This is a genomic window from Pseudomonas sp. JAI120 (genome assembly GCF_014207255.1).
In the GTDB taxonomy this organism is placed as follows: Bacteria; Pseudomonadota; Gammaproteobacteria; order Pseudomonadales; family Pseudomonadaceae; genus Aquipseudomonas.
Genome location: NZ_JACHCZ010000003.1, coordinates 370,813 through 425,791 on the forward strand (window position 1 = coordinate 370,813; position 54,979 = coordinate 425,791).

The 54,979-nt window shown below is 61.1% G+C and carries 55 protein-coding genes and 1 other RNA gene (1 of these 56 cut by a window edge); 24 read left to right on the forward strand and 32 right to left on the reverse strand.

Annotated elements, in window-relative coordinates:
- Window positions 1–124 precede the first annotated feature (124 nt).
- The 6 genes from HDC32_RS19220 to HDC32_RS19245 all read right to left on the reverse strand — a co-directional run bounded on the left by HDC32_RS19220 (window position 125) and on the right by HDC32_RS19245 (window position 6,018).
- Window positions 125–1,129, reverse strand: a complete 1,005-nt coding sequence (locus HDC32_RS19220) for an extracellular solute-binding protein (RefSeq protein ID WP_053127831.1) — start codon at window positions 1,127–1,129, stop codon at window positions 125–127.
- A 95-nt stretch (window positions 1,130–1,224) separates the two neighbouring features.
- The gene (locus tag HDC32_RS19225; protein WP_167656808.1) at window positions 1,225–2,442 is read right to left on the reverse strand and encodes a 2-octaprenyl-3-methyl-6-methoxy-1,4-benzoquinol hydroxylase; all 1,218 of its coding nucleotides are present in this window, start codon (window positions 2,440–2,442) and stop codon (window positions 1,225–1,227) included.
- Between the two features lie 9 nt (window positions 2,443–2,451).
- Entirely contained in the window at window positions 2,452–2,937 is a 486-nt protein-coding gene (locus HDC32_RS19230) for a DUF4442 domain-containing protein (RefSeq protein WP_053127827.1), read from the reverse strand.
- On the reverse strand, window positions 2,930–4,117 hold the full coding sequence (gene ubiH, locus HDC32_RS19235) for a 2-octaprenyl-6-methoxyphenyl hydroxylase (protein ID WP_184745159.1): 1,188 nt from the start codon (window positions 4,115–4,117) through the stop codon (window positions 2,930–2,932). The genes HDC32_RS19230 and ubiH overlap by 8 nt, the downstream gene beginning before the upstream one ends.
- Window positions 4,114–5,436: a Xaa-Pro aminopeptidase gene (pepP, locus tag HDC32_RS19240; protein WP_184745161.1), complete on the reverse strand. Its 1,323-nt coding sequence runs from the start codon at window positions 5,434–5,436 to the stop codon at window positions 4,114–4,116. Before pepP ends, ubiH begins: the two co-directional genes overlap by 4 nt.
- Window positions 5,437–5,460: 24 nt before the next feature.
- Window positions 5,461–6,018, reverse strand: a complete 558-nt coding sequence (locus HDC32_RS19245; RefSeq protein ID WP_015886444.1) for a YecA family protein — start codon at window positions 6,016–6,018, stop codon at window positions 5,461–5,463.
- Window positions 6,019–6,156: 138 nt separating this feature from the next.
- Here HDC32_RS19245 and HDC32_RS19250 point away from each other — a divergent pair, with 138 nt between their 5' ends.
- The 4 genes from HDC32_RS19250 to HDC32_RS19265 all read left to right on the forward strand — a co-directional run bounded on the left by HDC32_RS19250 (window position 6,157) and on the right by HDC32_RS19265 (window position 7,575).
- Window positions 6,157–6,366: a TIGR02449 family protein gene (locus HDC32_RS19250; RefSeq protein WP_007982902.1), complete on the forward strand. Its 210-nt coding sequence runs from the start codon at window positions 6,157–6,159 to the stop codon at window positions 6,364–6,366.
- A complete protein-coding gene (locus HDC32_RS19255) occupies window positions 6,363–6,680 on the forward strand; it encodes a cell division protein ZapA (RefSeq protein ID WP_131697576.1) in 318 nt (105 codons plus the stop codon). The genes HDC32_RS19250 and HDC32_RS19255 overlap by 4 nt, the downstream gene beginning before the upstream one ends.
- 30 nt (window positions 6,681–6,710) lie before the next feature.
- Window positions 6,711–6,889: non-coding RNA, 6S RNA (gene ssrS, locus HDC32_RS19260), on the forward strand.
- Between the two features lie 56 nt (window positions 6,890–6,945).
- Window positions 6,946–7,575 (forward strand): 5-formyltetrahydrofolate cyclo-ligase, encoded by a 630-nt coding sequence (locus HDC32_RS19265; protein WP_131697577.1) that lies wholly within the window; start codon window positions 6,946–6,948, stop codon window positions 7,573–7,575.
- Between the two features lie 7 nt (window positions 7,576–7,582).
- Here HDC32_RS19265 and HDC32_RS19270 read toward each other — a convergent pair whose 3' ends face one another.
- Window positions 7,583–7,732, reverse strand: a complete 150-nt coding sequence (locus tag HDC32_RS19270; RefSeq protein ID WP_164299887.1) for a hypothetical protein — start codon at window positions 7,730–7,732, stop codon at window positions 7,583–7,585.
- A gap of 195 nt (window positions 7,733–7,927) precedes the next feature.
- Between HDC32_RS19270 and HDC32_RS19275 the strand changes: the two genes are divergently transcribed.
- The 4 genes from HDC32_RS19275 to HDC32_RS19290 all read left to right on the forward strand — a co-directional run bounded on the left by HDC32_RS19275 (window position 7,928) and on the right by HDC32_RS19290 (window position 13,312).
- Window positions 7,928–8,377 carry an EVE domain-containing protein gene (locus tag HDC32_RS19275; RefSeq protein WP_131697578.1) on the forward strand — a complete coding sequence of 150 codons (450 nt, stop codon included), beginning with the start codon at window positions 7,928–7,930 and terminating at the stop codon, window positions 8,375–8,377.
- Between the two features lie 137 nt (window positions 8,378–8,514).
- Entirely contained in the window at window positions 8,515–9,480 is a 966-nt protein-coding gene (locus HDC32_RS19280) for an HlyD family secretion protein (protein WP_131697579.1), read from the forward strand.
- Window positions 9,477–12,194 (forward strand): ribosome-associated ATPase/putative transporter RbbA, encoded by a 2,718-nt coding sequence (gene rbbA, locus HDC32_RS19285; RefSeq protein ID WP_184745163.1) that lies wholly within the window; start codon window positions 9,477–9,479, stop codon window positions 12,192–12,194. The genes HDC32_RS19280 and rbbA overlap by 4 nt, the downstream gene beginning before the upstream one ends.
- Window positions 12,194–13,312, forward strand: a complete 1,119-nt coding sequence (locus HDC32_RS19290) for an ABC transporter permease (protein ID WP_131697581.1) — start codon at window positions 12,194–12,196, stop codon at window positions 13,310–13,312. The genes rbbA and HDC32_RS19290 overlap by 1 nt, the downstream gene beginning before the upstream one ends.
- A 60-nt stretch (window positions 13,313–13,372) precedes the next feature.
- On the opposite strand, the gene HDC32_RS19295 is transcribed toward HDC32_RS19290, so the two are convergent.
- Window positions 13,373–13,780 carry a flagellar basal body-associated protein FliL gene (locus HDC32_RS19295; protein ID WP_131697582.1) on the reverse strand — a complete coding sequence of 136 codons (408 nt, stop codon included), beginning with the start codon at window positions 13,778–13,780 and terminating at the stop codon, window positions 13,373–13,375.
- 150 nt (window positions 13,781–13,930) lie between these two features.
- Here HDC32_RS19295 and HDC32_RS19300 point away from each other — a divergent pair, with 150 nt between their 5' ends.
- Both HDC32_RS19300 and glpT read left to right on the forward strand, forming a co-directional pair.
- Window positions 13,931–14,908, forward strand: coding sequence for an NADPH:quinone oxidoreductase family protein (locus tag HDC32_RS19300; protein ID WP_184745165.1), 978 nt, complete (start codon window positions 13,931–13,933; stop codon window positions 14,906–14,908).
- 292 nt (window positions 14,909–15,200) lie between these two features.
- Window positions 15,201–16,538, forward strand: coding sequence for a glycerol-3-phosphate transporter (gene glpT, locus HDC32_RS19305; protein ID WP_092489833.1), 1,338 nt, complete (start codon window positions 15,201–15,203; stop codon window positions 16,536–16,538).
- Here glpT and HDC32_RS19310 read toward each other — a convergent pair.
- Complete coding sequence (locus HDC32_RS19310) at window positions 16,535–17,188, reverse strand: gamma-glutamylcyclotransferase (protein ID WP_065926652.1); 654 nt, start codon at window positions 17,186–17,188, stop codon at window positions 16,535–16,537. The genes glpT and HDC32_RS19310 overlap by 4 nt on opposite strands.
- Window positions 17,189–17,453: 265 nt before the next feature.
- Here HDC32_RS19310 and HDC32_RS19315 point away from each other — a divergent pair, with 265 nt between their 5' ends.
- A complete protein-coding gene (locus HDC32_RS19315) occupies window positions 17,454–17,936 on the forward strand; it encodes a sn-glycerol-3-phosphate transporter (RefSeq protein ID WP_131697585.1) in 483 nt (160 codons plus the stop codon).
- Window positions 17,937–17,970: 34 nt separating this feature from the next.
- On the opposite strand, the gene HDC32_RS19320 is transcribed toward HDC32_RS19315, so the two are convergent.
- The 5 genes from HDC32_RS19320 to HDC32_RS19340 all read right to left on the reverse strand — a co-directional run bounded on the left by HDC32_RS19320 (window position 17,971) and on the right by HDC32_RS19340 (window position 23,204).
- A complete protein-coding gene (locus HDC32_RS19320; protein WP_131697586.1) occupies window positions 17,971–18,939 on the reverse strand; it encodes a CDP-6-deoxy-delta-3,4-glucoseen reductase in 969 nt (322 codons plus the stop codon).
- Window positions 18,939–20,405, reverse strand: coding sequence for a 4-hydroxy-3-polyprenylbenzoate decarboxylase (ubiD, locus tag HDC32_RS19325; protein ID WP_027608362.1), 1,467 nt, complete (start codon window positions 20,403–20,405; stop codon window positions 18,939–18,941). The genes HDC32_RS19320 and ubiD overlap by 1 nt, the downstream gene beginning before the upstream one ends.
- 157 nt (window positions 20,406–20,562) lie before the next feature.
- Window positions 20,563–21,822 (reverse strand): transcription termination factor Rho, encoded by a 1,260-nt coding sequence (gene rho / locus HDC32_RS19330; RefSeq protein ID WP_003176825.1) that lies wholly within the window; start codon window positions 21,820–21,822, stop codon window positions 20,563–20,565.
- 235 nt (window positions 21,823–22,057) lie between these two features.
- Complete coding sequence (trxA, locus tag HDC32_RS19335) at window positions 22,058–22,387, reverse strand: thioredoxin TrxA (protein ID WP_015886460.1); 330 nt, start codon at window positions 22,385–22,387, stop codon at window positions 22,058–22,060.
- A 121-nt stretch (window positions 22,388–22,508) separates the two neighbouring features.
- Window positions 22,509–23,204, reverse strand: coding sequence for a FadR/GntR family transcriptional regulator (locus tag HDC32_RS19340; protein ID WP_131697587.1), 696 nt, complete (start codon window positions 23,202–23,204; stop codon window positions 22,509–22,511).
- Window positions 23,205–23,459: 255 nt separating this feature from the next.
- Between HDC32_RS19340 and HDC32_RS19345 the strand changes: the two genes are divergently transcribed.
- From HDC32_RS19345 to HDC32_RS19360, 4 genes are read left to right on the forward strand one after another with little or no spacing between them, the layout of a single operon-like run.
- A complete protein-coding gene (locus HDC32_RS19345; RefSeq protein WP_131697588.1) occupies window positions 23,460–24,245 on the forward strand; it encodes a transporter substrate-binding domain-containing protein in 786 nt (261 codons plus the stop codon).
- Between the two features lie 14 nt (window positions 24,246–24,259).
- Window positions 24,260–24,928, forward strand: coding sequence for an amino acid ABC transporter permease (locus HDC32_RS19350; RefSeq protein ID WP_017736949.1), 669 nt, complete (start codon window positions 24,260–24,262; stop codon window positions 24,926–24,928).
- A complete protein-coding gene (locus HDC32_RS19355; protein ID WP_115485519.1) occupies window positions 24,925–25,575 on the forward strand; it encodes an amino acid ABC transporter permease in 651 nt (216 codons plus the stop codon). The genes HDC32_RS19350 and HDC32_RS19355 overlap by 4 nt, the downstream gene beginning before the upstream one ends.
- Window positions 25,562–26,299, forward strand: a complete 738-nt coding sequence (locus HDC32_RS19360; protein WP_065938032.1) for an amino acid ABC transporter ATP-binding protein — start codon at window positions 25,562–25,564, stop codon at window positions 26,297–26,299. The genes HDC32_RS19355 and HDC32_RS19360 overlap by 14 nt, the downstream gene beginning before the upstream one ends.
- Here the strand turns inward: HDC32_RS19360 and HDC32_RS19365 are convergent.
- The 4 genes from HDC32_RS19365 to HDC32_RS19380 form a co-directional block, all read right to left on the reverse strand.
- Window positions 26,271–26,807, reverse strand: a complete 537-nt coding sequence (locus tag HDC32_RS19365; RefSeq protein WP_184745167.1) for a hypothetical protein — start codon at window positions 26,805–26,807, stop codon at window positions 26,271–26,273. The genes HDC32_RS19360 and HDC32_RS19365 overlap by 29 nt on opposite strands.
- Entirely contained in the window at window positions 26,797–29,235 is a 2,439-nt protein-coding gene (locus HDC32_RS19370; protein WP_260403635.1) for a fimbria/pilus outer membrane usher protein, read from the reverse strand. Before HDC32_RS19370 ends, HDC32_RS19365 begins: the two co-directional genes overlap by 11 nt.
- A gap of 70 nt (window positions 29,236–29,305) precedes the next feature.
- Entirely contained in the window at window positions 29,306–30,022 is a 717-nt protein-coding gene (locus HDC32_RS19375) for a fimbria/pilus chaperone family protein (RefSeq protein WP_167656801.1), read from the reverse strand.
- 103 nt (window positions 30,023–30,125) lie between these two features.
- A complete protein-coding gene (locus HDC32_RS19380; RefSeq protein ID WP_131697592.1) occupies window positions 30,126–30,782 on the reverse strand; it encodes a DUF1120 domain-containing protein in 657 nt (218 codons plus the stop codon).
- A 448-nt stretch (window positions 30,783–31,230) separates the two neighbouring features.
- Here HDC32_RS19380 and ppx point away from each other — a divergent pair, with 448 nt between their 5' ends.
- Window positions 31,231–32,733, forward strand: a complete 1,503-nt coding sequence (ppx, locus tag HDC32_RS19385; protein ID WP_167656799.1) for an exopolyphosphatase — start codon at window positions 31,231–31,233, stop codon at window positions 32,731–32,733.
- A 139-nt stretch (window positions 32,734–32,872) separates the two neighbouring features.
- On the opposite strand, the gene ppk1 is transcribed toward ppx, so the two are convergent.
- Entirely contained in the window at window positions 32,873–35,098 is a 2,226-nt protein-coding gene (ppk1, locus tag HDC32_RS19390; protein WP_184745174.1) for a polyphosphate kinase 1, read from the reverse strand.
- An 18-nt stretch (window positions 35,099–35,116) separates the two neighbouring features.
- Entirely contained in the window at window positions 35,117–36,130 is a 1,014-nt protein-coding gene (hemB, locus tag HDC32_RS19395; RefSeq protein ID WP_184745177.1) for a porphobilinogen synthase, read from the reverse strand.
- Window positions 36,131–36,338: 208 nt separating this feature from the next.
- On the opposite strand from hemB, the gene HDC32_RS19400 reads away from it, so the two are divergent.
- Window positions 36,339–36,977, forward strand: a complete 639-nt coding sequence (locus HDC32_RS19400; RefSeq protein ID WP_131697596.1) for a DedA family protein — start codon at window positions 36,339–36,341, stop codon at window positions 36,975–36,977.
- Here the strand turns inward: HDC32_RS19400 and HDC32_RS19405 are convergent.
- The gene (locus tag HDC32_RS19405) at window positions 36,958–38,193 is read right to left on the reverse strand and encodes a sterol desaturase family protein (protein ID WP_131697597.1); all 1,236 of its coding nucleotides are present in this window, start codon (window positions 38,191–38,193) and stop codon (window positions 36,958–36,960) included. The genes HDC32_RS19400 and HDC32_RS19405 overlap by 20 nt on opposite strands.
- A 116-nt stretch (window positions 38,194–38,309) precedes the next feature.
- Between HDC32_RS19405 and elbB the strand changes: the two genes are divergently transcribed.
- The gene (gene elbB, locus HDC32_RS19410) at window positions 38,310–38,975 is read left to right on the forward strand and encodes an isoprenoid biosynthesis glyoxalase ElbB (RefSeq protein ID WP_184745179.1); all 666 of its coding nucleotides are present in this window, start codon (window positions 38,310–38,312) and stop codon (window positions 38,973–38,975) included.
- Window positions 38,976–39,039: 64 nt separating this feature from the next.
- On the opposite strand, the gene HDC32_RS19415 is transcribed toward elbB, so the two are convergent.
- Together HDC32_RS19415 and HDC32_RS19420 are read right to left on the reverse strand one after the other, a co-directional pair.
- Window positions 39,040–39,495, reverse strand: coding sequence for a YaiI/YqxD family protein (locus tag HDC32_RS19415; protein WP_131697599.1), 456 nt, complete (start codon window positions 39,493–39,495; stop codon window positions 39,040–39,042).
- Between the two features lie 2 nt (window positions 39,496–39,497).
- The gene (locus tag HDC32_RS19420; protein ID WP_145337440.1) at window positions 39,498–41,393 is read right to left on the reverse strand and encodes an FTR1 family protein; all 1,896 of its coding nucleotides are present in this window, start codon (window positions 41,391–41,393) and stop codon (window positions 39,498–39,500) included.
- Window positions 41,394–41,660: 267 nt separating this feature from the next.
- Between HDC32_RS19420 and HDC32_RS19425 the strand changes: the two genes are divergently transcribed.
- The 4 genes from HDC32_RS19425 to HDC32_RS19440 are packed head-to-tail and all read left to right on the forward strand — an operon-like array spanning window position 41,661 to window position 44,807.
- Window positions 41,661–43,058 carry a COG3014 family protein gene (locus HDC32_RS19425; RefSeq protein WP_184745181.1) on the forward strand — a complete coding sequence of 466 codons (1,398 nt, stop codon included), beginning with the start codon at window positions 41,661–41,663 and terminating at the stop codon, window positions 43,056–43,058.
- Between the two features lie 10 nt (window positions 43,059–43,068).
- Window positions 43,069–43,440 (forward strand): YcfL family protein, encoded by a 372-nt coding sequence (locus tag HDC32_RS19430; protein WP_184745183.1) that lies wholly within the window; start codon window positions 43,069–43,071, stop codon window positions 43,438–43,440.
- Between the two features lie 35 nt (window positions 43,441–43,475).
- The gene (gene lpoB, locus HDC32_RS19435; RefSeq protein WP_131697603.1) at window positions 43,476–44,063 is read left to right on the forward strand and encodes a penicillin-binding protein activator LpoB; all 588 of its coding nucleotides are present in this window, start codon (window positions 43,476–43,478) and stop codon (window positions 44,061–44,063) included.
- A 3-nt stretch (window positions 44,064–44,066) separates the two neighbouring features.
- Window positions 44,067–44,807 carry a penicillin-binding protein activator LpoB gene (locus HDC32_RS19440; protein WP_131697604.1) on the forward strand — a complete coding sequence of 247 codons (741 nt, stop codon included), beginning with the start codon at window positions 44,067–44,069 and terminating at the stop codon, window positions 44,805–44,807.
- Between the two features lie 151 nt (window positions 44,808–44,958).
- Here HDC32_RS19440 and HDC32_RS19445 read toward each other — a convergent pair whose 3' ends face one another.
- The 3 genes from HDC32_RS19445 to HDC32_RS19455 form a co-directional block, all read right to left on the reverse strand.
- Entirely contained in the window at window positions 44,959–45,591 is a 633-nt protein-coding gene (locus HDC32_RS19445) for a LysE family transporter (RefSeq protein WP_131697605.1), read from the reverse strand.
- Window positions 45,592–45,682: 91 nt separating this feature from the next.
- Window positions 45,683–46,255 carry a mechanosensitive ion channel family protein gene (locus tag HDC32_RS19450; RefSeq protein ID WP_145337436.1) on the reverse strand — a complete coding sequence of 191 codons (573 nt, stop codon included), beginning with the start codon at window positions 46,253–46,255 and terminating at the stop codon, window positions 45,683–45,685.
- Window positions 46,255–48,165 (reverse strand): ATP-binding cassette domain-containing protein, encoded by a 1,911-nt coding sequence (locus HDC32_RS19455; protein ID WP_131697607.1) that lies wholly within the window; start codon window positions 48,163–48,165, stop codon window positions 46,255–46,257. The genes HDC32_RS19450 and HDC32_RS19455 overlap by 1 nt, the downstream gene beginning before the upstream one ends.
- A gap of 50 nt (window positions 48,166–48,215) precedes the next feature.
- On the opposite strand from HDC32_RS19455, the gene HDC32_RS19460 reads away from it, so the two are divergent.
- Window positions 48,216–48,680 (forward strand): TIGR02444 family protein, encoded by a 465-nt coding sequence (locus HDC32_RS19460; protein ID WP_145337435.1) that lies wholly within the window; start codon window positions 48,216–48,218, stop codon window positions 48,678–48,680.
- Here HDC32_RS19460 and HDC32_RS19465 read toward each other — a convergent pair.
- Window positions 48,677–49,834 carry an AlgP family protein gene (locus HDC32_RS19465; protein WP_184745185.1) on the reverse strand — a complete coding sequence of 386 codons (1,158 nt, stop codon included), beginning with the start codon at window positions 49,832–49,834 and terminating at the stop codon, window positions 48,677–48,679. The genes HDC32_RS19460 and HDC32_RS19465 overlap by 4 nt on opposite strands.
- A 192-nt stretch (window positions 49,835–50,026) precedes the next feature.
- On the opposite strand from HDC32_RS19465, the gene HDC32_RS19470 reads away from it, so the two are divergent.
- Window positions 50,027–50,704, forward strand: a complete 678-nt coding sequence (locus tag HDC32_RS19470; protein ID WP_145337433.1) for an FKBP-type peptidyl-prolyl cis-trans isomerase — start codon at window positions 50,027–50,029, stop codon at window positions 50,702–50,704.
- A gap of 53 nt (window positions 50,705–50,757) precedes the next feature.
- On the opposite strand, the gene rsd is transcribed toward HDC32_RS19470, so the two are convergent.
- From rsd to HDC32_RS32105, 5 genes are all read right to left on the reverse strand, one after another.
- Window positions 50,758–51,216, reverse strand: coding sequence for a sigma D regulator (gene rsd, locus HDC32_RS19475; RefSeq protein WP_131697611.1), 459 nt, complete (start codon window positions 51,214–51,216; stop codon window positions 50,758–50,760).
- Window positions 51,217–51,425: 209 nt separating this feature from the next.
- Entirely contained in the window at window positions 51,426–51,947 is a 522-nt protein-coding gene (locus HDC32_RS19480; protein WP_131697612.1) for a disulfide bond formation protein B, read from the reverse strand.
- Between the two features lie 237 nt (window positions 51,948–52,184).
- A complete protein-coding gene (locus tag HDC32_RS19485) occupies window positions 52,185–53,426 on the reverse strand; it encodes a heme biosynthesis protein HemY (RefSeq protein WP_131697613.1) in 1,242 nt (413 codons plus the stop codon).
- Window positions 53,427–53,431: 5 nt separating this feature from the next.
- Window positions 53,432–54,556, reverse strand: a complete 1,125-nt coding sequence (locus HDC32_RS32100; protein ID WP_259244238.1) for a uroporphyrinogen-III C-methyltransferase — start codon at window positions 54,554–54,556, stop codon at window positions 53,432–53,434.
- 18 nt (window positions 54,557–54,574) lie between these two features.
- Window positions 54,575–54,979, reverse strand: the 3' portion of a protein-coding gene (locus HDC32_RS32105) for a uroporphyrinogen-III synthase (protein ID WP_311771977.1). Its footprint extends 354 nt past the window's final position; the window shows 405 of its 759 coding nt (coding positions 355–759); the start codon falls outside the window, past its right edge; it ends in the stop codon at window positions 54,575–54,577.

The following is a 54,979-nucleotide window of genomic DNA, read 5'->3' on the forward strand; positions in this document are numbered from 1 at the left end:
TCCAAACTAAAACCTAAAAAAACAAACACCATGCTCTGGGGGGGGGGGGGGGGCCCCCCCCCCCCCCCCCCCCCCCCCCCCCGCCCCTCCCACATTTGGACCTGCGGCGTCCTACAAATTGTACTTAGTTCCAGCCCGCCCGATCCATCAGGCGAATGGCTTCAGCCTGGCGCTTGCCCGCCACTTCCACCGGCAATGTATCCGCCACAAATTTACCCCAGGTCGCCACTTCAGCCGACGGCGGTACCGCCGGGTTGGCCGGGAACTCCTGGTTCACATCGGCAAAGATCTTCTGCGCCTCAGGCGTGGTCATCCACTCCACCAGCGCCTTGGCGGCTTCCGGGTGTGGCGCGTGCTTGGTCAAGCCGATGCCCGACAGGTTCACATGCACGCCACGGTCGCCCTGGTTCGGCCAGAACAGCTTCACCGCCAGGTCCGGCTTCTGTTTGTGCAGGCGGCCGTAGTAGTAGGTGTTGACGATACCCACGTCGCACTGCCCGGCGTTGATCGCCTCCAGCACCGCGATGTCATCGGAGAACACGTCGGTGGACAGGTTATTCACCCAGCCCTTGACGATTTCTTCGGTCTTGGCCGCACCGTGGGTTTCGATCAGGGTGGCGGTCAGCGATTGGTTGTAGACCTTTTTCGCCGTGCGCAGGCACAGGCGGCCTTCCCACTGTTTGTCGGCCAGGGCTTCGTAGGTGGTCAGGTCACCCGGTTTGACCCGATCGGTGGAATACGCGATGGTCCGCGCACGCAGGCTCAAGCCGGTCCAGGCGTGAGCCGAAGAGCGGTACTGCAGGGGAATGTTCTTGTCGATCACCGGGGAGGTGAAGGGTTGCAGGATGCCCATTTGCTCGGCCTGCCAGAGGTTGCCGGCATCCACGGTGAGCAGCAGGTCGGCGGTGGCGTTTTCGCCCTCGGCCTTGATGCGCTGCATCAGCGGGGCTTCCTTGTCGGTGATGAACTTCACCTGTACACCGGTCTTTTGGGTGTAGGCGTCGAACACCGGCTTGATCAGTTCGTCGATGCGCGAGGAGTAGACCACCACTTCGTCGGCGGCCTGCACGGTGGTGCTGCCGATCAGGGTGAGTGCCAGGGCAGTCAGGAGGCGCTTGGGTGCCAACATGGGTGCGGTCTCTCATTTGCAAAGTAGGCGCAAATGATAGGGACTCACATTTGGTAACGCTCGACTGGGGCGTTACCAAATGTTGCGCGGACCTGTCAGGGCTTGGCCAGCTCCGGCAGATCCCCGGTCAACCCAAGGGCCTGGCGCACAAACACGGCCTTGGCTTCGGGCATCTGGTCGACCATCTTCAGCCCGGCATTACGTAACCAGCGCAGCGGCAGTTGATCGGCCTGGAACAAGCGCTCAAAGCCTTCCATCGCCGCCATCAGGGCCAGGTTATGCGGCATGCGTCGGCGCTCGTAACGGCTGAGCACTTTCACATCGGCTAGGCGTTCACCGCGTTCGGTGGCCGACAACAACACTTCGGCCAGCACCGCCGCATCGAGGAACCCCAGGTTGACGCCCTGCCCGGCCAATGGGTGGATGACGTGGGCCGCGTCGCCGATCAACGCCAGGCCCTCGGCCACATAGCGTTTGGCGTGGCGCTGGCGCAAAGGCACGCAAACGCGCGGATCAGCGCTGATCACGCTGCCAAGGCGCCCTTCAAAGGCGCGCTCCAGCTCACGGCAGAAGCCTTCATCATCCAATGCCATCAGGCGTTCGGATTCAGCCGGCGTAGTCGACCAGACGATCGAGCACCAATCCTCCTGCCCGTCCCGCACCAGCGGCAAAAACGCCAGCGGGCCGGTGTCGGTAAAGCGTTGCCAGGCCGTGCGCTGGTGCGGCTGGCTGCTGCGCACGCTGGTAACGATGGCGTTATGCAGGTAGTCCCATTCACGGGTCGCGGTGCCGGTCAGGCGGCGCACGGCGGAGTTGGCACCATCGGCGGCCACCACCAGCGGCGCGCGCAATGTGCGGCCATCGGCCAGGGTCAGCAGCCAGTCATCGCCGGAGCGACGCATCTGCTCCAGGCGCGCATTCGCCAGCAGGCCCAGGTCGCAGTCGTGCAGACGGTCGAGCAAGGCATCCTGGACCACACGGTTCTCGACGATATGCCCGAGCACTTCGGCATGCACACTGGCCGCCGAAAAGTGGATCTGCCCGGTGCCGCTGCCGTCCCACACCTGCATCTCGCCGTAAGGGCTGGCGCGTCGTTCAACGATGCCATCCCACACACCGAGGCGCTCGAGGATGCGCTGGCTGGCAGCCGACAAAGCGCTTACACGCGGTTCGAAGGCCGCCTCGCGGTCGAAGGGTTTGACGCTCAGCGGGCTACCGTCCAGCAGCAGCACCTGCAGGCCACTGCCCTGCAACGCCAGCGCCAGGGCGCTTCCGACCATTCCGGCCCCGACAATCAGCACATCTGCGCGCATGTCCATGCTTTAAGCCTGTCTCGCTGGCGGCTTGCGCCGCACGTAAAGGGTTTTGTCGACCCGCGCCACCAGGGTGCCGGAGCCGTCATGAATCTGCACCTTGAGGTGGGGCAAGTACTTCTCGCCACCTTCGGTCTGTCGACGCACCTCATCCAGCAAGGCCTCGTCGATGGAAAATTCGGCATACACCGGGCCCTTGCCCGGCGAGATGAAGTCGATGCTCGCGGCCTTGTCCCACACGATGTAATCGCGGCCCAGGTTCTCCATCAACATCAGCATGTAGAACGGATCGACCATCGAATACAGGCTGCCGCCAAATTGCGTGCCGACGTAATTGCGGTTGTACCAACCCAGGCCCATGCGCACTTTGACGTGACGAAAATCGGCGCTCATATGCTGTACGCTCACCCCGGCACCCAAGTACGGCGGGTACAGGGTCATGACCCAGCGCAACAACCGCGCCTTGCCCAACCGTTCAACCAGCCACTTACGCATCGGGACGGGTACCCAGGCCCATGGCCTGACGGGCGAACCAACGCTTGGCCGGCGGCAACAAATCCAGGCCCAGCAGGCCCATATTGCGGCCCAGGGCGACCAGCGGTTGCGCGCTGCCAAACAGTCGCGTGACCTGGTCGGAGAAACCCACGGTCAACTTCTGATCCATGCGCTGGCGCTCGCCATAAGCCTGCAACGTCGCCAGGTCACCCGGCACCGCCGGCCCGGCCAGCAAGGCCTCGGCCAAGGCATGTGCATCACGCAGGGACAGGTTGAACCCCTGCCCGGCAATCGGGTGCAGGCTGTGGGCGGCATTGCCGAGGATCGCCAGGTGCGAGCGCACTTGCTCTTCGGCTTCCACCAGGGTCAACGGATACAAATGACGGGCGCCCACTTGCTTGAGGGTGCCCAGGCGGTAGCCGAACACGCCCTGCAATTCACTCAAGAAGCTACGTTCATCAAGATTGGCCAGGCGCTGTGCGTCCATGCCGATACGGGTCCACACCAGCGCGCAGCGGTTGTCCGGCAGCGGCAGCAGGGCCATCGGGCCTTCATCGGTGAAACGCTCGAACGCTTCGCCGTTGTGGGCCTCGCTCGGGGTGATGTTGGCGATCAGCGCGCTCTGGTTGTACGGGCGGGTTTTCACGCCAATGCCCAGTTGCTCGCGCAGGCCGGAACGGCCTCCGTCGGCCAGCACCGCGAGGTCGCATTCCAGCACGGTTTCATCGTTGAGGGTCAGGCGGTAGCCATCGGGCAGCGGCTCCATGCGCGTGACTTCCGCCGGGCAGCGCCAGCTCACCACGTCCTTGTCCAGGCCTTGCCACAGGCATTGGCCAAGCCAGGCGTTTTCCACCACGTAACCGAGGGCCGGCACGCCCTCCTCCATGGCGGACAACCGCGCGGTGGAGAAGCGCCCACGGTCCGACACATGGATCTGCTTGATCGGTTCGGCGCGGCGCGAGATTTGTTGCCACAGGCCCAGGCGCTGATAAATCTGCCGGGCGCCGTAGGACAGCGCCGAAGACCGCGCATCGTAGCTCGGCTGGTAGCTGTCGCCGGGCGCGAAGGGTTCGATCAGCACGATTTTCCAGCCACGCGCCTTGGCCCCGGCCTGCAACGCCAGCGCCAGGCTCGCGCCCACCAGGCCGCCGCCGATAATTGCCAGGTTGACCCGACTCATCGAGCGGCCGCCATCAGGGCTTCGATTTCGGCGACGCCCTTGGGGGCGCCGCCGGTCAGAATTTCACAGCCTTGCTTGGTCACCACTACGTCGTCCTCGATGCGTACGCCAATGCCACGCCATTTTTTCGCGACGGCCTGGTTATCCGGCGAGATATAAATGCCCGGTTCCACGGTCAATGCCATGCCAACTTCCAACACACGCCATTCGCCGCCCACCTTGTACTCGCCCACGTCATGCACATCCATCCCCAGCCAATGGCCGGCGCGGTGCATATAGAAGGGTTTGTAGGCTTCACTGGCGATCAGTTCATCGACGTCACCCTTCAGCAACCCCAGCTTCACCAGCCCGGCGGTGATGACCCGCACTGTCGCCTCATGGGCCTGATTCCAATGTTTGTTCGGCGCGATCTCGGCAAAGGCCGCCTCCTGGGAAGCCAGCACGATTTCATAGATCGCCTTCTGCTCCGCTGAAAACTTGCCGTTGACCGGCCAGGTGCGCGTGATGTCGCTGGCGTAGCAGTCGATTTCGCAACCGGCATCGATCAGCACCAGGTCGCCGTCCTTGAGCACGGCGTCATTCTGCTGGTAATGCAGGATGCAGCTGTTGCGCCCGGTGGCGACGATAGAGCCATAGGCCGGCATCTTCGCGCCGCCCTTGCGGAATTCGTAGTCCAGCTCGGCTTCCAGGCTGAACTCATGCAAGCCGGCGCGGCTGGCCTGCATCGCCTTCACATGGGCCGCGCAGGAAATTCGCGCAGCCTCGCGCATCACCTTCACTTCCGCCGCCGATTTATACAGGCGCATGTCGTGGAGCAGATGATCCAGGGCAACAAATTCGTTCGGTGGCTGGGCGCCAAGGTGCGCTTTAGAGCGGATGACGTTGATCCACTCCATCAAGTGCCGATCGAATTCGGCGTTACTGCCCATGGCTGAATACACCCGATCGCGGCCTTCGATCAGGCCGGGCAGAATGTCGTCGATATCGGTGATTGGGAAGGCATCGTCGGCGCCGTATTCGCGAATCGCGCCTTCGGTACCGGCGCGCAGGCCGTCCCACAATTCGCGTTCGGCGTTGCGCTCGCGGCAGAACAACACGTACTCGCCATGCTGGCGACCGGGCATCAGCACGATCACCGCTTCCGGTTCGGGGAAACCGCTCAGGTACTGGAAGTCGCTGTCCTGACGATAGACGTGCTCCACATCGCGATTGCGGATGGCCACGGCGGCGGCCGGCAGGATCGCGATGCTGTTGGGTTCCATCTGCGCCATGAGCGCCTTGCGGCGCCGGGTGTATTCCGCTTTGGGGATATGGATCATGGGCAGATGGGCTTCCTTTCTCTTTTAATGCAGCGAAGGCTTGGGGGCAGCAGGCTCAGCGGACTTTTTGGTCTCGGTGAACAGCAACAGCGGCGCGACGCGCAGGTATTCCATGACTTCCATGTAGTCGCCTTCACCGTCTTCGGACTCTTCCAGGGCATCTTGCACCTGGGAGATGGCCGCCAGGTCCTGCAGCACTTCCTTGGCGTCGGTACTCAACTCGAGGCCGCCGGCGTTCACGCCAAAACCGTGGAGGAAACCCTGACACCACTGGCCCAGCGCGGCGGCGCGTTCGGTGAGCGGCGCGTCGTCGGTCGGCAGCAGAAGGACCACGGTGACGTCATCACCGGTCAGTTCGCCCTTGACCATCTCTTGCAGGCCGATCAGCGCGTTACGCACGTTGTCGGTCGGTTCGGTTTCCAGCAGTTCGGCCACATCGGCCAGCCAGTTGTCGGCATCAAAGCCAACGCCGGTGCAACTGCGGCCGAGCAACACGCCGTGCAGTTCGGCAGGCGAGCAAGGATGACCGCTGGTGCTCAGCAGTTTGGAAAAAGCATCGTACGGGGAGTTCTGAATGGGCATGGTGAGCTAGGCGCCAGACGGCGCAATGTCTAGAATGGAGCGCTGTATCCTAGCACCGGCAGACGTACCAAGACTATCGAGGGCGTCAGATCGTTTATCCTGCAGTTGCCATTCATCAGACAAATCCAGTGGAACCCAATGGAAGACACCGACCTGCAAGCGCTGATGGCCAGACTCGAACTGCTAATTACTCGGGTCGAGCAACTTAAGAGTCAAAACGGACTCCTATTAGCTCAGGAAAAGACCTGGCGCGAGGAACGCGCTCACCTCATTGAAAAAAACGAAATCGCCCGGCGTAAGGTCGAATCGATGATTTCGCGCCTGAAGGCCCTGGAGCAAGACTCATGAGTTCAAGCAATAGCGTCACCGTGCAGATCCTCGACAAAGAATATTCGATCATCTGCCCCCAGGAAGAGCGCAACAACCTGGTGAGCGCCGCCCGCTACCTGGATGGCAAGATGCGTGAAATCCGCAGCAGCGGCAAAGTCATCGGTGCCGACCGCATTGCCGTGATGGCCGCGTTGAACATTACCCACGACCTGCTGCATAAGCAGGAGCGCCCTGACGTGCAGGCCAGCGGCTCGACGCGCGAACAGGTGCGTGACCTGCTCGAACGTGTGGATCTGGTACTTTCCAGCGATTCGGAAGCTCCCAAAGGCTGATTGCTGCGACTGTTTAAGGTATACTCGCCCCACTCCCTGGCGTGCTTGCCAGTCGGCGATGTCCCGGAGCCGATTCGCACTACCCTGGAAGTTGCACGTTGGGCTGGTGTGCATGTCCGCTAGACGGAAAGCCTTAAAGCCTACTGCTTCTTCCACCTTGAACTTTCGGGTTCAAGGGCTGAGTCGACAGCGGCGCTGTCGGGGAGCCTGAATACCAAACTCAATGCCAGTCTCCATGACTGGCATTGTTTTATGAGCTGAAATCATGACCGAACCTGCGCCGCCTTCCCGTCCGCAACTTCGACGCATGTTGCGCAACGCCCGCCGTGCCCTCACGCCGAGCCAGCAGCGCCAGGCTGCCCACGGCCTGTATCGGCAACTGGCGCAGCACCCGCTGTTTCGCCGGGCCAAACATATTTCCTTATATCTACCGACGGACGGTGAAATCGATCCGCGCCTGCTGCTGCGTGCGGCTCAGCGCCGGGGCAAGGCCACCTATCTGCCGGTGCTCAGTGCCTGGCCACGGACCAAGATGGTGTTCCAACGCGTGCGACCGGGGGAAAAGCTGCGGCCCAACCGGTTTCGCATTCTTGAGCCGCAGGTAAATATCAGCCGGCAACGCGAGGTGTGGGCGCTGGACCTGGTGTTCTTGCCATTGGTGGGGTTCGACGAAACAGGTGGACGCCTGGGCATGGGCGGCGGCTTCTATGATCGCAGCCTCGCTTACCTGTCCCGCCGCCAGCGTTGGCGCAAGCCGACGCTACTGGGCCTGGCCCATGAATGTCAGAAAGTCGAACGACTGGTGCAGGCGAGCTGGGATGTGCCGTTGGCTGGCACAGTGACTGACAAGGGATGGTATATCGCACAGACGCCACTGGGATCAGCGGCGTCTTGAAGAAGGGTTAACGCTTGAACGGTTGCTGCTGCTGTTGAGCAAGCTCAACGGGCGCATCGGTCTTGTTCGACCACAAGCTTTGCGCATACCCGGTGGTCACGACGCCCAGACCAAACAAAATCACCAATATCCATAGTAAATCCGGTTTACGTTGCATCGATTGCCCCCCTTCAGGCACCTCGTACACGATGTTAACAACGTTCCACAGTAGTCCGTTGCAGCTGTGTCAAGCTTAAAACCCGCGCATTCTGCGGTAACGTGAACCAACACGCAAACCTTGGCGCCAACCGACTGTCGGTTTGTCATCAAATTGCCTGACAACTTGCCCAACGCCTTTTTCAGGAGTCCAAAAATGGCCTACTGGCTGATGAAATCCGAACCCGATGAACTCTCCATCAAAGGCCTGGAAAAGCTTGGCGAAGCGCGCTGGGACGGGGTGCGCAACTACCAGGCGCGCAACTTCCTGCGAGCGATGGCGGTGGGTGACCAATTTTTCTTCTACCACTCCAGTTGCCCCGAGCCAGGGATTGCCGGCATCGGCAAAATCATCGAGGCCGCCTACCCGGACCCTACCGCGCTGGAGCCGGACAGCCACTACTTCGACGCCAAGGCCACCCCGGAGAAAAACCCGTGGAGCGCGATCAACGTCGCGCACATCCAGACCTTTCCCAAGGTGCTGGGCCTGGGCTACCTGAAACAGCAAACCGCCCTCGCTGAATGGCCCCTGGTACAAAAAGGCAGTCGCTTGTCCGTGATGCCGGTCACCGCAGAACAATGGGCTGCGGTGCTGGCACTGCACTGACGAGAACCCTGCGGTCACGTTCCCGGCGCATGCATCTGCGCCTGAACAGGGTTAGGCTTGCGCTTCATTTGACCGGCATCAACGCCCCCTCGGGCTGCCTCGGTCAAACTAGGAAGCTAACGCTGCAGGATGCCCCCATGTCGATCACGCCACGCTCCTCCCACCTGTTTGCCGTTTTGTTGATTGCCTTGCTGCTCGCCGCCGGCGGCTTCGGTTACTGGAAGTCCACTCAGGACCGCCTGCCCGAAGGCTTGGGCATGGGCAACGGCCGCCTGGAATCCACCGAAGTACAGATCGCCGCCAAGATCCCCGGACGGCTGGCCGAGGTGCGGGTGGATGAAGGCGACAAGGTGCTCAAGGGCCAACTGCTGGCACGCATGGACACCCGTACCCTGGAAGCCCAGCGCGCCCAGGCCGAAGCCGAAGTGCTGCGTGCCAAGGAAAACTTCGCTGCCGCCGAGGCCAACGTGCAGCTGCGCCAAAGCGAGCAACTGCTGGCCAACCAGGAACTCAAGCGCACCCAGGAGCTGTACAAGCGCGGCTTTGCCAGCAGCCAGTTGATCGACCAGCAGCAGGCACGCCAGAACACCGGGAATGCCGCCGTGATTGCCGCACAAGCCCAGGTCAACTCGGTGAAAGCCGCAATCGGTGCCGCCCAGGCCCAGGTCGCCCAACTCACCAGCGAAATCGACGACAGCAGCCTGCGCGCGCCCATCGACGGCATTATCCAGCTGCGCCTGGCCGAGCCCGGCGAAGTCCTCGGCGCCGGCGGACGTGTGCTGTTGCTGATAGACCCCGAGGATCAGTACATGAACCTCTACCTGCCCGCCTCCGTCACCGGTCGCCTGACGGTTGGCAGTGACGCACGCATCCTGCTCGATGCCCTGCCCCAGCAACCGCTGCCGGCCAAGATCAGCTTTGTTGCCGCCAAGTCGCAGTTCACCCCAAAGGAAGTGGAAACCCGCGACGAACGCCAGAAACTGGTGTTTCGCGTCAAGCTGCGCCTGACCCAACCCAGCGCCGTGCCCCAGGCCAAACCGGGCATGCCCGGCGCCGGCTACGTGCGCATGGCTGACATCGACTGGCCGGCCAACCTGCAATGACCGGCCTGGCGCTGCACGCCACCGCCATCAACCACCGTTACGGCAAGCAGCAGGCCTTGATCGACATCGCCTTCAGCCTGCCCACCGGCACGCGCTGCGGGCTGATCGGCCCGGATGGGGCGGGCAAGTCGAGCCTGTTGGGGTTGATCGCCGGGGTTAAAAAGCTCCAGGACGGCCAAATGGAGGTGCTCGGCGGCTCCATCCAGGACCGTCGCCATCGCAACAGCCTGTACCCACGCATCGCCTTCATGCCCCAGGGCCTGGGCGGCAACCTATATCCCGAACTGTCCATCAGCGAAAACATCCGCTTCTTTGCCACGCTGTTCGGCCTGTCCAAAGCCGACTGCGACCAGCGCATGCACAACCTGCTGCTGGCCACCGACCTCGCGCGCTTCGCCGAGCGCCCGGCCGGCAAGCTCTCCGGTGGCATGAAGCAGAAGCTCGGCCTCTGCTGCGCGTTGATCCACGACCCGGACCTGTTGATCCTCGACGAGCCCACCACCGGCGTCGACCCGCTATCGCGGCGGCGCTTCTGGGAACTGGTCGAGACCGTACGCAATGAGCGCCCGCAACTGACGCTGCTGGTAGCCACGGCCTATATGGAGGAAGCCGAGCAATTCGAACATTGCCTGATGCTCGACCGTGGCAAGCTGATCGCCGACGGGCTCAGCAGCGAACTGGCGGCAGCGACCCCCAGCGGCAAACTGGATGAGGCCTTCACCCACTTCCAGGGCGACAGCGCCCATGACAACCAGCCACTGGTGATCCCGCCAAAGGAAAACGCCAACACCGATATCGCCATCGAAGCCCACGACCTGACCCTGCGCTTCGGGGACTTCACGGCAGTGAACAAGGTCAGCTTTGCCATCGGCCGTGGCGAGATCTTCGGCTTCCTCGGCTCCAACGGTTGCGGCAAGACCACCACCATGAAAGTCCTCACCGGGCTGATGCCGGCCACTGAAGGCAGCGCCACGCTGCTGGGCAACCCGGTGAACGCCAAGGACCTGGCCACCCGCAAGCGCGTAGGGTTCATGTCGCAAAGCTTCTCGCTGTATGGCGAGCTCAGCGTGCGCCAGAACCTGGTGTTGCACGCACAACTGTTCGATTTGCCCAAGGCCGACAGCGGCCCGCGCATCGATGAGCTGATCCAGCGCTTCGACCTCGGTGAAGTGGCCGAGCAGCCATCCGGGGAGCTGCCCCTCGGCCTGCGCCAACGCTTGTCCTTGGCCGTGGCGGTGCTGCATCGCCCGGAAGTGTTGATCCTCGATGAGCCCACCTCGGGCGTCGACCCGGCGGCGCGGGATGATTTCTGGCGGCTGCTGATCGAGTTGTCCCGCGAACAAGGGGTGACGATCTTCCTGTCCACCCACTTCATGAATGAAGCCCAGCGCTGTGACCGCATCTCTTTGATGCATGCCGGCAAGGTACTGGCCTGCGACACGCCAGACGCACTGCAACGGCAATTCAACGGCGACACCCTGGAAGCCGCGTTCGTCACCTGCCTTGAACAAGCCCAAGGCGATGCCGAACCCGCCACGTCGGCCAAAACCGTCAGCGAAACCCATGCGCCACCCATCAGCAAGCGTGGTTTCAGCCTGTCTCGCCTGCTGGCCGTGGCCAGCCGCGAAGGCAAGGAGTTGCTGCGCGACAAAGTGCGCATGGCCTTCGCCCTGCTCGGCGCGATGTTCATGATGGTGATCTTCGGCTACGGCATTTCCCTGGACGTGGAAAACCTCGCCTTTGCCGTCTACGACCAGGACCAGACGCCACAAAGCCGCGCCTATCTGGAGGCCTTCCGCAGCTCGCGCTACTTCGCCGGGCAGGCGCCGATCCAGGACGCCCATGAATTGCACCGACGCCTGCAACGCTCGGAAATCAAACTGGCCCTGGAGATCCCGCCCGGCTTTGGTCGCGATCTCTATGCCGGGCGCCAACCCACCGTGGCCGCGTGGCTCGATGGCGGCATGCCGTTTCGTGCGGAAACCAGCCGCAACTATGTAGAGGCGGTGCACCAAGGCAACCTGCAGCAACTGGCTGAACTGAGCAGCCAACCCCGCAGCAACCAGGCCGCCGCCAAGCTCGAGACTCGTTTTCGCTATAACCAGGACGTGGTCAGCGTGAATGCCATCGGCCCGGGCGTGATGGCACTGATCCTGGCGTTTATCCCGGCGATGCTCACCGCCCTGGGCATCGTGCGCGAGAAAGAGCTGGGCTCGATCACCAACTTCTACGCCACACCCCTGACGCGCCTGGAATTCCTGCTCGGTAAACAGGCGCCTTACCTGGCCGTGAGCCTGGTCAACCTGGCGGTTCTGGTGGCAATGAATCGCTGGCTGTTCGGTGTGCCGTTCAAGGGCAGCGGCCTGACGCTGGCGTTTGGCGGGCTCCTGTATGTGCTGGCCACCACCAGCATGGGCCTGCTGATTTCCGCGTTCACCCGCACGCAGATCGCGGCGATCCTCGGCACCATGATCATCACCAGCCTGCCAACCATTCAGTTCTCCGGGCTGATCGTGCCACGCTCGTCCCTGGAAGGCGCCGCCGCCTTGATGGGCGCACTGTTTCCGGCCGGGCACTTTTTGGATATCGCGGTGGGCACCTTCACCAAGGCCCTCGACCTGCGCCAGTTGTGGCCACAATGCCTGGCGCTGTTCGGCTTCTTTATCGGGTTCACCGGGTTGAGCCTGGTCATGCTCAAGAAGCAGGAGGCCTGATGCACAAGCTCGCACACCTTTTCCGGCTGGGCATCAAGGAACTCACCAGCCTGCGTCACGACAGCGTATTGCTGCTGTTTCTGTTCTACGCCTTCACCGTCGCCATCTACATGCCCGCCGCTGGCTCGGTGATCGGGGTGCACAATGCCAGCGTGGCGTTTGTCGATGAAGACCACAGCGCGCTCTCACGGCAAATGGCCGAGGCGCTGCAACCGCCCGAGTTCCAACCACCGGCGCCGTTGGCCTACGACCAGTTGGACAAGGTGATGGACAGCGGCCAGTACACCTTCGTAATCAACGTGCCAGCCAACTTCCAGGCCGACCTGTTGGCCGGTCGCCAGCCTGGCGTGCAGGTGAACGTCGACGCCACGGCGATGAGTCAGGCGTTCATGGGCGCGGGCTATATCGGGCGGATCTTCCAGCGCGAGTTGCTCAACTACAGCGGGCAAACCGATGCCGCAACCCAGGCGCCCGCACTGCTCACGACCCGAGCACTGTTCAACACCAACCTGGAGGGCGGCTGGTTCCTGGCCGTAATCCAGATCGTCAACAACATCACCATCCTGGCCATCGTGCTCACGGGCACCGCGTTGCTGCGAGAGCGCGAGCACGGCACCCTCGACCACCTGCTGGTGCTGCCGCTGACGGCGCTGGAAATCATGCTGGCGAAAATCTGGAGCAACATGCTGGTGGTGGTGCTGTGCACTTGGCTATCGCTGGAGGTGGTGGTCAAAGGGCTGCTCGGCGTGCCGCTGGCCGGGTCGCTGGGGTTGTTCCTGTTTGTGACCGCCCTGTATCTGTTTGCCAGTACGGCACTGGGGATCTTCCTCGCCACCCTCGCCCGCTCCACGCCGCAGTTCGGCTTGCTGGCGATCCCGGTGATTATCCCGATGCTGCTCTTGTCAGGCGGCAGCACGCCGCTGGACAGCATGCCCGAGTGGTTGCAATGGGTGATGCAGGGCTCGCCGTCGACGCACTTTGTGAGCCTGAGCGCAGCGATTTTGTTTCGCGACGCAGGCATCGGCGTGGTGTGGCCGGACTTGCTGGCGCTGGCGGGGATTGGGCTGTTGTTTTTTGCAGTGGCGTTGGCGCGGTTCAGGAAGAGTTTGGCGTCTTGAGCGTGATGAGCCCGCTGATTGTGGCGAGCGGGCTTGCCACAACAAGCCCGCTCGACACAGTTACTGGATGATCAGGTTGTTGAACAACAGGTCTTCCACCATGGGCTTGCCAGTCTCGTCGTTCATCACTTGCTGGGTTTGCTTCAGCGCTTCCTGGCGCAGTTTTTCCTTGCCCTCGACAGTGCTCATCGTCTCGTTGGTCTGCTGGGTGAATAGCGCGACCAACTGGTTACGGATCAATGCGTCATTGGCCTTGACCGCTTTGGCGGCTTCCTCGCCGGTCACGCGCAGGGCGATGTCGGCCTTGAACACTTTGAGCTTGGCCGTGCCATCCAGGCCGTAGTTACCCACGAACGGCGGGCTCAGGCTGATATAGCTGACCTTCGGCGGCGCCCCTTCTTTGGCTTCTTCGGCCTGGGCTGCCATCGGCAAGGTCAGGGCCAGCATCAACAGGATCCACGCTTTCACAGTTCATTCCTCACATTCGGTTGCCGGGTAGCATAACGCTAGCAAGGCAGAGCACAAGCTTATGGCGACTTATCAGGGCCGAGCATGCTCGTTGACCCACACGGCTACCCTCCTACACTTATCGGCCACGACACCAAAAGGAATAGCCCGATGAAAGCTGTGCTGTGCAAAGCCTTCGGCCCCGCCGAAACCCTGGTGCTGGAAGAGATCGCCAGCCCGGCGATCAAGAAAAACGAAATCCTGCTGGATGTGCATGCCGCCGGGGTCAACTTCCCCGACACCCTGATCATCGAAGGTAAATACCAGTTCAAGCCGCCCTTCCCGTTCTCGCCGGGTGGCGAGGCATCGGGCGTGGTCAGCGAAGTCGGGGAAAAGGTCAGCCACTTGAAAGTCGGCGACCGGGTCATGGCGCTCACCGGCTGGGGCAGCTTTGCCGAGCAGGTCGCGGTGCCGGGCTACAACGTGCTGCCGATCCCGCCGAGCATGGACTTCAACACCGCCGCCGCCTTCAGCATGACCTACGGCACCTCAATGCACGCGCTGAAACAACGCGCCAACCTGCAACCCGGCGAAACCCTGCTGGTCCTCGGCGCTTCCGGCGGCGTGGGCCTGGCCGCCGTGGAAATCGGCAAGGCCATGAGCGCACGGGTGATCGCCGCCGCGAGCAGCGCCGACAAACTCGCCGTGGCCAAAGCCGCCGGCGCCGATGAACTGATCAACTACAGCGAAGCCAGCCTCAAGGACGAGATCAAGCGCCTGACTGACGGTAACGGCGCCGATGTGATCTACGACCCGGTAGGCGGCGACCTGTTTGACCAGGCCATCCGCGCCATCGCCTGGAATGGCCGCCTGCTGGTGGTGGGTTTTGCCAGCGGGCGCATCCCGGAGCTGCCGGTGAACCAGGCGCTGCTCAAGGGCGCGGCGGTGGTCGGGGTGTTCTGGGGTTCATTTGCCCAGCGCCAGCCGCAGGACAACGCGGCGAACTTCCAGCAACTGTTCACTTGGTACGGTGAGGGCAAGCTCAAGCCATTGGTGTCGCAGGTCTATCCGCTGGAACAGGCCGCCCAGGCAATCAATGACCTCGGCCAGCGCAAGGCGGTGGGCAAGGTGGTCGTTCGAACCCGCTGACCGACCTGAAATGCAATCAAATGTGGGAGGGGGCTTGCCCCCGATGGCAGTGGGTCAGCTACAGATAAGCTGGCTGACCTACCGCTATCGGGGGCAAGCCCCCTCCCACATTTGTTCTCCATTGGTCTGAGAAACGCTAAGCGACCACCATTTATCTATTAGCGACATGTTCGTAAGAGAACACGCGCTTGCTCTCATTTCCTTTGTTTGCGCATAAGAGGCAATGCTATTTTCGGTAACGAAACTGTAACATTCGCATCCGCAGTCAAAACAAGAAATCTGGAGCTCTTGAATGTTTGCTTTCTTTCGTCCTGCCGCGCACCAGGCGCCCCTGCCTGAAGAAAAAATCGACAGTACCTATCGACGACTGCGCTGGCAGATCTTCGCCGGTATTTTCTTCGGTTATGCCGGGTACTACCTGCTGCGCAAAAACTTCTCCCTGGCGATGCCCTACCTGATCGACGAGGGTTACACCCGAGGTGAACTGGGCCTCGCGATGTCGGCCATCGCAATTGCCTACGGCCTGTCCAAGTTCCTCATGGGCCTGGTGTCCGACCGCTCCAACCCGCGCTACTTCCTGCCCTTCGGCCTGCTGGTATCGGCGGGGGTGATGTTCATTTTCGGTTTCGCACCTTGGGCGACGTCCAGCGTGACCATGATGTTCATTTTGCTGTTCATCAACGGCTGGGCCCAGGGCATGGGCTGGCCACCCAGTGGCCGGACCATGGTGCACTGGTGGTCGCAGAAAGAACGCGGCGGCGTGGTGTCGGTGTGGAACGTGGCGCACAACGTTGGCGGTGGCCTGATCGGCCCGCTGTTCCTGCTGGGGATGGCCTGGTTCAACGACTGGCATGCCGCCTTCTACGTGCCGGCCACGGTGGCCTTGGCGGTGGCGGCGTTTGCCTTCATCACCATGCGCGACACTCCGCAATCGGTGGGCCTGCCACCGATTGAGAAATACAAGAACGACTACCCGGAAGGCTACGACGCCAGCCACGAAGACGAATTCAGCGCCAAGGAAATCTTCGTCAAGTACGTGCTGCGCAACAAAATGCTCTGGTACATCGCCTTCGCCAACGTGTTCGTCTACCTGCTGCGCTACGGCGTACTGGACTGGGCGCCGACCTACCTCAAGGAAGCCAAGCACTTCACGGTGGATAAATCGTCCTGGGCGTACTTCTTCTACGAATGGGCAGGTATTCCGGGCACGCTGCTGTGTGGCTGGATGTCGGACAAGATCTTCCGTGGCAACCGTGGCCTGACCGGCATCGTGTTCATGGCGCTGGTGACCGTGGCGACCCTGGTGTACTGGCTCAACCCGCCGGGCAACCCGATGGTCGACATGATCGCGCTGTTCTCGATCGGCTTTTTGATCTACGGCCCGGTGATGTTGATCGGCCTGCAGGCGCTGGAACTGGCACCGAAGAAAGCCGCCGGTACGGCTGCGGGCTTCACCGGTCTGTTCGGCTACCTGGGCGGTTCGGTGGCAGCCAGTGCGGCCATGGGCTACACCGTGGACCATTTTGGCTGGGACGGTGGTTTCGTGCTGCTGATCGGCGCGTGCCTGCTGGCCATCGCGTTCCTGATCCCAACACTGTGGCACACCAACAGCGTCAGCTCAGCGCGTTAATCGCCTGAGCAATCCTTGGCACAACGCTTGAGCCGCGCCTCCAGATTCTTGTCTGGCATGGCGTGGCTACGCAGGGCGTTGACGGTCTGCTCGACGTAATCGCGAGTAGTGCCGTAACGCCCGCAAGCGCTTTGCAGCACATGGTTAAGCACGATATCGGGCAAGTTGCCGGCGTAACTGGGCAAGTGCCGCTCCAACACAAACCCCAACGCCTGCACCTGACTGCCATCTTCAAGACGGCAACTGAGCCAGTGCGGCCGGTACGAGGGGTAAGGCATCTCGCGCTGCCACAAGGCGTAAAGCGAGGCCTCCAGTTGATCTTCCGGCAAGCGATAGGCGAACCCGCTGCACGAACCTCCGCGATCCAGGCCAAAGACCAGCCCCGGCAATTCCGGCGTACCCCGATGCTCATGGGACCACAGGTACAAGCCGCGGTGATAACCGTGCACCCGTGCCCGCACCCGTTCGGTCGACGAGCATTCCGGGCGCCAGATCAGCGAACCATACGCAAATAGCCAGACCGGCCCACCCTTGTGCCGGCCCATGGTGGCCTGCATCGAGCTCATTAACTGTTCGTGAGTGAGTTGCGGCCCAAGATCGAGCCGCGGAGGGTAAGCCAATTGCAAAAGATCGGATTCAATGGCGGTCATGGCGAAAAGCGGTGCGCCTCCTGTGTGTTACCAGTTGTAAGCAACTTTACCGTAATAAAACGCGCCGCTGTAACCGTACGGCGAAAAAGTGCTATGGCGGTTGCCGCCACTGCTTTGGCGGCGCAGTCCCGTTCATCAGGATTGAACGGAACAATCCCACTACTTTCAGCCCAGGTTCAGCCTGGGAACACGTCACGCCGTCAAACTGGCGCGCACATCACGACCCACCTAGCCGCCCATCAAACCGACTATTGAGGTCGCACCCATGAAGAAAATTCGACTGCCGGGCCTGCTGTTCCTGGCACAAGCCACCACCGCACTGGCTGGCGAAACGCCGCCCGCCGACGACGACAAAGGCTTCTGGTACGCGCAGACCAGCGTCTATACCCGGCACTTCGCGCCGGACAAAGACCACAACAACAACCAGGACCTGATCGGCCTGGAGCGCAATGAGGCATCAGGATTGGTGTATGGCGGGGCGACGTTTCGCAACTCGTTCAGCCAGCGCTCGTACTACGCCTACGCAGGCAAGCGCTATGACATGGCCGACTCTGCGGTGTACCTGAAGGTCACAGGCGGGGCGATCCAGGGCTATCGCGGCAAATACCGCGACAAGATCCCCCTCAACCGTTTCGGCGTGGCGCCGGTGATCATTCCGTCAGTAGGCACCCATTACGGGCCGGTGGCAGCGGAGTTGGTGCTGCTGGGGTTCAATGCGGCGATGGTGACGACCGGGGTACGATTCTGAGCGGGCGCAAGCCCCCTTCCACAGCTCGGTTTCGTCAGGGCCGCGGCGCGTAGGCGAATACGTCGGCGCGCATCTGGTGCGCATCCATGCCGGCGTCGACCAACGCATCCAGCGTGCCGTAGATCATCGCCGGTGAACCGCTGGCGTAGACATGCACCGCCTTGAGGTCGGCAATGTCTTCGCACACCGCTTCATGCAGCAGGCCGCAGCGCCCCTCCCAACCACACAGGTCGCTGACCACCTTGTGCAGGAACAGGTTGGGCAGTTGCAGCCATTGGTCCCAGTGCTCGATCTCGTAGAAATCTTCCGGGCGACGCACACCCCAGTACAGGTGCACCGGGTGCTTGAAGCCGGAAGCGCGGCAATGCTCGATCAGGCTGTGCATCTGCGCCATGCCGGTGCCGGCAGCGATCAGCACTAATGGCCCGTCCGGCAGCTCGGCCAGGTGGGTGTCGCCAAAGGGCAGCTCGATGCGCGCCATCTGGTTGCGCTGCAATTGCTCCAGCAAGTTGCGCGCGCTGTCCTCGCGGGCCAGTACATGCAATTCCAGTTCGCGACCGGCGTGGGGTGCCGACGCCAGGGAAAATGCCGACTTCTCGCCATTCTCCCGCTCGATCATCAGGTATTGCCCGGCGTGGTAACGCACCGCCTTGCCGGCCGGGGCCCGCAGGCGCACGCGCCACACGTCGCCACCCACTTCCACGCACTCACTCAATTGGCACGACAACTTGCGCAACGGCAACTCTCCCGGCGCCAGCACGCCATCCCACAACACAATGCAATCTTCCAGCGGCTCGGCGATGCAGGTGTAGAACTCACCATGATCGCGCACTTCGCCGGCTTGCTGCACCCGGCCTTCCACCAGCAGTGCGGCGCACACGTGGCACACGCCATTGCGACACGCCTGGGGGCACTCGTAGCCCAGGCGGCGCGCGCCTTCGAGGATTCGCTCGCCGGGTTCCAGCTCCAGCACGGCGCCGGAAGGTTGCAGGGTTACACGCATCAATCTATTCCCAATTCTTTCCAGATCGCATCGACACGTGCCGTGACGGCCTCATCCTTGACGATCACCCGGCCCCACTCGCGGGTCGTTTCACCCGGCCATTTGTGGGTAGCGTCCAGGCCCATCTTCGAGCCCAGGCCCGACACCGGCGACGCGAAGTCGAGGTAGTCGATCGGTGTGTTGTCGATCATCACCGTGTCGCGCTTGGGGTCCATGCGCGTGGTGATGGCCCAGATCACATCGTTCCAGTCCCGGGCGTTGATGTCGTCGTCGGTGACGATAACGAACTTGGTGTACATGAACTGTCGCAAAAACGACCACACACCCAGCATTACCCGCTTGGCATGGCCCGGGTACGACTTCTTCATCGTCACGATGGCCATGCGATACGAGCAGCCTTCCGGCGGCAGGTAGAAGTCGGTGATCTCCGGGAATTGCTTCTGCAGGATCGGCACGAACACTTCGTTCAGCGCCACACCCAGAATCGCCGGCTCATCTGGCGGACGGCCGGTGTAGGTGCTGTGGTAGATCGGCTTGATCCGATGGGTGATGCGCTCGACGGTGAACACCGGAAAGCTGTCGACTTCGTTGTAATAGCCGGTGTGGTCGCCGTACGGGCCTTCATCGGCCATCTCGCCTGGATGAATCACGCCTTCGAGGATGATTTCAGCGGTGGCCGGTACTTGCAGGTCGTTGCCACGGCACTTCACCAGCTCGGTGCGGTTGCCACGTAACAGGCCGGCGAAGGCATACTCGGACAGGCTGTCGGGTACAGGGGTCACGGCGCCGAGGATGGTCGCCGGGTCGGCGCCCAGGGCCACGGAGACCGGGAACGGCTTGCCGGGATGCTTCTCGCACCACTCACGGAAGTCCAAGGCACCGCCACGGTGGCTCAGCCAACGCATGATCACCTTGTTGCGGCCGATCACTTGCTGGCGGTAGATACCGAGGTTCTGGCGGTCTTTGTTCGGGCCCTTGGTGACGGTCAGGCCCCAGGTGATCAGCGGGCCGACATCGCCGGGCCAGCAGGTTTGCACGGGGAGCATGGCTAGATCGACGTCATCCCCTTCGATGACCACTTCCTGGCATACCGCGTCCTTGACCACCTTGGGTGCCATGGCAATGATCTTGCGGAAGATCGGCAGCTTCGACCAGGCATCCTTAAGGCCCTTGGGCGGCTCGGGTTCCTTGAGGAACGCCAGCAGCTTGCCGATCTCGCGCAATTCGCTGACCGCCTCGGCGCCCATGCCAAAGGCCACACGCTCGGGGGTACCGAACAGGTTGCCGAGCACCGGAATATCAAACCCGGTGGGGTTCTCGAACAGCAGCGCCGGCCCCTTGTTACGCAAGGTGCGGTCGCAAATCTCAGTCATTTCCAGCACCGGGGAAATCGGCATCTGGATACGTTTCAACTCTCCGCGCTGCTCAAGTTGCTGCACGAAATCCCGAAGATCCTTGAATTTCATTAACCATGCCACCCGTAAAATAGGCGTACATCCTACCTGCTCTGAGGGCTGCTGGCAGCTTATCGCGGTGCATTTGGATCGGGAACATGCTTAAAAAACGCGCAAAAAAAAATGGCGCCCCCGAGGGCGCCATTCTTTTGGACCTGAAACGTCGTTATTACTTACGTTTCATCGACAGGAAGAACTCGTCGTTGGTCTTGGTGGTTTTCAACTTGTCGATCAGGAACTCGATGGCCGCCACTTCATCCATCGGGTGCAGCAGCTTGCGCAGGATCCACATGCGCTGCAGTTCGTCGTCGGCGGTCAGCAACTCTTCGCGGCGGGTGCCGGAGCGGTTGATGTTGATCGCAGGGAACACGCGTTTTTCCGCGATGCGACGGTCCAGGGGCAGTTCCATGTTGCCGGTACCCTTGAACTCTTCGTAGATCACTTCGTCCATCTTCGAACCGGTTTCAACCAGTGCGGTGGCGATAATGGTCAGCGAGCCGCCTTCTTCGATATTCCGCGCGGCGCCGAAGAAACGCTTCGGTTTCTCCAGGGCGTGGGCATCGACACCACCGGTCAATACCTTGCCGGAGCTCGGGATCACGGTGTTGTAGGCACGGGCCAGACGGGTGATGGAGTCGAGCAGGATCACCACGTCCTTCTTGTGTTCGACCAGGCGCTTGGCCTTCTCGATCACCATTTCGGCAACCTGCACATGGCGGGTTGGCGGCTCATCGAACGTCGAGGCAACCACTTCGCCACGCACGGTGCGCTGCATTTCGGTTACTTCTTCCGGACGCTCATCGATCAGCAAGACGATCAGGTGAACTTCAGGATTGTTACGTGCGATGTTCGCTGCAATGTTCTGCAGCATGATGGTCTTACCGGCTTTCGGCGGAGCGACGATCAGGCCACGCTGGCCTTTGCCGATCGGGGCGCACAGGTCGATCACGCGACCGGTCAAGTCTTCGGTGGAACCGTTACCGGCTTCCATCTTCATGCGCACGGTCGGGAACAGCGGTGTCAGGTTCTCGAAGAGAATCTTGTTTTTCGCGTTCTCGGGACGATCAAAGTTGATCGTGTCGACCTTGAGCAGGGCGAAGTAACGCTCGCCTTCCTTCGGTGGGCGAATCTTGCCAACGATGGTGTCACCGGTGCGCAAGTTGAAGCGACGGATCTGGCTCGGCGAGACATAGATATCGTCTGGGCCGGCGAGATAGGAGGCGTCTGCAGAGCGGAGGAAGCCGAAGCCGTCCTGGAGAATCTCCAGCACGCCATCACCGGAGATTTCCTCGCCGCTTTTCGCGTGCTTTTTCAGCAGGGAGAAAATCACGTCCTGCTTGCGCGAACGGGCCATATTTTCTATGCCCATTTCTTCGGCCAGTTGGAGCAGGTCGGTAATCGGCTTTTGCTTGAGTTCAGTCAGATTCATATAGGAATGACGTAATCATTTATGGAGGGGGGGAAATTAAGCTTTTGGCTTAATGAGGCCGCGCCGCAGAGAAGGCGACAGGATCGCGTACTAATCGAAAAGGAATGCGTCGGCGACGGCTTGCAGGGGGCAGTGGAGAAACCAGTGCGGGGCCGAATGTACCACCTGAGTTTCGGAGCGTCTAGCCCTGTTTCACGAAAAAGCCCCGCTATTTGCGGGGCTTTTTTGATGACACTCAGATGTTGGCGTCGAGGAAAGCTTGCAGCTGCGACTTCGACAGCGCGCCCACCTTAGTGGCTTCGACGTTGCCGTTCTTGAACAGCATTAGCGTAGGAATACCGCGCACGCCATGCTTGGCCGGGGTTTCCTGATTGTCGTCGATGTTCAGCTTGGCAATGGTCAGCTTGCCTTCATAGGTGGTTGCAATGTCGTCCAGGACCGGAGCGATCATTTTGCAAGGGCCACACCATTCAGCCCAGTAGTCAACCAGCACCGGGCCAGCAGCCTTGAGTACTTCGGCCTCAAAGGTCGCGTCGGTGACGTGCTTGATAAGATCGTTGCTCATGGATGTCTCCGGATTGTAAGCAAAAAAAACGTTGCCCATCATAGCCGCCCTTCCCCCGTTCAGGAAGCCGCCTCTGATTGAGTCTTCCTATGATGGCGCATGAGTTTGGGTATAGCCCAACTCAGGGCGCAACGGGAGTCACGAAGGCAATACCCGTGCGCAACGCCGCATTGCGTACATGCTCCTGCATGGTTTTCTGCGCCGATGCGCTGGCCCGCCGGGCCAGGGCGCGCAGGATTTTGCGATGCTCCTGCCAGGTTTCCATGGCCCGCTCCGGTCGGATGAACGGTAGTTTCTGACTTTCCAGAAACACCTCGGCACTGGCACTCAGGATGCTCACCATCGCCCGGTTACCACTGGCCAACAGGATGCGCTGGTGGAACTCGAAGTCCAGCCGCGCAGCCGCTTCGAAGTCACTGGCCTTGAGCACCTTGCGCATCGCTTCGACGTTGTCTTCCAGGCTGTCCAGCGCATCGATCGTCAGCGTCACAGCCGCCAAACCCGCCGCAAACCCTTCCAGTGCGTAACGCAACTGAAAGATTTCGAGCGGCGTGGCCTGGGCGGCAAAAGGCCAGGCAAAGCCCGGTGCGTCCTCCACCGCCTGCACGAACACACCTTTGCCCGGCTGCACACTGACCACCCCCAAAGCGCTCAAGGACGACAGCGCTTCGCGCAGCGACGCCCGGCTGACGCCCAACTGCACCGCCAGGTCGCGCTGGGACGGCAGTGCATCGCCCGGCCCGAAGCCTTGCTCCTTGATCAGTTTGCGGATGGCCTGCAGGGCCGCCTCCGGTACGGCTTGGGCGATGGAATTCATAAAAAACTCAAGATTTGCGTCAACAGAGCGGCTAGTTGTAAAGCTATTCGGGGGCCGCGGCAAGCCACGCCCCAAAGGGGCTCGCGGAGTTTTACCGACGCTCGAAAAGGGTGCGAAAACGCGCAGCACTGTTCAGACCAGTAAGACCACTGAACCTCAACAAACTCGAGCCTCACAGACAATCCGAGCAGTACTGGCATGGGCTATGCACTGAGCAAATCCAGAAAATTCCTTCGCCCTTCTCGGAGAGTTGCCATGACCAAGCGCTTCAGCGCCCTGCTCACTGCCCTGTTTGCCAGCCTGATGCTGAGCCAGGCACCCGCCCAGGCCAACGGTCTGGACGATATCGTCGCCCGTGGCACCCTCAAGGTCGCCGTGCCCCAGGACTTCCCGCCGTTCGGCTCGGTCGGCCCCGACATGAAGCCCCGTGGTCTGGACATCGACACCGCCAAGCTGCTGGCCGACCAACTTAAGGTCAAGCTGGAGCTGACCCCGGTCAACAGCACCAACCGCATCCCGTTCCTCACCACCGGCAAGGTCGACCTGGTGATCTCCAGCCTGGGCAAGAACCCCGAGCGTGAAAAGGTCATCGACTTCTCCAAGGCCTACGCACCGTTCTATCTGGCCGTGTTCGGCCCGCCTGATGCCGCCATCAGCAGCACCGACGACCTCAAGGGCAAGACCATCAGCGTGACCCGTGGAGCCATCGAAGACATCGAGCTGACCGCTGTAGCGCCGAAGGAAGCCACTATCAAGCGCTTCGAAGACAACAACTCCACCATCGCCGCCTACCTGGCCGGCCAGGTCGACCTGATCGCCAGCGGCAACGTGGTGATGGTGGCAATCAGCGAACGCAACCCGAAACGCGTGCCAGCGTTGAAAGTGAAGCTCAAGGACTCGCCGGTGTACGTGGGCGTGAACAAGAACGAGCCAGCGCTTCTGGAGAAGGTCAACCAGATCCTGGTCGCGGCCAAGGCTGACGGCAGCCTGGAAAAGAACGCGATGCAGTGGCTCAAAGAACCATTGCCTGCTGATCTCTGAAGCGGAGCTGATTGATGGCCTATCAATTCGACTTTGTGCCGGTGCTGGCCAATACCGACCTACTGTTGCGCGGCGCGCTGTTCACCCTTGAGCTGACTGCCATCGGCGCAATCCTGGGCGTCGCCCTGGGCACTGTCGGCGCCGTGGTGCGGGCGTGGAAGATCCAGCCATTTGCCTGGTTCTTCGGTGTGTATGTCGAGTTGATCCGCAACACACCGTTCCTGGTGCAGTTGTTCTTCATCTTCTTCGGCCTGCCTTCCCTGGGATTGAAAATTACCGAGTGGCAAGCAGCCGTATTGGCGATGGTGATCAACCTGGGAGCCTACTCCACGGAGATCATCCGCGCCGGTATCCAGGCCATCCCACGTGGGCAACTGGAAGCCGCCGCTGCGCTGGCGATGACGCGCTTCGAAGCGTTTCGCCATGTGGTGCTGCTGCCGGCGCTGGGCAAGGTGTGGCCGGCCCTGAGCAGCCAGATCATCATCGTGATGCTCGGTTCGGCGGTGTGTTCGCAGATCGCCACCGAGGAGCTGAGCTTTGCCGCCAACTTTATCCAGTCGCGCAATTTCCGCGCGTTCGAAACCTATGCCCTGACCACCCTGGTGTACCTGTGCATGGCGTTGATGATTCGCCAGCTGCTCAACTGGATCGGCCGCCGCTTTGTGATGAGGAACAGCCGATGAGTGATTTTTCCTTCTGGGACATCGTGCGCAACCTGCTTACGGGCCTGCAGTGGACGCTGTTGCTGTCGCTCGTGGCGTTTATCGGCGGCGGCCTGATCGGCTTGCTGGTGATGACCCTGCGCATCAGCCGCAAGGCATTCGCGCGCAATGTTGCGCGCACCTATATCGAACTGTTCCAGGGCACACCGTTGTTGATGCAGCTGTTCCTGGTTTTTTTCGGCATTGCCCTGCTCGGCGTGGATATTTCGCCCTGGCTGGCGGCCGCGATCGCCTTGACGCTGTTTACCAGCGCCTACCTCGCCGAAATCTGGCGCGGCTGCGTCGACTCCATCGCCCACGGCCAGTGGGAAGCATCGGCCAGCCTGGCGTTGAATCCGCTTGAACAACTGCGCTACGTGATCCTGCCCCAAGCCCTGCGTATTGCAGTGGCGCCCACCGTTGGGTTCTCGGTGCAAGTGGTCAAAGGCACCGCTGTCACTTCAATCATCGGTTTTACCGAACTGACCAAGACCGGCGGCATGCTCGCCAACGCCACCTTCGAGCCCTTTATGGTCTACGGCCTGGTGGCCCTCGGTTACTTCCTGCTCTGCTACCCCTTGTCCCTCAGTGCGCGCTACCTGGAAAGGAGACTGCATGCCTCTGCTTAGAATTTCCGCTCTGCATAAGTATTACGGCGATCACCACGTCCTCAAGGGCATCGACCTGACCGTTGAAGAAGGCCAGGTGGTGGCAATCATCGGCCGCAGCGGCTCGGGCAAGTCCACCTTGCTGCGCACCCTCAATGGCCTGGAGTCGATCAATGACGGCGTGATCGAAGTCGATGGTGAATACCTCGATGCGGCCCGGGCCGACCTGCGCAGCCTGCGGCAGAAAGTCGGCATGGTGTTCCAACAGTTCAACCTGTTCCCGCACCTGACGGTGGGTGAAAACGTCATGCTTGCACCACAGGTCGTGCAGAAAGTGCCCAAGGCCAAGGCGGCCCAACTGGCCAGGCAGATGCTCGAGCGCGTGGGGCTGGGCGAGAAATTCGACGCTTTCCCCGATCGCCTGTCCGGCGGCCAGCAACAGCGGGTTGCCATCGCCCGCGCCCTGGCCATGTCGCCCAAGGTGCTGCTGTGCGATGAAATCACCTCGGCCCTGGACCCGGAGCTGGTCAATGAAGTGCTCAGCGTGGTGCGCCAACTGGCCAAGGACGGCATGACCCTGATCATGGTCACCCACGAAATGCGATTCGCCCGGGAAGTCGGCGACAAGCTGGTGTTCATGCACCAAGGCAAGGTGCACGAAGTCGGCGATCCCAAGGTACTGTTCGCCAACCCGCAAACCCCCGAGTTCGCCAACTTCATCGGCTCAGTGGAACAGCCGGACTGACCAGTTCGAAACTGCCGCGCCCCTCCAGCACCACTTGATTGCTGACTTGCAGGGCGTTGGCGGGCAGGTCGGTGTCGACTTCAACCTGGGCAGTCAATCGCTTTCCCACCGCCCGAGCGACCAGGACCTGGCCCGGCAATAACTGCCCGTCGAACGCCTTACCCGGAAGGTGGGCCTGCGCCCATTCGACGGCACGCCCATCCACCTGGGCGTGCTTGAGAGTCAGGCTGAATCGCCCATGACGCCCAAACCGATAACCTTGCCCGTCGGCCACGCCGGTAAATCGCAACGCGATAGCTGCCGGCTCTGCGCACAGTACGTTCAGGTGCACCCTGCGCGTACCCAGCGCGATTGAACGGCTCTCGACAAGCGCCTCCCTGCGAATGACGCCATAGTCGATATACGCCTGGCTGACGGACAGCTGGCAGTTTTCGGCGCGAACTCCACCGGCCATCGACAGCGTGCAGAGTACTGCGAAAAAACCCGCGATTTTCAGCTTAACGACCATGGCACACCGCCGATGTTGTCTCATAGAACTTGTCATGGTCGGCCTTGGTCTCGGGAGCAAGGTTGAGCAGGCACGAGGAGGAGTCCGGCAATGCAACGCGCAGGTGTTGCGAGTCATTGAAGTCGTTCAGAAAGATCATGCCGTCACCCACCACACTGGTCAGGAAGCGATTGTTTTTGTCGAACACCGAAGCACCCTGAGGCAGTGTTCGCCCTTGTTGATCAGTGGCCGTGACTAACACACGACGCACTGTCACCACATCGAATGCGACGGTATTGACGGCCCCTCGCCCAGGGGCAAGCACCCGGGTGCCGTTCTTCAGGTCAACGCGCTTGGGCAAGGACTGGGTCTGCACTTCGATGCGGCTGTTCGTGTAGGCGGGCAAGCCTGGGATCACGGCCTGCCCGCTGAAGTCGGTCCACACCGGACCGTAGGGCGTGTCGAGTTTGGCAGAGCCGATATCCCCTACCGATGCGATGCCAAAGGTGTCCTGGATGGCATACGGCGAGAAGGTCACGCCGCCTGCGTGAGCCACCACGCCACCTTGCAACTGCCCCGTGTAACTGGTGCCCGATGGGTCGCGACTGGCCCCCAGGCCAACGCGGGTGTAGCGTGGCATCAGGTCCACCTGGCCGCGTATCGATTGCTCCCGGGCGCTGAGGTCGCGTTCGACACCGACCTCGTAATTCACATACTCATTGACCCGCTCACTGAGCGCCGTACCGGCTCGGGACTGATTGCCACGCTTGCTGACATAGCTGTTCACCCGCCGGTCGCTGCCCAGGGGTACGCTGACCTGCAGCCGCACGGACAGATCACTGTCCTCGACTGTAACGCGCCGACGGCCCTCACTCAGGGCATCGCGGCGTGCCGAAGTACCGCCTACCTGAGAGTCAGCGACCAATGCGACGTCCGCATAGCGGAACGACTTGTTCCATGCCGCAAACACATGGTCGGCCGACTGCCCATCAAACTGGGAACTGCGGGTATACCCCACGGAAAATGCACCCAGCGTGTTGTCGACCCAGCTCACACCCGCCGTGTACTGACGCTTGAAGCGTGCATCCAGCTCGTCGGTCCTGGCCGATCGGCCAGCTTCAAGGACCTCGCGATAGCCATGGCTTTGCGTAGTGACACTGAGATTAAGATCGATGTTGGCGCTCACCGGGCTGCTCGCGGACACGCTGCTGCGTGATCCGAACACCGTATTACGGCTGTCCCGGGAAACGTTGTGACGTGCGCCAACAGAAACCCGCTGGAAAAACACGCTGCTCAGGGTGCCTCCTGCCGCCCCATACTCATCGGAGCCCAACAAGCCGAAGCCCGCAGAGGAGTCTCGCCCCAAACCCCAGGTGCCGCTGCCCATGGCAACGACCGGAGTCGGGCCTTCCTCATGCGCATTTCTACGCACCTTGCCCAAGGAGAGATAGTAGCCAGGCTCCGCCGGGGCGCTCCCGGCAAATGAGGCCGCAGGTACCACGAAGCTGCGCTTGGCACCTCGCACATCGATGACGCTGACCTCCAGGTCGCTGGTGCCGTTGAGCAATGGCAAGCCCGTCAGCCGGAACGGTCCCTCGGGCACCAGTGTGCTGTGGATCAACACTCCCGATTGACGTACTTCAATCCGCGACTGGCTCTGCGCCAGCCCCTCCACCACAGCATTGTTACTGCCCGCCGGCGTGCGCGACTGACCATCAGGGGAAAACTGCACACCGGACAGCTGAACACCGCCAAACAGCGGGTTGTTGCTGGAGAGCTGACCTACCTGAAAGGTCGATTGCAACGCGGCAATATCCCGCTGCGCATAGGCATACAGATGCTCGTTGCGTGTCACTCCATTGTCGGACACATAAAATTGGCGGCTGCGGACAATCCAATCGCCCAGGTTGAAACCCGCCTCGGTATAGGCCGAAACAAAACGATTGCTTCCATTGTTCGAATAACTGTCGAATCCCTGCACGTCATAGTTGAACAACGCCGCCGCCCCGCCCCGGGCAAACTGGCCAGCCTCCCACTGCGGTTCACGCAGTGATCCGGTCGGCACTACCAGCGCCACTTCGTCATTTCCTGGGCGCAGCCGCACCATCGTGGCCGGGAAAGCACCCAGGAAGTCGTGGCAGGCCAGGTCCGCCGTAGCGCCCTTGCGGATAATGCCTTCGGGCTTCACCAATCCGGCTTTATCGAGCAGCCCCGGGGTGAAACACAGCTGCCCTTGCGAGTCGAACCGGGCATCGACCAACCCGAGCGGGTTGCCATTGACCCGCAACCCCACCACATGAACACCTTCGCGAAAGCGCGCCGCACTGCGAAAGTAGTCGGAGACCTTCGGATCAATGCCGTGGGTAGTCAGTGCAGCCAGGTCGAAACCCTCCCCCAACTCCACTGCGGGGGCCAGGCCAGGCAAGCCCCATAGTGTCGCAACCCCCATCAGCAGAGTGGGCCGAGACGGCCGCAAAGAAGCCACTCGTTTGTTATTCGACAGGTTGGCCATGGGTCGATTAACCCCTGTCGGCATTGATCGGAGCCCGGAAGCTGTCCGCCGAAAAGCCGTAGAGCGTGGCCGGCTGGATCTCGACGTCTGTTACCCCTTCCAACGCGCCATCCACCTTCAGCGTCAGCGTTTCCCCCGGCAACACGTAAGTGCGCGGCAAGGTCGCCAAGGCTCCCTGTGGCAGCAGCCGCACCTGCGGAATCAGGCGCACTACATAGGCACTGTCGTTGTGAACCGTCAGCCCCGCCCCTGCGCGCGCCCACTTCAGCAGTTCCCAGGGCGTGTGATGAACCGGCAGATCTTTCGGGTGAAGGATCAACGGCAAATTCTGTCGCAGCGTGATGCCGATAGTCGCACCGCCTGCGGCGCGCGCCTGGGGGATGCCTTCGAAAGACACGCGTTTCAACCGCTGGGTCTTCAGTGGCTCCTTCAAGGTGCTGATGAAACGCACCAATTGAGTTTCCCCCGCCTCCACGCGGGTAATGGGTGGCGTCACAATCAACAGCGACTCCATATCCTCGGGCACATTTTCCACGACCGAGTGAAGCAGCGCTGGCACCGCGTCGGTATTCTTGATGTTCAGCGTGGCTTCGCCCTGGGCTTCATAAAGCACAACCACCGTAGTTTCCGGCAACATACCGTCGGCTAATGCAATACCGGTAAAACACAGACACGCGCCCGCACAAAACAACCGTGCATTATTTATTAATGAAAGACTAAACACTCAGTGCTCCCCACGAACTTGAAGTTGTTTGTTTATCCAGACGACCACATAAAAACAGCCGACAAGAAGCACGCAGCTTCTTTATCGGCTGCAGTTTGATCGCTTAGATGTAACTCAACTCAAGTGTCGCGCGCCCATCCAGGGTAATGTCACGACTCAGGTCCAGATCCTGCCCCCTGTTGATCACCGCCCGCACCGCGATAGTTCCGGTCAACTGAGCGATTGAGGCCGGGGTGATGGTTGTGCCACTGCGCCATGAATACTGAGTGGGCGATTGGGCGACCTTGCCGTCGCTGTTCTGCCAGGCACCGTTACCGACACGCATGATGGGCGACAGTACTGTACTCGACGACCTGAGGTCCCTGAGGGTGACCGCAAAGCCGCCGGTTCGCCGGCCGTTCGCAGTACCCAGGCCATAATTGTGCACCTCGGTATAGCCTGAGCCGAGCACATTGAGGATGCCCGGGACCTTGCTGGCCGCCTGCAGGTCGACGAATTTCAGTCCGAACGTAGCAGGCGTGGTGCCGCAAGTGACGGTCAACGGGGCGGTTCTTTCCGCCAATGGGTTGAATGCCGTTGGCAGCAATTGGCCAGAGGGAATGTCGCCGTAGTTGATGATGCCACCACCGGTCATGCTGAGGTTGCAGGCGGCTGGCTTGATCGTCCCCCTGACGATCAGCTCGGCACTGGTGGATGCATGGACGTTGAAGGCGGCGGCCAGCCAAGCAATACCGAGAGTCAATCCAACAATTTTTTTCATAGTCGACCTGTCACTTAAAGTTATCAGGCGTACTTATTTTTGCCTCGAAGACACAAGCCATAAATAAATAGCGCCACGGCACGATTGCCGAATGACAGTCTGTCGCCTCAAGGCCCGAATAAAGAATAAGGCAATACCGTGTTTATTGTGGGAGCGATAAAAACAAACTGTCGGCCCAACCCACCAAGACAGTAGTCCTGAACATAAAAACCAATAGCGAACCGCCTCCAAAGTTGTAGGCGAAATCATATTTCGCCTTATAAAAATCTGAAGTTAAATGCCCCTACAGAACTACGCGAATGCGTCAACAGAAGCATGAAAAGACACCCTACACTTTCCACAAAAATCCCCTACAGACGAGCGCAGAGAAATTCACGGAGCACTACGCGTTGGCGTCAGCGGTCGATCGTGGCACGATGGTAAGGTTATCGACCGAGACCCCCTAACCATGCCGCAATCCCAAGCCAAGAATCTGTCCCTGATCGCCGCCATCGACCTGGGCTCCAACAGCTTTCACATGGTCGTGGCCAAGGCCCAGAACGGCGAAATCCGCATCCTTGAGCGGCTCGGAGAGAAAGTGCAGCTGGCTGCCGGAATCGACGACGAACGCCAGCTCAATGAAGAATCCATGCAGCGCGGGCTCGATTGCCTCAAGCGTTTTGCCCAGTTGATCAACGGCATGCCCCTGGGCGCCGTGCGAATCGTCGGCACCAACGCCCTGCGCGAAGCCCGCAACCGGGGCGAATTCATCCGTCGCGCCGAGGAGATCCTCGGCCACCCGGTGGAAGTCATTTCCGGCCGTGAAGAAGCACGCCTTATCTACCTCGGCGTGTCGCATACCCTCGCCGACACCCCCGGCAAGCGCCTGGTGGCGGACATCGGCGGTGGCAGTACCGAGTTCATCATCGGCCAGCGCTTCGAACCGCTGCTGCGTGAAAGCCTGCAGATGGGCTGTGTCAGCTATACCCAGCGCTACTTCAAGGACGGCAAGATCACCCCGGCACGCTACGCCCAGGCCTACACGGCGGCGCGGCTGGAGATCATGAGCATCGAACACGCCCTGCACCGCCTGACCTGGGATGAAGCCATCGGCTCGTCCGGCACTATCCGTGCCATCGGCCTGGCGCTCAAGGCCGGCGGCCATGGCACCGGCGAGGTCAACGCCGAGGGCCTCGCGTGGCTCAAGCGCAAGCTGTTCAAGCTGGGCGATGCAGAGAAAATCGACTTCGACGGCATCAAGCCCGACCGTCGCACCATCTTCCCGGCCGGCCTGGCGATTCTCGAGGCGATCTTCGATGCCCTCGAACTGCAACGCATGGACCACTGTGACGGCGCCCTGCGCGAAGGCGTGCTCTACGACCTGCTGGGCCGTCATCACCACGAGGACGTACGTGAGCGCACCCTCAGCTCGTTGATGGAGCGTTATCACGTCGATCTGGAGCAGGCAGCCCGCGTGGAGCGTAAGGCCCTGCATGCCTTCGATCAGGTCGCCGAGGACTGGGACCTGGAAGACGGCGTGTGGCGAGAACTGCTGGGCTGGGCCGCCAAGGTGCATGAAGTGGGCCTGGACATTGCCCACTACCATTACCACAAGCACGGCGCCTACCTGATCGAGCACTCCGACCTGGCGGGCTTCTCCCGTGAAGACCAACAGATGCTTGCGCTGCTGGTGCGCGGCCATCGTCGCAATATTCCCAAGGACAAGTTTGCCGAGTTCGGTGATGAAGGCATCAAGCTGATCCGCCTGTGCGTCCTGCTGCGCTTCGCGATCCTGTTCCACCACATTCGCGGCACCCAGGAAATGCCCCAGGTGAGCCTGCGCGCCAATGGCGACAGCCTGGATGTGGTGTTCCCGAAAGGCTGGCTGGATGAGAACCAACTGACCCAGGCTGACTTCGCCCAGGAAGCGGAGTGGCTGACACGGGTGGGGTTCAGCCTGAACCTGCGCTGAGCCGATCTAAAGAACACTGCAAAAACACATGTGGGAGGGGGCTTGCCCCCGATGGCGGTGGACCAGTCAATGAATCTGTTGACTGACACTCCTTCATCGGGAGCAAGCCCCCTCCCACATTTTCAGACCGCGTCGGTGTTTAGTTCACCGTGAGAATCGGGCTACCCAACTTCTCCAGCAACGTCGCCTGGGCACTGCGCGGGTTCTGGTTGCCGGTCGGCGTGTTACGCACGTAACGGCCATCCGACTGCAGGCTCCAGCTATGGGTGTTGTCGGTGAGGTAGCTTTCCAGCTCCTTCTTGACCCGCATGATCAGCTTCTTGCCCTCGACCGGGAAGCAGGTCTCCACACGCTTGTCGAGGTTGCGCTCCATCCAGTCGGCACTGGAGAGGAACATCTGCTCTTCGCCGCCGTTGAGGAAGTAGAACACCCGCGTGTGTTCCAGGAAGCGGCCGATGATCGAGCGCACATGGATGTTATGCGACACGCCGACAATGCCCGGACGCAGGCAGCACATGCCACGCACCACCAGGTCGATACGCACGCCGGACTGGCTGGCCTTGTACAGCGCGCGGATGATCTTCGGATCGGTCAGCGAGTTGAACTTGGCGATGATGTGCGCCGGTTTGCCCTCGAGGGCGAACTGGGTCTCGCGGGCAATCATGTCGAGCATGCCCTTCTTCAGGGTGAACGGCGCGTGCAGCAGCTTCTTCATGCGCAATGTCTTGCCCATGCCGATCAATTGGCTGAACAACTTGCCAACGTCCTCACACAAGGCGTCGTCGGAAGTCAGCAGGCTGTAGTCGGTATAGAGCTTGGCGTTGCCGGCGTGGTAGTTGCCGGTACCCAGGTGGGCGTAACGCACGATCTCACCGGCTTCGCGGCGCAGGATCAGCATCATCTTGGCGTGGGTCTTGAAGCCCACCACGCCGTAGATCACGACCGCACCGGCCGCTTGCAGGCGGCTGGCCAGTTGCAGGTTGGACTCTTCATCAAAGCGTGCCCGCAACTCGATCACCGCGGTGACTTCCTTGCCGTTGCGCGCGGCGTCTACCAACGCGTCGACGATTTCCGAGTTGGCGCCGCTGCGGTACAGCGTCTGGCGTACAGCCAACACGTGTGGGTCCTTGGCGGCCTGGCGCAGCAGGTCGACCACCGGGGTGAAGGACTCGAACGGGTGCAGCAGCAGGATGTCCTGCTTGCTCACCACGCTGAAGATGTTCTCGCTGTTTTGCAGCAGTTTCGGGATCTGCGGGGTGAACGGGGTGTATTGCAGTTCCGGATGACTGTCCAGGCCAGTAATGCTGAACAGCCGCGTGAGGTTCACCGGACCGTTGACCTGGTACAGCTCGGACTCGGCGAGGTTGAACTGCTTGAGCAGGTAGTCCGACAGATGTTTGGGGCAGGTATCCGCCACTTCCAGGCGCACCGCGTCGCCGTAGCGCCGCGAGAACAGCTCGCCGCGCAGGGCACGGGCCAAGTCTTCGACGTCTTCGGAATCCAGCGCCAGGTCGGCGTTACGGGTCAGGCGGAACTGGTAGCAGCCCTTGACCTTCATGCCTTGGAACAGGTCATCGGCGTGGGCATGGATCATCGACGACAGGAATACATAGTTATCGCCAGCGCCCCCCACCTCTTCCGGTACCTTAATGATCCGTGGCAGCAAGCGCGGCGCCGGGATGATCGCCAGGCCCGAATCGCGACCGAAGGCATCGATCCCTTCCAGCTCGACGATAAAGTTGAGGCTCTTGTTCACCAGCAACGGGAACGGGTGCGTCGGGTCGAGGCCGATTGGGGTGATGATCGGTGAAATCTCGTCACGGAAGTAACGGCGCACCCAGGTTTTGATCTTGGTGGTCCAGTGACGACGACGAATGAAGCGGACCTGATGTTTTTCCAGTTCCGGCAGCAGGATGTCGTTGAGAATCGCGTATTGGCGGTCCACATGGCCATGCACCAGCTCGCTGATGCGCGCCAGGGCCTGGTGCGGCTGCAGGCCGTCCGCGCCGGCTTGTTCACGGGCAAAGGTGATCTGTTTCTTGAGGCCGGCGACACGGATTTCGAAGAACTCGTCCAGGTTGCTGGAGAAAATCAGCAGGAACTTCAGGCGTTCCAGCAACGGGTAGGTCTCATCCAGCGCCTGCTCGAGCACGCGGATGTTGAATTGCAGTTGTGACAGCTCGCGGTGGATGTACAGGCTGCTGTCATCGAGGTTGGTCACTACGGCGGCCACCGGGGCTGGGGCTGGCGCTTCGGCTACCACCACAGGCGCGACCGGCTCGTGCTCCGGCGGGGTCTCGGAGACTTGTTCCACCACCGGGTGAGCGTCTTTTACGGCAACTTCGGAGAGTCCTTCGGTATTCATCGAATGTTCCTGTGAGGGCTATTGTTGCTCTCTAAGCAATTGGGCGGCGCGGACGGCGAAATAGGTCAGGATGCCATCAGCCCCGGCACGTTTAAAGGCCGTCAAGGATTCAAGGATTACCCCTTCACTCAACCAGCCATTTTTTATTGCAGCCATGTGCATGGCGTATTCGCCACTGACCTGATACACAAAGGTCGGCACCTTGAATTCCTCTTTGACCCGGTAAAGGATGTCCAGGTACGGCATCCCCGGCTTGACCATCACCATGTCGGCGCCTTCGGCCAAATCCGCCGCCACTTCGTGCAAGGCTTCATGGCTGTTGGCCGGGTCCATCTGGTACGAAGCCTTGTTGGCCTTACCCAGGTTGAGGGCCGAGCCCACCGCATCGCGAAACGGGCCGTAGTAGGCGCTGGCGTACTTGGCCGAGTAGGCCATGATCCGTACATTGACGTGGCCGGCCAGTTCCAGGGCTTCGCGAATCGCCTGGATGCGGCCGTCCATCATGTCCGACGGCGCAACCACCTGGGCGCCTGCTGCCGCGTGGGACAACGCCTGCTTGACCAGCGCATCGACGGTGATGTCGTTTTGAACATAGCCTTCTTCGTCCAGAATGCCATCCTGCCCGTGGGTGGTGAACGGGTCCAACGCCACGTCGGTGATCACCCCCAGCTCAGGGAAACGCTCGCGCAGCGCGCGGGTGGCGCGCTGGGCAATACCGTCCGGGTTCCAGGCTTCGGCAGCGTCCAGGGACTTGAGTTCAGACGGCGTGACCGGAAACAACGCCAACGCCGGTATCCCCAACTCGACCCAACCGGCTGCTTCTTCAAGCAGCAGATCGATGGTCAAGCGCTCCACTCCCGGCATCGATGCCACCGCTTCCCGGCGATTTTCACCGTCGAGCACAAACACCGGCAGGATCAGATCGTTCGTCGTCAGTACGTTTTCACGAACCAGGCGGCGAGAAAAATCATCACGGCGATTACGGCGCAGGCGGGTAGCAGGGAACAGGCGATTGGCAGGGGTAAAACTCACGACAGACTCCTGAGCCCGGGTTCACGGGCGAGCGTTGCAGTTATAAGCGGGCATTATGACGAAGGTATGACAGTTGTGCTTAACGATGCGACCTGTAGTCGCATTCGTCGCTTAATGTAGGAATTGTTCACTTCGTGACACATCTCGATACTTTCATGAATGTTCACGAAGGCGTAGGCTGCGCGTTCATTTCGCCAGCACCCAGACCATGCTTCAACAATTTCTGCATGACTTCGGCTACTTTGCCCTCTTCCTAGGCACGTTCTTCGAAGGCGAAACCATCCTGGTTCTCGCAGGCTTCCTGGCGTTCCGTGGGTACATGGATATCAACCTGGTGGTAGTCGTTGCCTTCTTCGGCAGCTACGCCGGCGACCAGCTTTGGTATTACATGGGCCGCAAGCACGGCCGCAAACTGTTGGCGCGCAAGCCGCGCTGGCAATTGATGGGCGACAAAGCCCTGGAACATATCCGCAAGCACCCGGATATCTGGGTGCTGAGCTTCCGCTTTGTCTACGGATTACGCACGGTAATGCCCGTCGCGATCGGCCTGTCAGGCTACCCGCCAGTACGCTACCTGATCCTCAACGGTATTGGTGCTGCAATCTGGGCTGCGGCCTTGGGTGCTGCGGCTTATCACTTCGGTGCCGTGCTGGAAGGCATGCTGGGCAGCGTCAAGAAATACGAGCTGTGGGTACTGGGCGCCTTGCTGCTGCTGGGCTTTGGCCTGTGGCTGCGCCGCCGTTTCAAGAACGCCCGTATCGCCCGCCAGGCCTGTGCCGATGCCAAGGCGCGGCTCGCCGCCGCCGAGCCCGCTCCGGTAGAAGCGCCTAAGACACCAGTCGAGTAAGCCGACCTCTGCAACAGTAGAGGCCAATCACGCTGAGCAGGCTGTAGCTCACCAGGCCCAACCAACCCAGGTTGCTCGCCGGCCACAGCCCGACCAGCGGCGCCAGCCACACCAGCGGCACATTCAGCGCCAGGCGCATCAGTTCGGCCTTTAACGCCCACGGGCGATTCTCCAGGGCCACGCCCAGGGTAAACAATCCAAGCGCCATCGCACTCCAGCCGAGAATCAGCGCTGCGGTGGGCAGACCCTCGCCGACATTCATCAAATAGCTGCCAAAACCCACATACGCCGCGAACTGCAGGGCGATGTAGACCTGTTGGCGCGCGTCCAGCGGCACTTCGAATTTGCGGAACTGACTCAAATCCGGCTTGGCCAACGGGTACTTGGCCTTCACGTCCGCCGGGCGCCAACCAGTGCGCATGAACCAGATGCGCAGCTTGTCCCACTTACTTTCGGTACGCCGTGCATCACGCCAAAGCTGTGCATAAAACTGCAGGTTGGCCCACAACGGATTCCAGCTGGCCAAGGGCGTGGTCACGCCGAAAATCACCGGCTCGTTGTCGTCTTCTTCCTGGAAGGTGCCGAACAGCCTGTCCCAAAGAATGAACACCCCGCCGTAGTTGCGATCCATGTAGAGAGCGTTCTGTGCATGGTGGGCCCGATGATTGGATGGCGTGACGAAAAACCACTCGAACCAGCCAAGCTTGGGCACGTGTCGGGTATGCACCCAGAATTGATACAGCAGGTTAAGGGACGCCACACTGATAAACACCACCAGCGGCACGCCAAGCACGGCAAGGGGCAGGTAGAAAATCCAGCTCAGCAGGAAGCCGGTGCTGGTCTGGCGCAGGGCGGTGCTGAGGTTGTAGTCCTCGCTCTGGTGATGCACCGAGTGCGCGGCCCAGAGGATATTGCGCTCGTGCCCCATTCGATGCAGCCAGTAGTAGCAGAAGTCGTAGAACACAAAGGCGAATACCCAGGTCCAGACACTCTGGGCAGACAGCTCGATCAGCGCCAGGTGCTTGAGGGCAAACGCGTAGGTCAGCAGCCCCACACCCTTGGTCAACAGCCCGGTGGTGGTGGACAGTACGCCGGTGCTGAGGCTGTTGATGGCGTCCGCCACGCGATAGTTGCGCTGGCCACGCCAACGGTCGGCGAGCAGCTCCACTACGATCAAGGCAATGAAAAACGGTACCGCGTAAGGCACGAAGTCCATGGTCTGGTCCGATCTATTTTTGTTACATCAAGATTAGGTGCAGCGGTGCGAGATCCCATTGGCAACAGGTTACAAATTAGTAGACATTTAACGCCAAGACCCCAGGAGAAATGCCCATGAGCAAAAAGATTGCAGTGATCCTTTCCGGCTGTGGCGTGTACGACGGCGCAGAGATCCACGAAAGCGTGATCACCTTGCTGCGCCTGGATCAGCGCGGCGCTCAGGTCCAATGTTTTGCACCGAATATTGCGCAGTTGCACGTGATCAACCACCTGACGGGCGAGGAAATGCCCGAGTCGCGCAATGTGCTGGTGGAATCGGCGCGCATTGCCCGAGGTGCCGTGCAGGACATTGCCGAGGCGAGTGCCGCAGACTTCGATGCGTTGATCGTACCCGGCGGGTTTGGTGCGGCGAAGAACCTGTCGGACTTTGCCCTGGAGGGCGCCGCTTGCAGCGTCAACCCGCAGGTACTGGCGCTGGCTGAAGCCTTTGCAGAAGCAGGCAAGCCGGTGGGGCTGATCTGCATTTCGCCGGCTCTGGCCGCGAAGATCTACGGCCCGGGAGTGACCTGCACCATCGGCAACGATGCCGACACCGCCGCCGCCCTCGACAAAATGGGCGCCACCCACCACGAATGCACAGTGGAAGACATTGTCGAGGACAAAGCACGCAAGTTGGTAAGCACGCCGGCCTATATGCTGGGCAAGAACATCAGCGAGGTGGCGTCAGGCATCAACAAGCTGGTGGATCGGGTGCTGGAGCTGACCCACGAGAACGATTGATGAGGGAGCCGTGAACTTAACGGTAGTAAGCCGGCCTGGTGTGGCGAGTACCCTCGCCACAAGGTCAGGCCTGGCGCATCAATTTGGTCAGGATGCGGTCAAGTGAGTTGGCAAACGCCTGCTTGTCCTTTTCCCCATGGGGTGGGGGACCACCGCCCATCTGACCTTGCTCGCGCAGGTCAGTGAACAAGTTACGCACCGCCAACCGTTCGCTCATGTTCGCCGGGCTGAACTCCTTGCCCCGTGGGTCGAGGGCGGTGACGCCCTTCTTCACCAGACGATCAGCCAGCGGTACATCGCTGCAGATCACCAGCTCACCGGGTACTGCGTGCTCGACCAAATAATCGTCTGCGGCGTCCGGTCCACTGGGCACCACGATCAACTTCACACACGAGAAGCTCGGCTTGATCTGGCTCTGCCCGGCCACCAATACCACTTCGAACTGGCGCTTGAGGGCGAACTTCACCACCTGGTCCTTGGCGGCCCGAGGGCAGGCGTCGGCGTCGATCCATACCCGCATGGTCAGGCCACCACCCGGCGTTTTTCAGCCAGGCGACTGCGGCCATACAACACCATAATCGCCAGGATCGCCAAGGCCTGTGCACTCAACGAGTACGCATCGGCGTGGATGCCCAGCCAGTCGAAGTCAAAGAACGCCACCGGCCGTGTGCCAAAGATGCCGGCTTCCTGCAACGCTTTGACGCCATGGCCGGCAAACACCACCGACAGCGCGCACAGCAGCGCCGCGTTGATGCCGAAAAACAGCGCCAGCGGCAGTTTCGCCGAACCGCGCAGGATCACCCAGGCCAGGCCCACCAGCAGCACCAACGCCGTGGCACCACCCGCCAGCACCGCGTTGTGCCCGGCCGGGCCCGCTTGCAGCCACAGAGTTTCGTAGAACAGGATCACTTCGAACAGCTCGCGGTAGACCGAGAAAAACGCCAGCATGGCAAACCCGAAACGCCCACCGCCGCCCACCAGGCTGCTCTTGATGTAGTCCTGCCATGCCGCAGCATGGCGGCGGTCGTGCATCCATACGCCAAGCCACAGCACCATTACACTGGCGAACAGCGCCGTGCAGCCTTCGAGCAATTCGCGCTGGGCGCCGCTGACGTCTATCACATACGCCGCCAACGCCCAGGTGGCCAAGCCGGCCAATAGTGCCAGGCCCCAGCCGACGTTGACGCTGCGCACCGCCGATTGCTGGCCCGTGTTGCGCAGGAAGGCGAGGATCGCCGCCAGCACCAGGATCGCTTCCAGGCCTTCACGCAGCAGGATCAGCAGACCGGAGATGTAGCTCAACGACCAGCTCAAGCCATCGCTGCCCAGCAAGCCTGCGGATTCAGCGAGCTTGCCCTTGGCCACGTCCAGGCGCTGCTGCACCTGCTCGATCGGCAGGCCGTCCTGCAACGACTGCCGGTAAGCCATCAGGGCCTTCTCGGTGTCCTTACGTACATTGGCGTCGACGTTATCCAGAGAGCTTTCCACCAACTCGAAGCCTTCGAGGTAGGCCGCTACCGACAAGTCATAGGCCTGGTCGTGGTCACCGTTGCGGAACGCCGCGAGGCTTTTGTCCAAGGTGGTGGCGGTGTAATCGAGCAACTGCGCCGGGCCACGCTTGACCTGCGGCGGTTGCGCACGCTGGGCGCGGAAGGTCGTGGCAGCCGCCGCGCCGCTTGCGGCCAGCACTTCATCAGGTGTCTGACGGGCCAGGTCGGCGAGATTGAAGGGTTGTTCGCTTTTCGCGGCGGCCGGGTCGGCGGTGAAACCGGCGATGTAGGTGGCCAGGTCCCAGCGCTGGCGGTCGTCCAGTTGGTCGGCGAAAGACGGCATGTCGGTGCCTTCGACACCCAGGCCCAGGGTGTTGTAGATCGCGTAGAGGCTCAGGCGGTCCAGGCGTGCTGCATCCGTCAAGTTGGCAGGTGGCGGCGTCATCCCCACGCCGGCCGGGCCATCGCCAGCACCGGCAGTACCGTGGCACACCGAGCAGTGCTGGGCGTAGAGCGGTGCGCCGCGCGTCGGGTCGGGCGTGATGGCCGGGGCTTGGCTGACTTCATACGCGACTGCCAGCTTGGCCCCCAACTGGCGGGCCTGGCGAGCAACGGTCGCGCCATCTGCGTGAGCGGTGACAGCGGCCAGCAGTTCATTGACGCCCTTCACCAACTCCGCACGCTCGGGCCTTTGCGGCAAATCCGCCACCAACCCCTGCAATACCCCAAGAAACTCCACCTGCTCACGGTATTCCGAATCATCCACCACCTTGCCCGCCTGCACCGTAGGCGGGTAGTCAGCGCCAATGTAGTCCAGCAAATGCAGGGCCTGTGGGGCGCCCTCGGCGGTCGCGGCCAACAGGTTGAAGCTGCACGACATCAACGCCGGCAACAGCAGCCAGGCGAGAAAACGGAAGGGACCAGTCATGAATGAATCTCAAGTGGAAATACGAAGTAACACATTGTTAAGCCTTAAAGGGTTTGACTCAAGGCGTTAGTGATTTGTCGTTTGAGCGGGAGGGGAATTTCAGCCGCGCGGTAGTGGCATCTATGTCGACCAATCAAAGCAAAAAGCCATTGTTTTGCCATTAATGGTGCTTATAATGCCGCGCCCTGTTAGTGCGAAAGGGAATTTCGTTCCTCGTTTTTATGAGGGATTACCACATCGGTCGGCTACTTTCAGGGAAGAAGTCACATGGCTTTTCGCGCCTTAACTCCGCTCACGCTCGCGGCAGTCACCTTGCTCTCCGGCTGTTCAATGTTCCGCAGCTACGACTCAGAGCTGCAAGCTACCAACCAGCAACTGGCCACCGGCAATGTCGACGCCGCCCTGACCCTGCTGGAAAAGAACAACACCGGCGAAGACAAAGACCTGCTGTATTTCTTCGAAAAGGGCGAGTTGCTGCGGGCCAAGGGCGACCTGACCGGCAGCCAGACCGCCTGGCGCAGCGCCGACCTGCAAGTCTACAAGTGGGAAGAGTCGGTCAAGTTCGACGGCGCAAAGTACCTGTCCCAGTTCGGCAGCTTCCTGGCCAACGACAAGGTGCGTCGCTACGAAGGCTATGACTACGAAAAAGTCATGCTGACCACGCAGATGGCCCTGAACCTGCTGGCCTTGAACGACTTCGACGGTGCACGCACCGAAATCAAGAAGACCCACGAACGCGAAGCGGTGATCGCCGACCTGCGCGACAAGGAATACCTCAAGCGCGAAGACGACGCCGAGCGCCAGGGCGTGACCACCCAGCTCAAGGACCTGCACGGCTACCCGGTGCAAGCCCTCGACGCGCCGGAAGTGGTCGGCCTGAAGAACAGCTACCAAAGTGCGTTCAGCCATTACCTGGCCGGCTTCGTCTACGAAGCCCTGGGCGAAAAAGACCTGGCCGCCCCCGGTTATCGCAAGGCCGTCGAGCTGCGTCCTAACACACCACTGCTGGAAAAAGCGTTGCTCGACCTGGATAAATCCAAGGTCGGCGCCGATGAAACCGACGTGCTGATCGTGGTGCAGAGCGGTCTCGCACCCGCCCGCGACTCGATCCGCCTGCCGCTGCCCATCCCGATCAATGGCAACCTGGTGATCACCCCGCTGTCGTTCCCGGTGATCAAGGCCGACACCTCCACGGCGACCTTCGCCCAGATCGGTGTCGATGGCCAGCAACAGAACCTCACGGCGCTCAACAGCACCACTGCCATGTCCCGCCGCGCCCTGCGGGATGACATGCCAGGGATCATTCTGCGCACCACCGTGCGTGCGGTAACCCGTGGTGTGGCGCAGAACAACCTGAACAAGACCAACCCCATGGCAGGCCTGGTACTGGGTATCGCCTCGGCCGTAACCGAGGGCGCCGACACCCGCACCTGGCGCACCTTGCCGGACATGACCCAAGTGTCCCGCCTGCGCCTCAAGCGCGGCGAGCACCAGGTCAGCCTGCCCAACGCCCTGGGTGGCACGCGGGTGACGATCAAGGCTGATCAGCGCTACCAGGTGATCACGCTGCGCGTGGTCGGCAACCAGGTGTTCGCCGGTGGCCTGGCCGCCCATGTGGTGCCGAACAATCCGCCCCAGGCCATTGCCACCCTCAAACAACCTTAAGGAGCACGCTATGCGTCACTTCATCCTCGGCGCCCTGGCGCTGGTCCTGCTTGCCGGCTGCGCGACCCAGCCGCCGCCGGAACCTGGCAGTGCTGCGAGCAAAATCGTGGTGATGGGCAAGTTCAAGGGCATCGCGGTCGGCGCCATTCGTGTGGCCCGCGAGAACGGTTTCCTTACCGCCAAGGTGCAACTGAGCAACATCACCAGCAGTAACCAGATGATGTATTACCGCTTCGCCTGGCTGGGCGCCGATGGTTTCCCCGTAGGCGATGAAGAGCCCTGGAAGGTGCTGAACCTGTACGCCAACCAGGCGACCTTCCTGCCCGCCATTGCCAATGTGCCCCAGGCCGCGGACTTCCGCCTTGAAGTCAAAACCCCTTGAGCCGTTCATTCTTTTTGCTGCTGAGAGATTTCCCCATGTTTGTACGTTTCTCGATTCTCGCCGTGGTTGCCGTCCTGGCCAGCGGTTGCGCGAACACCTCCCCGGTACTGGGCGGTAAAAATATCAGCTACGGCGACACCAAGGCCGTGGAACTGGTGACCAACGAGTTCGGCTCCACCGACCTGCAGATGATTGCCGAAAGCATGACCCGCTCCCTGGCCCAGTCCGGCATCCTGCAAGGCCGCCCGGTGGTGCAGGTGTATGACGTAAAGAACAAGACCAGCGAGTACATCGATACCCGTGAGATCACCACGTCGATCAAGACCCAACTGATGAAGACCGGCACCGCACGCTTCGCCAGTGACAACACCGACATGCAGAGCCAGGTCGACCAGCTCAAGCTGCAGAACCAGAGCGGCTTGTACAAGAAGTCCACCGTCAGCAAAACCGGCAACATGGTCGCCGCCAAGTACCGCCTGGAAGGCTCCATCAGCTCCATCGTCAAGCGCAGTTCGGACTACAAGGACGTGTTCTACAAGTTCAGCCTGCAGCTGATCGACGTCGAGAGCGGCCTGGCTGAATGGATGGACGAAAAAGAAATCCGCAAGACCACGGAGCGCTAAGCGATGCGTGCATGGATTGGTTTGATCGGCCTGCTTTGCGCCTTTGGCGCCTCGGCCGCGCCCAAAATCGCGGTGACTGACCTGGCCTACCAGGCGCGGGTCGAGGAGTACATCCACCAGGTTTCGGCCAGCAACAACTTCCAGGCAAGCAGCTACAACGCCAGCGGTGCATCGAACTACAGCGAGTACGAGAGCCGTAGCAGCTACATCGAACAGACCGAGCTGCGTAAATTCAGCGGTGATATCAAGGGCGAAATCCTCAAGTCCCGCCAGTTCCAGCTGGTGCAGGGCACGCCCTACACCGCCGATGCCAAAGGTGACGTCTATGACGTGATCAAGCGCATCAAGGCCGGTAACTTCAAGGGCGCGGACTACGTGCTGTTCGGCACGCTGTCAGACATCGACTTCACCCAGGACATCAACGCCCTGGACCACACCAACAGCTACTCGGCGGTGCTGGGCCTGACGCTGGTGGCGGATTTCAGCCTGATCAACACCCGCACCTACGAAATCACCTCGGCGTTTACCGCCATGGGCGAAGGCCAGGACACCAAGCTGGTGAACAGCCGCGACATACGCGTGAGCCTGAACCGGCCGCGCGTGGTGAAGGAGGTGTCGAAGGCGCTGGGTGAGGACGTGGCACGGCAACTGGCGGAACAGTTGGGCGGCGGCTATCAAGAGCCTGGCCAGCCGGCGTTGCGTAATAACCTGCCAAGGGATGAAGCGCCGAAGATCCTGCGCTGAAGGGTAATCCTTTGGAAACACATAACCAATGTGGGAGGGGGCTTGCTCCCGATAGCAGGGTGTCAGTCAGCTTAGCTGTAGCTGAGACACCGCCATCGGGGGCAAGCCCCCTCCCACACTTTTAATGCGGTTTCTTCAGAGGTTCCGAGGTTTACGCCGTTGCGCGATGCAAGCTGGCCAGGAAACCCGCAGCCCCCACGAACAACCCGGCAAACGTACGGTTCACGCGCTTCTGCTGCTTGGGCGTGCGCAACAGGCGCAGGACTTTGGACGCCAACCCCGTATACCCCGCCATTACGACCATATCGACGCTGATCATCGTCGCACCGATGATCAGGTACTGGACCAGCAGCGGCGCCTGCGGATTCACGAACTGCGGCAGCACCGCGAGCATGAACACCAGGGCCTTGGGGTTGCTGGCGTTGACCAGGAAACCCCGGAACATCATCGCCATCGGCTTGCCGAGCGGGCGTATCGCCGCGTCATCGGCCATGTCCATGGGCAAGGCACGCCATTGCTTGACGGCCAGGTACACAAGGTACGCCACACCAAACCATTTGATCGCATAGAACGCGGTCGACGACGCCGCCAGAATGGCACCCAAACCGCCCGCCACCACGGCAATCTGCATTGCCAGGCCCAGTTGCAGGCCAATGGCGTTCCAGTAACCGCGCAGGAAACCGTATTGCAGGCCGCTGGACATTGAAGCGATGGCGCCGGCGCCAGGGGACAGGGAGATGATCCAACTTGCCAGGAAAAAGGCCAGCCACGTGTCGAGTGCCATTGCACACCTCGGGAAAGAGTCAGCGATTGTTGTGCCTTAAGCTAACTCCGCCGACCAGAGGCTGGCTATAGATTTTTACAGGATGTAAACGCTAGCGGTCGCCCGAGAACACATGGGTACCTGGCCAACGCCGCACCGAGCGCTGGAAGAACAAGCTGTTGGGCACCTGTACGATGGCGCTGTCGGTGCCTGCTGCTTCCACTTCGATCAGCGTGGTGTAGAGCAAGTTGATCGCCACTACCCTGCCCTTCACTCCTGGCTTGTCGACGGTATCCACCAACTCGACGATGTCACCGAGGCGAAATGGCCCGACGGTAAAGATCAGGATCGCGCACAGCAGGTTGGACAACACCGACCACATGGCGAAGAACGCCACTGCCGCCACCGCGACAAACCCCGACAGTGCGGTCCACAATACCGTGGCGGACACACCCAGCCGGCCCAGCACAAAGATCAACGCACTGCCCATGATCAGCCAACGCAATCCACCACGCAGCGGCATCAGCAATTGCGGCGGGAACGGGTAGCGCTCACCCAGGCGTGTCAGGCCCTTGGCGACAAACCGCTGGGCGAGGTAGCCGGCCAGCAGGATCAGCAGGATTTGCACGCCGATCCATACAGGCTCGATCCATTGCGCAGGCAACGGCAGTTGCAAGGCTTCCATCAGGACAGCGCCTCCAGCTCCGCTTGCAGGGTTTCCAGCAGTTCGAGGGCTTCCATCCAGGTTTCCTCCAATTGCCCTTCGCGGACCTTGAGCTTGGCCTGTTCAGCCAGCAGGTCGCGCAGCTCATCCTTGCGTGCCGCCTCGTACACGGCGCTGTCACCCAGGCTGGCTTCGATCCTGGCCAGGCGCTCGTGCACCTTGCCCAACTCGGCCTCAAGCTTGTCGGCTTCGCGCTTGTGCGGCGCCAACTGCTGGCGCAGTGCGGCAGCGGCCTGGCGCTGGGCTTTCTTGTCGGTCTTGTCCGGGTTGACCGGGGTGTTGCTGACCGGCGCATTGCGCAGGCGGTAATCCGTGAGCCAGCGCGCGTAGTCGTCCAGGTCACCGTCGAACTCTTCGACTTTGCCATCCGCTACCAGCAGGAAGTTGTCGGTGGTGCTCTTGAGCAAGTGGCGATCGTGAGACACCACCAGTACCGCACCGCTGAACTCCTGCAAGGCCATGGTCAGCGCCAGGCGCATTTCCAGGTCGAGGTGGTTGGTCGGTTCGTCGAGCAGCAGCAGGTTCGGGCGGTCCCAGGCAATGAGCGCCAGGGCCAGGCGGGCTTTTTCGCCACCGGAGAAGTTCAGCACCGGCTCATCGATGCGCGCGCCACGGAAGTCAAAGCCACCGAGGAAGTCGCGCAGGGTTTGCTCGCGCTCGGTCGGCGCCAGGCGTTGCAGGTGCAGCAACGGGCTGGCCTTGGCGTCGAGGGAGTCCAACTGATGCTGGGCGAAATAGCCCACCACCAGGTTCTCGCCACGGGTCAGGCGACCGGCCAGGGGTTGCAGCTCGCCCGAGAGGTTCTTGATCAGCGTTGACTTGCCCGCGCCGTTAGGGCCGAGCAAACCAATGCGTGCACCCGGGGTGAGCTGCAGCTTGACCTTCTCCAGGATGGTTTTCTCGCCATAACCCAGGCGGGCATCCGAAAGATCCAGCAAGGGGCTGGAGATCTTCACCGACTCGCGGAACACAAAGTCGAACGGCGAATCGACGTGGGCCGCCGACAGTTCTTCCATGCGCTCCAGGGCCTTGATCCGGCTCTGGGCCTGGCGGGCCTTGGTGGCCTGGGCCTTGAACCGGGCGATGTAGCTTTCCATGTGCGCACGCTGCGCCTGCTGCTTCTCGAACGCCTGCTGCTGCTGGGCCAGGCGCTCGGCACGCGCACGTTCGAACGCGGTGTAGCCGCCACGGTAGAGGGTGATTTTCTTCTGTTCGACGTGGGCGATGTTGTCGACCACGGCGTCAAGGAAATCCCGGTCGTGGGAAATCAGCAGCAAGGTGCCCTGATAGCTCTTGAGGAAGTCTTCCAGCCACAGGATCGCATCGAGGTCCAAGTGGTTGGTCGGTTCGTCGAGCAGCAACAGGTCCGAGGGGCACATCAGCGCCTGGGCCAAATTAAGGCGCATGCGCCAGCCACCGGAGAAGTCGGCGACCGGGCGGTCCATCTGTTCGTTGGTGAAGCCAAGGCCGGCGAGCATCTTGCGGGCGCGGGCGTCGGCGGTGTAGCCGTCGGCACTGTCGAGTTCCGCATGCAGGCGGGCCTGGGCGGCGCCGTCCTGGGCTTTCTCGGCTTCGGCCAGGTCGTGTTGCACCTGGCGCAGACGCAGGTCGCCATCGAGGACGTAGTCGATCGCGATGCGGTCCAGGGTGTCGATCTCCTGGCGCATATGGGCGATGCGCCAGTCGGCCGGCAGCAAGCAGTCCCCGGAATCAGGGGTCAGCTCACCCAGCAGCAGGGCGAACAACGTGGATTTGCCGGCGCCGTTGGCACCGATCAGGCCGGCTTTGTGACCGGCGTGCAGGGTCAGCTCGGCGTCTTCGAGAAGACGTTGCGGGCCACGCTGTAATGTTAGGCTTTGAAGTCGGATCATAATGGCGGCGGAGTCTACCAGCTTCGTTGGCCGCTGGCTTGGGTGTGAATATGTGCGCTGACCTGTGGAGCTTTGCCCTCTCGACTTACGCCCGGCCGGGCGTCGAAACCGTCTGCCTGCGCTTGCAAGAGCAAGGGGCGGACGTGTGCCTGTTGCTTTGCGGCGCGTGGCTGGAACAGCGGGGTGCGGCATTTGAGCCTGAACGTATGCGAACGCTTCAACAGCTAGCCCGTCCGTGGCAGGCACAGGTGATCGAACCGTTGCGGCAGTTGCGTGTGCAATGGCGCGCCATGGCGCAACAGGATGAGCCCCTGGCGGCGTTACGCGAGCGGGTCAAAGCCCTGGAACTGGATGCCGAACGGCAATTGCTGACGCGCCTGGAAGCGTTGGCGCAGGCATGGCCGAAAGGGGAGACGACTCAACAGAGGTGGTTGGAAGGACTGGCGGCTGAGGATGCCGCCAACCTTGACCATGACGCACTGCAGCAGCTGCGCGTCATGATCACCGGCACTTAGGAAGCGCTGGTTGGGGTGGTGCCTGGCGCTACCGGTGCAGGAGTGCTGCTGGCCGATGCGGTTGAAGCGGTGGACGCTGCGGGGGTTGCAGCAGGTGCAGCTGGCTTGGCCGGTGCTGGTTTTGCAGCAGCAGGCTTTGCAACTGGCTTGGCGGCTGGCTTGACAGCAGCAGGTTTGGCAGCCGGCTTGGCGGCTGGTTTTGCAGCAGCGGTTTTGGCAGCTGGCTTCGCGGCTGGTTTTGCAGCGGCGGTTTTGGCAACTGGCTTCGCGGCCGGTTTTGCAGCAGCAGTTTTGGCAGCTGGCTTCGCGGCTGGTTTTGCTGCAGCGGTTTTAGCAACTGGTTTCGCGGCTGGTTTTGCTGCAGCAGTTTTGGCAGCTGGCTTCGCGGCTGGTTTTGCTGCAGCGGTTTTGGCAGCTGGCTTCGCGGCTGGTTTTGCAGCAGCGGTTTTAGCAACTGGCTTCGCGGCTGGTTTTGCAGCAGCAGTTTTGGCAGCTGGCTTCGCGGCTGGTTTTGCAGCAGCGGTTTTGGCGGCTGGCTTCGCGGCTGGTTTTGCAGCAGCGGTTTTAGCAACTGGCTTCGCGGCTGGTTTTGCAGCAGCAGTTTTGGCAGCTGGCTTGGCGGCTGGTTTTGCAGCAGCGGTTTTGGCAGTTGGCTTGGCGGCTGGTTTTGCAGCAGCAGTTTTGGCAACTGGCTTGGCGGCTGGTTTTGCAGCAGCAGTTTTGGCAACTGGCTTGGCGGCCGCTTTAGCCGGTGCACGAGCACCCAGCACTTTCGCTACGGCTTCCTTCACACGACCAACGCCCTGGGCCAATTTCAGGCTTTCTTGAGCATCTTTTTTGAGTTGGGAAATGTAGGTGCGGGTTTCAGCTTGACGATCCTTGAGAGCATCCAGCAGGTCTTCGAGTTCTTTTACCGCGTCTTTGGCTTTGGCTTGTGCCTTGGCCTTGCCGGCAGTAGCAGCGTCTTGCAGTTTGGTGCGGGATTTATGCAGCTTTTCTTGCGCTTTACCGCGTTGTTTTTCCAGCTTGGCGAGCAGTTTTTCTGCATCGGCCAACGCTTGGGAACATGCGCTTTCCAGATGTTCGAGCAAGCTGCCCGAAAGTTGTTGGAGTAAATGCAACGGGGTATTTACAGGCTTCTGTTTGGCCGACATGGTTTACCTCCTGGCTGACGTGGGTGCGGCTCATACTAGCCCTCTGCTCTTACCGCCGCTAGGGCATGTTGACAGTATCGTTTGCGTTGCGTTGCAACGTGCGAAAATTCTTATCGATATAACGAAAACAAGCGGCACTTTTTACGCACCGGCACTGGCATAATCCGTCGCACTTTCGGCAGGAGAATGCCCATGTCGCGTTACCTTTTTCTTGTGCTGGGCCTGGCGATTTCTGCGGCCAATGCGAGCGAGCAATCACCGTCAAAAACCACGCCCCAAGACCAGCACGACCTCGCCTACAGCCTGGGCGCCAGCCTCGGTGAGCGTCTGCGCCAGGAAGTCCCGGGCCTGCAGATCCAGGCCTTGATCGACGGCCTCAAACAAGCCTATCAAGGCAAGCCGCTGGTGTTGGATAACGCGCGCATCGAACAGATTCTTGCCCAGCATGAGGCACAGGCCGAAGCCGACGTCCAAACCCCAAAAAGTGAACAGGCGCTCGCCGCCGAGCAGCAGTTTTTAACCAAGGAAAAAGCCGCGAAAGGGGTACGCGAGTTGGCCGATGGAATCCTGCTCACGGAACTGACGCCCGGCAGTGGTAACAAGCCTGGCGCGAATGATCAGGTTCAAGTGAACTACGTTGGGCGATTGCCCGATGGCACGGTCTTCGATCAGAGCACACAACCCCAGTGGTTTCGCCTGGACAGTGTGATCAGTGGTTGGAGCAGCGCGTTGCAGCAGATGCCGGTCGGGGCCAAATGGCGCCTGGTGATCCCATCGACCCAGGCCTATGGTGCCGACGGTGCCGGTGAGTTGATCCCGCCCTATACGCCTCTGATATTCGAGATCGAATTGCTCGACACCCGTCACTGACCCAATAAAAAACGGCGCGCCATGCGCACCGTTTTTTATCTCGCCAGCAATGATCAAGCCTGAGTGGCAGCTTCTTCCTTATGAGCGTTGTGGAGCACTTCGATCAGGCAATCTTCCAGTTCGAAACGCTCATGGAGCAGGCCACCCAACTCCTTGAATTTCTCAGCAACGCACTGGCCGGCATCACACAGGTCGGTGAACGCCAGCAGTTTCTCGGTAATGACATCGATGCGCGGATAAATAGTCTCGGCCAAGTCAAGACCACGCTTATCATCGAAGGCTTCCGCCTCTTTGGTCAGCTGCTCGTAGACACCGAAATGGCCAGCAGACACATAGTCCACCAACACTTCACAGAACTCCTGCAACGGCTTGCGATTCTCAGCCAGCGCCTCGGGCTTGGCGCCAAGAGCATCAAAGGCCCGAACCAGTTCGTGACGTGCCTTCAACCAGCTGTCGATCAGCTTGTGCACCCCACCCCAGCGTTCCTGAGCATTCTGACAACTTTCCAGCATGATGATCTCTCTTCCCTATAGGGGCGCTGCCGCCTGATGCCCACGCAACACTTCAAGGATAAAACAGCAGCGGGACAAGGCCGCGTCTGACAAACGGTTTCGATAACGCGTGCGGGCCAGATTATGCCCCCACGACTATGGCTTCAAGGTACGCAGGAGAGAAAGTTCATACAAGTGTTTAATCCCTTCCTACAAACTGCGGCCTCCGCTCAGCGCCTTGCTGAGCGCAACGGACGACTCAAAAACAGTCGGGAAAACTGCATGACACCGAGGATCAACATGCCCAGGAAGAACAGCAGGCTCCACTCGGGAAGGCTCAGGTCAAACAGCGTCCAGCTTATTTCCATGCAATCGACAGTGCCTTTGACCGTCAATTGCAACGCCTGCCACAGCGACAGGTTTTCGATCATGTGACTGAGACTGGGCCAACAATCGGCGGCTTGATCCGGTGCGGCATTTTGCAGCAGCACCTGCCGTACGGCGGTGATGGCACCCAACAACGCACATGCCATGCTCGTAAACCCATACAGGTAAAAAGTGGAGCGCCTGGGGTTGTGGAGGGCGGCGACCAGATTGATCAGCGTGAAGGCAGCCAGAAAGGCCCGCTGCATCTGACACAGGAAACAAGGGCGTAACGAGGCACCGAACTCAAGATAGAAGGACGCACCCAACGTCAGCGCACCCGCCATGAACGCAAGGAAAAACAAGGAGCGTGAAGGGGCCAAAGACATGCTTTATCCGCATCGCGAGAGGTAGGTCGTTACGTTAGAGGAAAGGCCTGACCCCTTTCAATACGCGCCAGAGCAGACGATTCCGTGAGAACGTAGGGACATCCCGTCAGAGGATGGAAGACTTGAAGCGCATGAGCGTAGGAGTATGCTTCAAAGCCTCTCAGGGCCGGCATATGCGCAGCATTGAAGGGCTGGCTGTCAGACGGATCTGAACCAGCCCTCGACTTCTTTCCTACATCAAACTCGGGCAGGAACTGGCAGCGGAGACGCCAACAAGCGGTTATCCAATAAGCCCAGGCCTTCCTGGAACAGTTGGTTGCTGCGCTCAGTGTCGCCCAACTGGGCCAACAGCCGCGCCAATTCGGCACAGGCCTCGGGATTACGCTGTACCTGCAGGCTGCTTTCCAGGTAATCCCGCGCCTTGCCCCACAGGCTGTTTTGCAGACACAGACGACCCAACGTCAACAACAGGCTGGCATCGCCCGGATGGTCCTTGAGCCAGCCTTCGGCAAATTTCAATTGCCGGGCCGGGTCACTGCCGCGCAGCAGGCCGTAGAGACGAATCAGGTGGCTGTCGTAGCCGCGCTTGATAGCACCGCGCAACGCCTCCTCCGCCTTGGTATCGGCGCCCAATTGACGCAGTTGTTCGGCATAGGCCAAGACCAGTTGCGGCTCCTGGCGCTGGGCGGAAGTGAGTTGTTGCCAAGCCCGCTCAAGAGATTGCAAGCCGGCTTCGCCCTGCTCTTCGCGCTGGGCCGCCAGGCTCAGGTTCTCCCCCCAGGCACGACGCTCCAGTTCGGCCAATTCGCCGGCAGGCAACACCTTGTCCTTGCGCAGCTCCGGCAACAGGCGGATCACCGACGACCAGTCGCCACGCTGCTGGTGCAGGCGCTGCAATTGGCGCAGCACTTGGCCGTTGTGGGGATGACGCTCGTGCATGGCCTGCAAGGTGGTGAGCGCGCCGTCAGTGTCGCCACGGTCCAACTGCAACTGCGCATGGCTCAAGGCAACCGCCAGCTCGGCTTGGGGCTGACGCTCCAGAGCGCGCTCAAGCAAACCGTCCGACTCTTCATAACGGCCCTGCTCATTCGCCGCCCGGGCCGCGCCCAGGTAGTACAGCAATGGCTGGCGCTCGGCTTCGGCGGCACGGTGCAGGTGACGTTCCGCACTGGCCCAACGTCCTTCGGCGAGGTCCATCTGGCCCTGTTCGATGGCAATCTGCACGCGGCGACTGCGGTTACGTCGCGACCACGGGTTAACCACGCCACCCGAGGTGGTGACCAGGCTCAGCAATACGCGGATCAAGTAGATGGCCAGGCCGAAGACAAACACCGCCACCACGGTAGCCCACAGGCTCGACTCGTAGTGCAGCACATGAGGGTAGGTAATCAGCACGTAGCCGGTGTGTTTCGAAATGCCCACAGCCAGTGCCAGGGCGATTGCAATCGCCAGCACCAGGATCACATAGAAACGCTTCATCGGTTCTACTCCTGCTTCGCCGACGTGGCCGCCGGCGTGGACGCTGCCTTGGCTTCGTCAGCAGACAAATGACGACGCTCGAGGTACGCCTGCACTGCGGCCAGGCTCGCCGCCAAATCGGGTGTCACTACCGAGACAGCTTTAGGCTCAAGCTCGGCGATACGCGCCAGCATCGCCTTGCTCTGCGGGTTGTCCTGGTTGAAGTTGTCCTGCAACACGCTGCGTGCTTCACCCAGCGAACGGCTGTACACCGCCGACTCACCATTGAGCGCCGCCCATTGCGCTTGTTCCAGGGCCAGGCTCAGGGCCAGGCGCACTTGGTTCAAGCCCTGGCCGGCAAGCAGCGGCCGGATGTTGTCATCAGGGTTGAAGTCGATGCGGAAGTAGCGGGAGATCTGTTCCCACCACTGGCTCCATCGGTTGTCGGTATCGGTGCTCGGGCGCCCCTGGGATGCGGGCTCGGTCAGTTGATACTCGGGGGCAATGGCCGCCAGTTGCACGACCTGATCACGCAAGGCCGCCAATTGCAGATACAGCCCGGTGCGGTCCGGCTGCTCAGTACTGCGCAACGCGGCAAGGCTCTTGGCCAACTGTTCGCGGGCAGCGTAGGAGCCTGGATCGCTTTGCTCGCGAAGAATCTCGTCGGCACCCTGGACCAGCGCCTGGGCGCTGTTGATGTCCTGCAAGGCAGACAAGCGCAAACTCGCCAGGCGAATCAAGTGTTCGGCCTCAGCCAAGCGCCAATCCTTGCGGCTGGCACCCAGCACGGTTTCCAGGCGCTGGCTCAAGCGCTGCTGGTCACCCTGCAACTGGGCCACCAGGCGACGGCGCTCCTCGAGCTCATCCGCACCCGGCAGCTGCGCCAGGCGTGCAGCCAGTTGCTGCTGGCTTTGCTTGAGGGTCTGGGATTGGTCGTCCAGGGTCTGCACTTGGCCCAGCTGTTGCTGGCTGCTGGCTTGCAGGGCACGGACCTGCCAGATCCCCCAACCGCCGGCGGCAACACCCGCAGCGCCAAGCAGCAGGGCGACAACTGCCAGGCCATTGCCGCGGCGCGGCGCGGTGACCGGTGACTCAACCGGCGCATCAAGTGCGGGTTGGGTTTCATCTTTAGGCAAGGCTGTTTCGCTCACGTATCCGTCCTTTGCGTATCAGAGAGTGGGAACGGCATGACTCCGTAACGCCACTAACAAAGCCGCGGCGCTCGCGCCGCGACAATCCACAACTTTTTCTGCGCCAGCGGCCCGCGCCATCTCGGCGACTCGGGGGCTGGGCACGAACAACGGCAGCTGTGCCACCTGTGGCCAATCGGGTCCGGCCAAGGCTTGCAGGTGCAAAAAACCCTGCCCACTGCTGACCACCAGGCCGTTCAAGCGTTCCAACTGGATGCGCCGGGTCAGTACACCCGTGTCGTAAGTCGGCAGGAAACGGCGATACAACTCCAGGTAGTCGACACTAGCACCTTGCTCGCGCAAACGCTCAGCCAGCAGCTCCCGCCCCCCCTCGCCGCGCAGGATCAAAACCCGCGCACCGGGCCGTGCGATAGCCTCGCGCAA

Coding starts and splice junctions, on each gene's coding strand:
- HDC32_RS19220 (WP_053127831.1), bottom strand. CDS start 1,129: ATGTTGGCACCCAAGCGCCTCCTGACTGCCCTGGCACTCACCCTGATC.
- HDC32_RS19225 (WP_167656808.1), bottom strand. CDS start 2,442: ATGCGCGCAGATGTGCTGATTGTCGGGGCCGGAATGGTCGGAAGCGCC.
- HDC32_RS19230 (WP_053127827.1), bottom strand. CDS start 2,937: ATGCGTAAGTGGCTGGTTGAACGGTTGGGCAAGGCGCGGTTGTTGCGC.
- ubiH (WP_184745159.1), bottom strand. CDS start 4,117: ATGAGTCGGGTCAACCTGGCAATTATCGGCGGCGGCCTGGTGGGCGCG.
- pepP (WP_184745161.1), bottom strand. CDS start 5,436: ATGATCCATATCCCCAAAGCGGAATACACCCGGCGCCGCAAGGCGCTC.
- HDC32_RS19245 (WP_015886444.1), bottom strand. CDS start 6,018: ATGCCCATTCAGAACTCCCCGTACGATGCTTTTTCCAAACTGCTGAGC.
- HDC32_RS19250 (WP_007982902.1), top strand. CDS start 6,157: ATGGAAGACACCGACCTGCAAGCGCTGATGGCCAGACTCGAACTGCTA.
- HDC32_RS19255 (WP_131697576.1), top strand. CDS start 6,363: ATGAGTTCAAGCAATAGCGTCACCGTGCAGATCCTCGACAAAGAATAT.
- HDC32_RS19265 (WP_131697577.1), top strand. CDS start 6,946: ATGACCGAACCTGCGCCGCCTTCCCGTCCGCAACTTCGACGCATGTTG.
- HDC32_RS19270 (WP_164299887.1), bottom strand. CDS start 7,732: ATGCAACGTAAACCGGATTTACTATGGATATTGGTGATTTTGTTTGGT.
- HDC32_RS19275 (WP_131697578.1), top strand. CDS start 7,928: ATGGCCTACTGGCTGATGAAATCCGAACCCGATGAACTCTCCATCAAA.
- HDC32_RS19280 (WP_131697579.1), top strand. CDS start 8,515: ATGTCGATCACGCCACGCTCCTCCCACCTGTTTGCCGTTTTGTTGATT.
- rbbA (WP_184745163.1), top strand. CDS start 9,477: ATGACCGGCCTGGCGCTGCACGCCACCGCCATCAACCACCGTTACGGC.
- HDC32_RS19290 (WP_131697581.1), top strand. CDS start 12,194: ATGCACAAGCTCGCACACCTTTTCCGGCTGGGCATCAAGGAACTCACC.
- HDC32_RS19300 (WP_184745165.1), top strand. CDS start 13,931: ATGAAAGCTGTGCTGTGCAAAGCCTTCGGCCCCGCCGAAACCCTGGTG.
- glpT (WP_092489833.1), top strand. CDS start 15,201: ATGTTTGCTTTCTTTCGTCCTGCCGCGCACCAGGCGCCCCTGCCTGAA.
- HDC32_RS19310 (WP_065926652.1), bottom strand. CDS start 17,188: ATGACCGCCATTGAATCCGATCTTTTGCAATTGGCTTACCCTCCGCGG.
- HDC32_RS19315 (WP_131697585.1), top strand. CDS start 17,454: ATGAAGAAAATTCGACTGCCGGGCCTGCTGTTCCTGGCACAAGCCACC.
- HDC32_RS19320 (WP_131697586.1), bottom strand. CDS start 18,939: ATGCGTGTAACCCTGCAACCTTCCGGCGCCGTGCTGGAGCTGGAACCC.
- ubiD (WP_027608362.1), bottom strand. CDS start 20,405: ATGAAATTCAAGGATCTTCGGGATTTCGTGCAGCAACTTGAGCAGCGC.
- rho (WP_003176825.1), bottom strand. CDS start 21,822: ATGAATCTGACTGAACTCAAGCAAAAGCCGATTACCGACCTGCTCCAA.
- trxA (WP_015886460.1), bottom strand. CDS start 22,387: ATGAGCAACGATCTTATCAAGCACGTCACCGACGCGACCTTTGAGGCC.
- HDC32_RS19340 (WP_131697587.1), bottom strand. CDS start 23,204: ATGAATTCCATCGCCCAAGCCGTACCGGAGGCGGCCCTGCAGGCCATC.
- HDC32_RS19345 (WP_131697588.1), top strand. CDS start 23,460: ATGACCAAGCGCTTCAGCGCCCTGCTCACTGCCCTGTTTGCCAGCCTG.
- HDC32_RS19350 (WP_017736949.1), top strand. CDS start 24,260: ATGGCCTATCAATTCGACTTTGTGCCGGTGCTGGCCAATACCGACCTA.
- HDC32_RS19355 (WP_115485519.1), top strand. CDS start 24,925: ATGAGTGATTTTTCCTTCTGGGACATCGTGCGCAACCTGCTTACGGGC.
- HDC32_RS19360 (WP_065938032.1), top strand. CDS start 25,562: ATGCCTCTGCTTAGAATTTCCGCTCTGCATAAGTATTACGGCGATCAC.
- HDC32_RS19365 (WP_184745167.1), bottom strand. CDS start 26,807: ATGGTCGTTAAGCTGAAAATCGCGGGTTTTTTCGCAGTACTCTGCACG.
- HDC32_RS19370 (WP_260403635.1), bottom strand. CDS start 29,235: ATGGGGGTTGCGACACTATGGGGCTTGCCTGGCCTGGCCCCCGCAGTG.
- HDC32_RS19380 (WP_131697592.1), bottom strand. CDS start 30,782: ATGAAAAAAATTGTTGGATTGACTCTCGGTATTGCTTGGCTGGCCGCC.
- ppx (WP_167656799.1), top strand. CDS start 31,231: ATGCCGCAATCCCAAGCCAAGAATCTGTCCCTGATCGCCGCCATCGAC.
- ppk1 (WP_184745174.1), bottom strand. CDS start 35,098: ATGAATACCGAAGGACTCTCCGAAGTTGCCGTAAAAGACGCTCACCCG.
- HDC32_RS19400 (WP_131697596.1), top strand. CDS start 36,339: ATGCTTCAACAATTTCTGCATGACTTCGGCTACTTTGCCCTCTTCCTA.
- HDC32_RS19405 (WP_131697597.1), bottom strand. CDS start 38,193: ATGGACTTCGTGCCTTACGCGGTACCGTTTTTCATTGCCTTGATCGTA.
- elbB (WP_184745179.1), top strand. CDS start 38,310: ATGAGCAAAAAGATTGCAGTGATCCTTTCCGGCTGTGGCGTGTACGAC.
- HDC32_RS19415 (WP_131697599.1), bottom strand. CDS start 39,495: ATGCGGGTATGGATCGACGCCGACGCCTGCCCTCGGGCCGCCAAGGAC.
- HDC32_RS19420 (WP_145337440.1), bottom strand. CDS start 41,393: ATGACTGGTCCCTTCCGTTTTCTCGCCTGGCTGCTGTTGCCGGCGTTG.
- HDC32_RS19425 (WP_184745181.1), top strand. CDS start 41,661: ATGGCTTTTCGCGCCTTAACTCCGCTCACGCTCGCGGCAGTCACCTTG.
- HDC32_RS19430 (WP_184745183.1), top strand. CDS start 43,069: ATGCGTCACTTCATCCTCGGCGCCCTGGCGCTGGTCCTGCTTGCCGGC.
- lpoB (WP_131697603.1), top strand. CDS start 43,476: ATGTTTGTACGTTTCTCGATTCTCGCCGTGGTTGCCGTCCTGGCCAGC.
- HDC32_RS19440 (WP_131697604.1), top strand. CDS start 44,067: ATGCGTGCATGGATTGGTTTGATCGGCCTGCTTTGCGCCTTTGGCGCC.
- HDC32_RS19445 (WP_131697605.1), bottom strand. CDS start 45,591: ATGGCACTCGACACGTGGCTGGCCTTTTTCCTGGCAAGTTGGATCATC.
- HDC32_RS19450 (WP_145337436.1), bottom strand. CDS start 46,255: ATGGAAGCCTTGCAACTGCCGTTGCCTGCGCAATGGATCGAGCCTGTA.
- HDC32_RS19455 (WP_131697607.1), bottom strand. CDS start 48,165: ATGATCCGACTTCAAAGCCTAACATTACAGCGTGGCCCGCAACGTCTT.
- HDC32_RS19460 (WP_145337435.1), top strand. CDS start 48,216: ATGTGCGCTGACCTGTGGAGCTTTGCCCTCTCGACTTACGCCCGGCCG.
- HDC32_RS19465 (WP_184745185.1), bottom strand. CDS start 49,834: ATGTCGGCCAAACAGAAGCCTGTAAATACCCCGTTGCATTTACTCCAA.
- HDC32_RS19470 (WP_145337433.1), top strand. CDS start 50,027: ATGTCGCGTTACCTTTTTCTTGTGCTGGGCCTGGCGATTTCTGCGGCC.
- rsd (WP_131697611.1), bottom strand. CDS start 51,216: ATGCTGGAAAGTTGTCAGAATGCTCAGGAACGCTGGGGTGGGGTGCAC.
- HDC32_RS19480 (WP_131697612.1), bottom strand. CDS start 51,947: ATGTCTTTGGCCCCTTCACGCTCCTTGTTTTTCCTTGCGTTCATGGCG.
- HDC32_RS19485 (WP_131697613.1), bottom strand. CDS start 53,426: ATGAAGCGTTTCTATGTGATCCTGGTGCTGGCGATTGCAATCGCCCTG.